General features: G+C 61.0%; 48 protein-coding genes and 1 tRNA gene. 33 read left to right on the plus strand and 16 right to left on the minus strand.

Annotation, left to right across the window (positions count from 1 at the left end):
• Positions 1-462 (plus strand): hypothetical protein (locus OSA81_11180; GenBank protein MDE0899571.1); only part of this gene is annotated, 462 nt, incomplete at its 5' end.
• A 15-nt stretch (positions 463-477) separates the two neighbouring features.
• The gene (locus OSA81_11185) at positions 478-1,635 is read left to right on the plus strand and encodes an aminotransferase class I/II-fold pyridoxal phosphate-dependent enzyme (GenBank protein ID MDE0899572.1); all 1,158 of its coding nucleotides are present in this window, start codon (positions 478-480) and stop codon (positions 1,633-1,635) included.
• Between the two features lie 46 nt (positions 1,636-1,681).
• Here OSA81_11185 and pruA read toward each other — a convergent pair whose 3' ends face one another.
• Positions 1,682-3,310 carry an L-glutamate gamma-semialdehyde dehydrogenase gene (gene pruA / locus OSA81_11190; GenBank protein MDE0899573.1) on the minus strand — a complete coding sequence of 543 codons (1,629 nt, stop codon included), beginning with the start codon at positions 3,308-3,310 and terminating at the stop codon, positions 1,682-1,684.
• A gap of 194 nt (positions 3,311-3,504) precedes the next feature.
• Between pruA and OSA81_11195 the strand changes: the two genes are divergently transcribed.
• Positions 3,505-4,614, plus strand: a complete 1,110-nt coding sequence (locus tag OSA81_11195; GenBank protein MDE0899574.1) for an Mrp/NBP35 family ATP-binding protein — start codon at positions 3,505-3,507, stop codon at positions 4,612-4,614.
• A gap of 85 nt (positions 4,615-4,699) precedes the next feature.
• Here the strand turns inward: OSA81_11195 and OSA81_11200 are convergent, their stop codons facing one another.
• From OSA81_11200 to OSA81_11220, 5 genes are all read right to left on the minus strand, one after another.
• Positions 4,700-4,936, minus strand: coding sequence for a hypothetical protein (locus tag OSA81_11200; GenBank protein MDE0899575.1), 237 nt, complete (start codon positions 4,934-4,936; stop codon positions 4,700-4,702).
• A 30-nt stretch (positions 4,937-4,966) separates the two neighbouring features.
• Entirely contained in the window at positions 4,967-5,803 is an 837-nt protein-coding gene (locus OSA81_11205; GenBank protein MDE0899576.1) for a LiaF-related protein, read from the minus strand.
• Positions 5,796-7,415, minus strand: a complete 1,620-nt coding sequence (locus OSA81_11210; protein ID MDE0899577.1) for a hypothetical protein — start codon at positions 7,413-7,415, stop codon at positions 5,796-5,798. Before OSA81_11210 ends, OSA81_11205 begins: the two co-directional genes overlap by 8 nt.
• Positions 7,378-8,562 carry a zf-HC2 domain-containing protein gene (locus OSA81_11215; protein MDE0899578.1) on the minus strand — a complete coding sequence of 395 codons (1,185 nt, stop codon included), beginning with the start codon at positions 8,560-8,562 and terminating at the stop codon, positions 7,378-7,380. The genes OSA81_11210 and OSA81_11215 overlap by 38 nt, the downstream gene beginning before the upstream one ends.
• 155 nt (positions 8,563-8,717) lie before the next feature.
• Entirely contained in the window at positions 8,718-9,392 is a 675-nt protein-coding gene (locus tag OSA81_11220) for a sigma-70 family RNA polymerase sigma factor (protein ID MDE0899579.1), read from the minus strand.
• Between the two features lie 165 nt (positions 9,393-9,557).
• On the opposite strand from OSA81_11220, the gene OSA81_11225 reads away from it, so the two are divergent.
• On the plus strand, positions 9,558-10,286 hold the full coding sequence (locus OSA81_11225; protein MDE0899580.1) for a ubiquinone/menaquinone biosynthesis methyltransferase: 729 nt from the start codon (positions 9,558-9,560) through the stop codon (positions 10,284-10,286).
• Positions 10,287-10,301: 15 nt separating this feature from the next.
• Here the strand turns inward: OSA81_11225 and OSA81_11230 are convergent, their stop codons facing one another.
• From OSA81_11230 to OSA81_11255, 6 genes are all read right to left on the minus strand, one after another.
• The gene (locus tag OSA81_11230) at positions 10,302-11,762 is read right to left on the minus strand and encodes a pitrilysin family protein (GenBank protein ID MDE0899581.1); all 1,461 of its coding nucleotides are present in this window, start codon (positions 11,760-11,762) and stop codon (positions 10,302-10,304) included.
• A complete protein-coding gene (locus OSA81_11235; GenBank protein ID MDE0899582.1) occupies positions 11,759-13,237 on the minus strand; it encodes a pitrilysin family protein in 1,479 nt (492 codons plus the stop codon). Before OSA81_11235 ends, OSA81_11230 begins: the two co-directional genes overlap by 4 nt.
• 75 nt (positions 13,238-13,312) lie before the next feature.
• On the minus strand, positions 13,313-14,146 hold the full coding sequence (mutM, locus tag OSA81_11240; GenBank protein ID MDE0899583.1) for a bifunctional DNA-formamidopyrimidine glycosylase/DNA-(apurinic or apyrimidinic site) lyase: 834 nt from the start codon (positions 14,144-14,146) through the stop codon (positions 13,313-13,315).
• 12 nt (positions 14,147-14,158) lie between these two features.
• Entirely contained in the window at positions 14,159-15,451 is a 1,293-nt protein-coding gene (purD, locus tag OSA81_11245; protein MDE0899584.1) for a phosphoribosylamine--glycine ligase, read from the minus strand.
• Between the two features lie 84 nt (positions 15,452-15,535).
• Positions 15,536-16,594, minus strand: a complete 1,059-nt coding sequence (locus OSA81_11250; protein MDE0899585.1) for a M48 family metallopeptidase — start codon at positions 16,592-16,594, stop codon at positions 15,536-15,538.
• 61 nt (positions 16,595-16,655) lie between these two features.
• Positions 16,656-17,825 (minus strand): PLP-dependent aspartate aminotransferase family protein, encoded by a 1,170-nt coding sequence (locus OSA81_11255; GenBank protein ID MDE0899586.1) that lies wholly within the window; start codon positions 17,823-17,825, stop codon positions 16,656-16,658.
• Positions 17,826-18,065: 240 nt separating this feature from the next.
• Here OSA81_11255 and glmM point away from each other — a divergent pair, with 240 nt between their 5' ends.
• The 13 genes from glmM (at position 18,066) to OSA81_11320 (ending at position 31,065) form a co-directional block, all read left to right on the plus strand.
• Entirely contained in the window at positions 18,066-19,451 is a 1,386-nt protein-coding gene (glmM, locus tag OSA81_11260) for a phosphoglucosamine mutase (protein ID MDE0899587.1), read from the plus strand.
• An 86-nt stretch (positions 19,452-19,537) separates the two neighbouring features.
• Positions 19,538-21,373, plus strand: a complete 1,836-nt coding sequence (glmS, locus tag OSA81_11265) for a glutamine--fructose-6-phosphate transaminase (isomerizing) (protein ID MDE0899588.1) — start codon at positions 19,538-19,540, stop codon at positions 21,371-21,373.
• A 238-nt stretch (positions 21,374-21,611) separates the two neighbouring features.
• The gene (dtd, locus tag OSA81_11270) at positions 21,612-22,052 is read left to right on the plus strand and encodes a D-aminoacyl-tRNA deacylase (GenBank protein MDE0899589.1); all 441 of its coding nucleotides are present in this window, start codon (positions 21,612-21,614) and stop codon (positions 22,050-22,052) included.
• Between the two features lie 16 nt (positions 22,053-22,068).
• Positions 22,069-22,665, plus strand: a complete 597-nt coding sequence (locus OSA81_11275; protein ID MDE0899590.1) for a Maf family protein — start codon at positions 22,069-22,071, stop codon at positions 22,663-22,665.
• Positions 22,666-22,684: 19 nt separating this feature from the next.
• On the plus strand, positions 22,685-24,202 hold the full coding sequence (glpK, locus tag OSA81_11280; protein ID MDE0899591.1) for a glycerol kinase GlpK: 1,518 nt from the start codon (positions 22,685-22,687) through the stop codon (positions 24,200-24,202).
• Between the two features lie 78 nt (positions 24,203-24,280).
• Positions 24,281-24,715, plus strand: coding sequence for a cytochrome c maturation protein CcmE (locus OSA81_11285; protein ID MDE0899592.1), 435 nt, complete (start codon positions 24,281-24,283; stop codon positions 24,713-24,715).
• 3 nt (positions 24,716-24,718) lie between these two features.
• Positions 24,719-26,794 (plus strand): heme lyase CcmF/NrfE family subunit, encoded by a 2,076-nt coding sequence (locus OSA81_11290; GenBank protein MDE0899593.1) that lies wholly within the window; start codon positions 24,719-24,721, stop codon positions 26,792-26,794.
• Positions 26,795-26,810: 16 nt separating this feature from the next.
• Entirely contained in the window at positions 26,811-27,245 is a 435-nt protein-coding gene (locus OSA81_11295; protein ID MDE0899594.1) for a zinc ribbon domain-containing protein, read from the plus strand.
• On the plus strand, positions 27,242-28,009 hold the full coding sequence (gene ccmA / locus OSA81_11300) for a heme ABC exporter ATP-binding protein CcmA (GenBank protein MDE0899595.1): 768 nt from the start codon (positions 27,242-27,244) through the stop codon (positions 28,007-28,009). Before OSA81_11295 ends, ccmA begins: the two co-directional genes overlap by 4 nt.
• Positions 28,006-28,686: a heme exporter protein CcmB gene (locus OSA81_11305; protein ID MDE0899596.1), complete on the plus strand. Its 681-nt coding sequence runs from the start codon at positions 28,006-28,008 to the stop codon at positions 28,684-28,686. The genes ccmA and OSA81_11305 overlap by 4 nt, the downstream gene beginning before the upstream one ends.
• The gene (ccsA, locus tag OSA81_11310) at positions 28,687-29,379 is read left to right on the plus strand and encodes a cytochrome c biogenesis protein CcsA (protein ID MDE0899597.1); all 693 of its coding nucleotides are present in this window, start codon (positions 28,687-28,689) and stop codon (positions 29,377-29,379) included. It abuts the gene before it with no gap.
• Positions 29,380-29,398: 19 nt separating this feature from the next.
• Positions 29,399-29,620, plus strand: a complete 222-nt coding sequence (locus tag OSA81_11315; protein MDE0899598.1) for a CcmD family protein — start codon at positions 29,399-29,401, stop codon at positions 29,618-29,620.
• An 86-nt stretch (positions 29,621-29,706) separates the two neighbouring features.
• Entirely contained in the window at positions 29,707-31,065 is a 1,359-nt protein-coding gene (locus OSA81_11320; protein ID MDE0899599.1) for a hypothetical protein, read from the plus strand.
• Positions 31,066-31,073: 8 nt separating this feature from the next.
• On the opposite strand, the gene OSA81_11325 is transcribed toward OSA81_11320, so the two are convergent.
• The 4 genes from OSA81_11325 to OSA81_11340 form a co-directional block, all read right to left on the minus strand.
• Positions 31,074-31,505 (minus strand): hypothetical protein, encoded by a 432-nt coding sequence (locus OSA81_11325; GenBank protein MDE0899600.1) that lies wholly within the window; start codon positions 31,503-31,505, stop codon positions 31,074-31,076.
• A 110-nt stretch (positions 31,506-31,615) separates the two neighbouring features.
• A complete protein-coding gene (locus OSA81_11330) occupies positions 31,616-32,926 on the minus strand; it encodes a TIGR04283 family arsenosugar biosynthesis glycosyltransferase (protein MDE0899601.1) in 1,311 nt (436 codons plus the stop codon).
• Positions 32,923-34,407, minus strand: coding sequence for a DUF547 domain-containing protein (locus OSA81_11335; GenBank protein MDE0899602.1), 1,485 nt, complete (start codon positions 34,405-34,407; stop codon positions 32,923-32,925). The genes OSA81_11330 and OSA81_11335 overlap by 4 nt, the downstream gene beginning before the upstream one ends.
• Positions 34,395-35,807 carry an FAD-dependent oxidoreductase gene (locus OSA81_11340; GenBank protein MDE0899603.1) on the minus strand — a complete coding sequence of 471 codons (1,413 nt, stop codon included), beginning with the start codon at positions 35,805-35,807 and terminating at the stop codon, positions 34,395-34,397. Before OSA81_11340 ends, OSA81_11335 begins: the two co-directional genes overlap by 13 nt.
• A gap of 328 nt (positions 35,808-36,135) precedes the next feature.
• Between OSA81_11340 and recA the strand changes: the two genes are divergently transcribed.
• From recA to OSA81_11420, 16 genes are all read left to right on the plus strand, one after another.
• A complete protein-coding gene (gene recA, locus OSA81_11345) occupies positions 36,136-37,218 on the plus strand; it encodes a recombinase RecA (protein ID MDE0899604.1) in 1,083 nt (360 codons plus the stop codon).
• Positions 37,219-37,326: 108 nt separating this feature from the next.
• Positions 37,327-39,969 carry an alanine--tRNA ligase gene (alaS, locus tag OSA81_11350; GenBank protein ID MDE0899605.1) on the plus strand — a complete coding sequence of 881 codons (2,643 nt, stop codon included), beginning with the start codon at positions 37,327-37,329 and terminating at the stop codon, positions 39,967-39,969.
• Between the two features lies 1 nt (position 39,970).
• Positions 39,971-40,306, plus strand: a complete 336-nt coding sequence (locus tag OSA81_11355) for a hypothetical protein (protein ID MDE0899606.1) — start codon at positions 39,971-39,973, stop codon at positions 40,304-40,306.
• A gap of 169 nt (positions 40,307-40,475) precedes the next feature.
• Positions 40,476-41,051 carry an SIS domain-containing protein gene (locus OSA81_11360; GenBank protein ID MDE0899607.1) on the plus strand — a complete coding sequence of 192 codons (576 nt, stop codon included), beginning with the start codon at positions 40,476-40,478 and terminating at the stop codon, positions 41,049-41,051.
• Positions 41,048-42,349: a CCA tRNA nucleotidyltransferase gene (locus OSA81_11365; GenBank protein ID MDE0899608.1), complete on the plus strand. Its 1,302-nt coding sequence runs from the start codon at positions 41,048-41,050 to the stop codon at positions 42,347-42,349. Before OSA81_11360 ends, OSA81_11365 begins: the two co-directional genes overlap by 4 nt.
• Positions 42,342-43,745 carry a replication-associated recombination protein A gene (locus OSA81_11370; protein ID MDE0899609.1) on the plus strand — a complete coding sequence of 468 codons (1,404 nt, stop codon included), beginning with the start codon at positions 42,342-42,344 and terminating at the stop codon, positions 43,743-43,745. Before OSA81_11365 ends, OSA81_11370 begins: the two co-directional genes overlap by 8 nt.
• A gap of 185 nt (positions 43,746-43,930) precedes the next feature.
• Entirely contained in the window at positions 43,931-45,133 is a 1,203-nt protein-coding gene (gene hflX, locus OSA81_11375; GenBank protein MDE0899610.1) for a GTPase HflX, read from the plus strand.
• Positions 45,130-46,032, plus strand: a complete 903-nt coding sequence (locus OSA81_11380) for a DUF2520 domain-containing protein (protein MDE0899611.1) — start codon at positions 45,130-45,132, stop codon at positions 46,030-46,032. The genes hflX and OSA81_11380 overlap by 4 nt, the downstream gene beginning before the upstream one ends.
• 1 nt (position 46,033) lies before the next feature.
• Complete coding sequence (locus tag OSA81_11385; GenBank protein MDE0899612.1) at positions 46,034-46,762, plus strand: pyridoxine 5'-phosphate synthase; 729 nt, start codon at positions 46,034-46,036, stop codon at positions 46,760-46,762.
• Positions 46,759-47,832 carry a lysylphosphatidylglycerol synthase transmembrane domain-containing protein gene (locus OSA81_11390; protein ID MDE0899613.1) on the plus strand — a complete coding sequence of 358 codons (1,074 nt, stop codon included), beginning with the start codon at positions 46,759-46,761 and terminating at the stop codon, positions 47,830-47,832. The genes OSA81_11385 and OSA81_11390 overlap by 4 nt, the downstream gene beginning before the upstream one ends.
• A complete protein-coding gene (gene ispE, locus OSA81_11395) occupies positions 47,832-48,719 on the plus strand; it encodes a 4-(cytidine 5'-diphospho)-2-C-methyl-D-erythritol kinase (GenBank protein ID MDE0899614.1) in 888 nt (295 codons plus the stop codon). The genes OSA81_11390 and ispE overlap by 1 nt, the downstream gene beginning before the upstream one ends.
• A gap of 45 nt (positions 48,720-48,764) precedes the next feature.
• Positions 48,765-48,835 (plus strand) — tRNA-Gln (locus OSA81_11400).
• 426 nt (positions 48,836-49,261) lie between these two features.
• Positions 49,262-50,227 (plus strand): ribose-phosphate pyrophosphokinase, encoded by a 966-nt coding sequence (locus OSA81_11405; GenBank protein ID MDE0899615.1) that lies wholly within the window; start codon positions 49,262-49,264, stop codon positions 50,225-50,227.
• A 51-nt stretch (positions 50,228-50,278) separates the two neighbouring features.
• Positions 50,279-50,926 (plus strand): 50S ribosomal protein L25, encoded by a 648-nt coding sequence (locus OSA81_11410; GenBank protein MDE0899616.1) that lies wholly within the window; start codon positions 50,279-50,281, stop codon positions 50,924-50,926.
• Positions 50,927-50,950: 24 nt separating this feature from the next.
• On the plus strand, positions 50,951-51,514 hold the full coding sequence (gene pth, locus OSA81_11415) for an aminoacyl-tRNA hydrolase (GenBank protein ID MDE0899617.1): 564 nt from the start codon (positions 50,951-50,953) through the stop codon (positions 51,512-51,514).
• 45 nt (positions 51,515-51,559) lie between these two features.
• Positions 51,560-52,568, plus strand: a 1,009-nt coding sequence (locus tag OSA81_11420; protein MDE0899618.1) for a sodium/proton-translocating pyrophosphatase, incomplete at its 3' end; no start/stop codon positions are given.

The following is a 52,568-nucleotide window of genomic DNA, read 5'->3' on the forward strand; positions in this document are numbered from 1 at the left end:
ATCGAAACGCAGCTGCCCGGCGCCGGGCAGCTGTCTCTCTCGGTGATCGACTTTTCGGAAGTGATGCTCATCGACTTTTCCTGTGCGGACGAGGTCGTCGCAAAATTGCTACAACAGTATCTCGCGGATGAACCGCCCGATGCGTTTTTCATTTTTCGTGGTGTTCATGAAGCTCAGTGGAATCAGATACTCACTGTCCTCGACCGGCAGAGCTTGGCTGCGGTAGTGGAACGGGATGCGGGTGTGTTCGAACTCGTGGGAGTCAGCTCCGAGGATGAGGATCGCGTGTGGGGGCAACTCGAAGAGCGTGGGGTCGTGGACACCGAAGAGATCGAGACGCTGTTCGGTGCGCATGCGGACCGTCAGGCCTTGTCGTCTTTGTTTTCTCGCGGTCTCGCATTCCGCAATCCGGGTTCGGGAAGCATCCATGCACTGAGCCGTCTCGTCCGGCATCTCCTCTAAGTAGGAAGGTTCCCAATGGCAGCTTCGAGTGGAGACAAAAAAGGAACGGCTACAGTAGGCATCCACGGTGTCGGGCACGCACGCACCCCAGGGACGCCAGTTGTCCCACCGATCGCGCAGAGCGCCACCTTCCATTGGGCGACCCCTGACGACGGTGAACTCCTCTACAGCCGATATGGGAACAACCCGAATCAGCGCCAGGTGAGTGAGAAGATCGCGGCGATCGAGGGCACGGAAGCTGCTATCGCTTTGGCAAGCGGTATGGGTGCCACGGCGATGACGATTTTGGCGCTGGTTGAATCGGGTGATCACATCGTGGCATCATCGAGGCTTTACGGGGCCACTCAGGCGCTACTGATCGATGAACTGCCACGGCGAGGCATCGAGACCACGTTTGTGGATCCGGATGATGGCGACTGGATTGGCGCCATCAAGGACAACACTCGCATCATTTTCATCGAAATTCCGACAAACCCGACGCTGCGGATTCTCGACCCCCGCCCGATCGTCCACATTGCTCATGAACGCGGCCTCAAGGTCGTGTGCGATGCGACGTTCGCCTCGCCGGTGAACTTCCGGGCCGCGTCGATGGGTATCGATGCGGTGATTCAAAGCGCCACGAAGTATCTCGGGGGACATTCCGACGTGATCGCGGGAGCGGTGTCAGGGTCGACTGAGCTCATTACAGAGGTCACTCGTATGTCCCGGCTCTATGGCCCCGCGCTCGATCCCCATCCGGCCTGGCTGCTCGACCGCGGCATCCGGACGCTCGATGTGCGCATGAAACAGCACAACCAGAACGCGCAGGTAATCGCTGAGTGGTTCGAGGGACGGGCGGATGTTGCCCGGGTCGCCTATCCGGGGCTCGCTTCGCACCCGGATCATGGGCTGGCGCAGGACCTCATGAGCGGTTTCGGAGGCATGGTGAGCGTGGTGCTAGAGGGAGGGGGAGAGGCGGCTGATCGCTTCATGAGTCGACTTGAGTTGGCCATCGCCGCACCCAGTCTCGGCGGTGTCGAGACGCTCGTGTCACAGCCACGCTGGACGTCGCACGGGGGGCTCAATGAGGCAGAGCGGGAGGCACAAGGCATTCCCGATGGATTCGTGCGCCTGAGCATCGGTATAGAAAACGCCGAGGACCTGATCGCTGACTTCGACCAAGCCCTCGGCTGACTCTCTGTCTCTGATCGGGCCCTGAGTCCCGGTTGCGAAAACTGTGCTACGCTTCATCCATGAACGGATAGCTGTAGTCAGTCGGCGAGACGAAGGTCTCTTTGATCGATCGGGCGCTGACCCAGCGCAGCAGGTTGAACATTGAGCCCGCTTTGTCATTCGTGCCGGACGCCCGCGCGCCACCGAAAGGCTGCTGTCCGACGACGGCGCCGGTGGGTTTGTCGTTGATATAGAAGTTTCCGGCGGCCTGATCCAGCGCGTCTGTGGCATGGCGAATGACGCGTCGATCTCGCGCGAAGATGGCCCCCGTAAGAGCGTAGTCCGACGTCTCATCCACCAGCTTCAGCGTCTGTTCCCACTGGTCATCGGGGTAGATGTAGAGTGTGATCACGGGCCCGAATACCTCGTCGCACATCGTCACGTAGTCGGGGTTCTTTGCGACGATGATCGTAGGACGCACGTACCAACCCTCAGAATCGTCACACTCTCCTCCGACGATGACTTCCGCATCGTCCGAAGCATGTGCCCCATTGATGTACATCTTGATCTTGTCGAACGACTTCTGGTCGATCACAGCGTTGACCAGATTCGAGAAATCACGGACATCACCCATCGTGAGCGCTGCAGTTTCCTCGATGAGTGGGCCCTTCAACTCGGCCCAAATGCTCTCCGGGATATAAGCCCGGGATGCCGCACTGCATTTCTGGCCCTGATACTCGAAGGCCCCACGGACGATGGCAGTCTTGATGGCCTTCCAGTCCGCCGATGGATGGACGGCAATGAAATCTTTTCCGCCCGTTTCCCCGACGATCCGGGGATAACTCCGATAGGTATCCATGTTGTCGCCGATCGTTTTCCAGAAGCTCTTGAAGACGGCGGTCGAGCCGGTGAAGTGGATGCCGGCAAAGCTGGGAGACGACATGACCTCCTTGGTCACCTCCACAGGATCTCCCGGGACGAAATTGATTACGCCCGGCGGGAGGCCTGCCTCATCGAACAGCTGCATCATGTAGTAGTTCGACAGCAGCGCAGTGAGTGACGGCTTCCAGACTGACGTGTTCCCCATCATGGCCGGCGTGCCCGGGAGGTTGGCCCCGATGGCGGTGAAGTTGAATGGGCTCACCGCATAGATGAAGCCTTCAAGCGCACGGTACTCGGCGCGATTCCAGACGGTTGGATCCGAAAGAGGCTGTTTAGAATAGATTTCTTCTGCGAAGTCGGCCGCGAAGCGGAAGAAGTCGATCGTCTCGCATGCCGCGTCGATTTCGGCTTGATACGCATTCTTGCTCTGGCCGAGCATTGTCGCGGCGTTCACGCGGGCCCGGTACGGTCCCGCAATGAGGTCGGCCATTTTCAGGAAAACCGCCACGCGGTCGTCCCAGCGCATGGTGGACCACTCGCGGTGTGCTCCGTTCGCGGCGTCGATCGCCTGACGGACCTCGGCGGCCCCGGCCATGTGCGCTCGAGCAAGGATGTGTCCGTGCGAATGGGGCATCACGACGTCGATTGTGTTCCCGGTCCGGACCTCCTCACCGTTGATAATGAGCGGGATGTCCACCACCTGTGAAGCCTGGGCTTCCAGCTCAGCTTTGAGCTCTGCTCGCTCGGGCGTGCCCGGTGCATAGGAGAGGATGGGTTCGTTGATCGGCGTTGGTACAGCGGGAATACCGTGCATGTGAGATTGGGTGGTTTGGCGGGTGGTGGGGAACCGGCCTAGCGGGGCCACGAACTGATCAATGTCCACGGGTTGTCAAGTGAACGCAACTCGTGCCGGCGCGCGTTGACTCCCCCGTCTTCGCTCAGATAACTTTTGCGCCCTTTGTGCAACTCCCTCGCGCCAGGTCGGCTGTCGGTCGCCGTGTATATCGCATGAATTCCGAAGAACTTCGCCGCTCCGTAATGGCCGCGTTGGCCCGTATCAAGCACTCCGATTCGGAGCATGATTTGATTGCCGGTGGCCGCGTCCAGAATCTCGAAGTTGGGGATGACGGACAGGCTCGCTTTCAGTTCATGCTGCGTCCGGAGGACCCGGGCGATCTCGTAAAAGAGGCTCGCTCGACGGTAGAGAGCCTTGAGGGTATCACGAGTGTCAAAATTAACGTTCAGCTTCCGCAGATGGCGGCAGGTGGAGAAGCTGGTGGGGGACCCCAGGGTGGCCTCAAGCCGGGCTCGGTGCCGGCGCCCACACCCGCCCCGGGGCTGCTCTCCCAGGTGGGGCACATTATCGCTGTGAGCTCCGGGAAGGGTGGGGTCGGTAAGTCGATGGTGGCGGCGAACCTCGCGGCAGGTTTCGCGAAGCGGGGTTACAAGGTTGGCCTCATCGATGCCGACATTTATGGACCCAACATTCCTCTGATGTTCGGCGTGAACAGTCGTCCGAACGTCACCGGCGAGAAGGGGAGCGAGATGATCGAGCCACTGGAGGCTCATGGAGTGAAGCTCATGAGCCTAGGATTCCTACTGGAGGAGGATCAACCCGCCATCATGCGTGGCCCTCTCATTTCGGGGATTCTCAAACAGTTCATTGAGCAAGTCGACTGGGGTGAGCTGGACATCATGGTCGTGGACATGCCGCCGGGGACCGGCGACGCGCAGCTTTCGCTCGTTCAGACGATCGATCTCGATGGCGCCGTCATGGTCACGACCCCTCAGCGGGTGGCGACCGGGGATGTGCGCCGGGGCATCAAGATGTTCGAGAGGGTGAACACTCGCATTCTCGGGATCGTGGAGAACATGAGCGGAATGACCTGTCCCAACTGCAACGAAATCGTAGACGTGTTCGGACGAGGTGGCGGTGAGGCCCTTGCTGAAGAGATGGCGCTCCCGTTCCTCGGACGTGTTCCACTCGACCCAGCCGTGGTCCATGCGGGAGATGCGGGAGCACCAACAATCCTGTCTGCTCCGGACTCAGGTGCGGCAGGAGCTCTCGATGCGATCGTCGCTTCGCTCGACGGGACGCTGTCTGTGCTGGAGGGGTAGGCGCGCCGGCTTCTCTGGGAAATACGAAACGGCCCGCTCGTCTTCATACGAGCGGGCCGTTCTTGTGTTCAGGTCAGGTGGTGTCTCAGCCGCCGTCCAGCCAGCGACGGTCGGCATCCGAGAGCGATCCCTTTCCCCGACTCTTCTCAAACGTCTTCACCACGACCCATCCGACGAGGAGGATGGGAGCGACCTTGAACAGCAGGAAGGTCGCGAGGCCGAGGGTGAGCGAGAACACGACTCCGATAACGCCGAGAACAACGCTCGCTAAGAGCAGCGTGACAAGTCCGACCGCGAAGAAAGTGAGTAGTGGTCGGATCATCAGTCAGTCCTTGTTTCGTTCAAGTCCACGTCAGCGAATCCACACCACCGCGACGCTGCCGAATGCGATATGGAGCTCAACCTCGATACGGTAGTCGGCGTCATCGAAATCCGGAGATTCGTACACGTCGCCACGCTTGATGAGTCCCTCCGAGTCCAGTGCCGTGAGGAAGCTGTCTTTTTGAAGGCGAACCCCGAGGCCTTCCGGGACACGAAGCTCCATCGACCCGAGTCCCATTTTTACAGCGATCTGCGCGTCTCGCTGCCATCGCCCGTCAAAATCGAGAATGATCGAGCCGACACCTGCGCGCACTTCGATCTCTTCGGCGCGCAGGTTCGCCAGATTCCTGATCGTGAACTCGGCAGCACCGACTTCGAAGCTGGCTTTCTCCATCGGTACTGGATTCGGCTCACTGACGTTGATCAAGGACTCAGACGCACCTGTGCTCAACTCGAGGTCGGTCAGCGCGAGGCCACCGAGGTCGATGTCGGCCTGAACGGCTCCGAACTTCAGCTTGAGGTCCATGGGTACGCCACGGGCGAGCTCCAATTCGAGCGACCCGGACTGCCGTCTACTGATGTTGATGTTCCGGCGAAGAGACTCCACTCCCAGGTGAAGTCGCTCCCCCGAGAAGTCTGCGATCGGTTCGAACTTGTCCTCGTCGTACTTGAGGTTCATCCGGTACAGGAGTCCGTCGTCGACGGATCGCATCGTGAACTCGCCCGCGCCGTAATCGACGAATACGCGCACTTCGCCGTTGTCCTCCAGCTGTCGAGACATCGCCACTGTCCGCCAGCTCTGTCCTTGAGCGGCGGCAGGAGCGATGACCGCAGCCGCCACGATGGCGGCCGTCATGGTCTTACGCATCGTCCGAACCGTCTCCTGTTGTCGTTCCCGCATCCCCACCAAGGCCATCCTCGGCGTTCCTCCTTACCGCGTCTTCCCATGCCACCTCAGCGTCGTAGGTGCTGTAGTGCTCACGCCGGCGTCCGGCTCGGGTCAGGAGCACCGCACCGAATCCGATCTGTAGTGCGACGAATGTGACGACCCCGCCCGCAATGAACAGCAGAGTGCTGAGCACGTTGAGGAACGGTGCGATCGACAGCACGTGTCCGGCAATGAACAGGCCGGAGAAAGCAAGTAGACCCCCTACAAGAGTGAGCACCGGGTTCGACTTCCGAATCCACGCCGTCCACGGGAAGGAACTGTCTGCCATCCACTCGCCCGCATTTCTCGCGACCGCCACGTAGCCGAGCAGCGACGCTATGACCGTGGCCAGAGGGAAGAGTGGAAGCCAGGCGATTGCGACCGGGATTCCGATTATCGAAATCGCGAGTGCAACCGCGCCGAGCAGCCAGACCGGGACCAGCAGGAAACTTCCCGCTACGCCGACCATTGCGGCTCGGCCCGGAGCCCGTCTCGCCGTCTCGGAAATCGCGTCCATATTCTCGCCGGCGAAGGCCAGGAAGCCTGCACCCAGCAGAGCAAGAATGAACACGCCGACGAGCTTCTCGAAGACTCCGCCTACTCCTCGAATGACGGGGCGAAGCGGTGACATGATCGAAAACCCATCGCCCTCGAATCGCGTGGCATTGCGAATCTCATTTCTGACGTCGCTGCGAATTTCAGCACGGATCTCGTCGTGGAGCTCTTGCCGCAACTCACGCTCGAACTCCCGTTCATCCTCCAGCACATTTACGATGCCGCCCCGGATCTCTCCGGTGTTTCGGACAATCCTCGTGTCCGCGACTCGTGCTTCACCGCCGATTGAACCATCGCTGCGTACGTCGAGAGTCCCATTGACGATGACAGCATCACCTTCGATTTCGCCTTCGACACGGAGTGATCCGCCGATGACGACGAGTGTCCCTTCGACCATGGATCCGGATGGAATGACCACATCTTCGTCGATGTGAATCCGGAAATTCTCATCGAGTCCTTCGAGCGCTTTCACGAGCCCCCCGAGGTTCCCCACGGCGCTCACCAGAAGGCGTATGAGCGAGCCTTCCTCATTATTGATCGAGATCGATACGGAGGCGTCCCTTCTTTCAGCTTCGACGTCGAGATCTGCAAGCGCATTCTCAAGGGCGTCTTCGACCGCCTCAGCTGCATTCTCCAAGTCATGGTCGAGATCTGCCGGTGGAGCCCATCCATCGAGTATCCGGGCAAGCGCCCCGTTCTCGCGCGACATTGCGTCGCCCAGTAGTGCACGCCAGGCGGTGTCCAACTCATCTCCGTCTTCATACGAGCCGACAGGGTCCCCATCTACTAGGATCGTTCCGCCGTCGAAGGCGATCTTCAGCATGCCGTCGTCTGCGAACTCAATCGCGAGTGTCGCACGCGACGAACTGGCCGAGACGCTCTTGGACACGATGGTCCTTAGCTGCCCTTCCACACCGAGGGGTAGTGTGAGGGCCGCGAGGACCAGGACCAGAAAGGCCCTATGAAGCAATTGAGACATGTACATAACGACCCTCATTAGGCCGGTTCGCGAAGAGATTCTTATAAAGCACTCGTAGAGCGAGCGCTGAAATCATCGTGTACCCGAGCACGCCGCCAGCTACGACAAGGGGTGAGGACGTGAGTGCTTCGAGCAGTGTCGCCTGGCCCGTCATGCCCCCGAACGCAGCGGATGCCACGTCGGTGATCTGCCACCAGACGAAGGACAACAGTGAATCGAAGGTCAGCGTCGGGTGCGAAAACGCCGCGTAAACAACGAGTCCGGTGATCGCTACTGGGGTCACCGCGACGCCGGTCAAGGCTGCGAGAGCCTGCCGGGCATCCGGGATCAGGCGGCGCAGTCTTGCAGCGTTACGCGAGCGGAACGGCACGGGGGCGGCAGCCTGCACCATCTGATGCATCCGGAAGCCGGTCATGACCTGGTCGGAGAACGTCGGTGTTGGAGTGAGTCGCTGAAGGGCCGTGAGCTCCCTGGCCACGGCTCGCCACGCCTGCACTTCGCTGGCGCAGGTAGCGCACCCGCCGAGATGAGTCTCGACTCGGGCAAAGGCTGCAGCAGGCAGACTGTCATCCACGTAGTCCTGCAACTCGCTGGCTATCACGTGCTCCTGGCTCGGCCCACTGGCCAGGACCGCAACTCGCCTACGGATCCGAGTCAGAAGTGCCACGTCGTCGCGTAGCTCAACGGCCGCCATGACCCGCTCGGCGAAGCCTTCTGCCGGGGTAAAGGAATCCAGCTGTTTCAGCGCACTGAACACCGAAATCCATGCGTCCGTTTCAGCGGTACACGGCGTGCAGTCCTGAAGGTGGCGCTCCAGCTTCTGGGCACGTCTCGCCGACAGCGTACCGTCCAGGAAATTCTGAAGAACTGCTTCCGACAGATGCTGCTCCGCACTGGGGGTCCCGACCGGCTCTCGCACTCGCGCGGCAAGCGGCATCGATTCGGGTAGCGACACTTGGGTCATGACGCGGTCCGAAAATCCTTCGATCGGACGGTGTGAAGAAATCTCACCGAGTTCCTCGAACAGAGCGCGCCACCCCTCCATCTCAGCCGAACAACGAGCACACGCCGCTAGATGCTTCTCGACACCGAAAGCGTCCCCTTCGGGGAGGTCTCCTTCGAGAAACGCTTGGAAGCGTTCTGCGCTCAAATGCTTGTTCGACATGGCCTTACTCACCGTCCTAGGCCTGCTTCATTCACCCTGCTGCCACTCCGGGCCGGCGTTCTACCGAGTTTCAATAAAAAATGCTGTCGTGGAACCCTCGCCTCGACGGCTGTTTTACCTTGTACTTTATGGGTGATCGACATACTCGCCATCCGTCACGAGGAGAGGTGAGACAGGGATTTGCGGAGCTCGCCGCGGGCCCGGTGCAGATATGTCTTCACTGTGCCCAGGGGCAGGTCCATGATGTCTGCGATCTCGTCGTAGGCGTACCCTTCGATGTGTCGGAGAACGATCACCGTCCGGTATTCCTCCCGGAGGCCACCAATGGCCGTTTCGATCTGACTTCCGAGTTCGCGATTCTCGACGTATTCCGCAGGACTCTCATCTCGAGATTCAATCACCACCTGACTTTGACTGATCTCTTCAGCAGTGCGGGCGTGAGGTGAACCGTCAATGGAGACGGTGTCGAGCTTCCTCTTCCTGAGATGATCGATGGTGTGGTTGTTCGCGATTTTCAAGATCCAGTTACTGAACTTGTAGCTGGTCTTATACGAACCGATCGCGTTGAAGCCACGAATGAAGGCCTCCTGCGCGAGATCTTCGGCCAGGGTCCGGTCACGTACCATGCGATAGATAAGTGAAAAAACCGGCCGCTCATAACGAATGAGCAGCTCACGGAAGGCGGGCTCATGCCCACGCGCAGCGTGCGTCGCGAGATCGCGATCGTCCAGCGACGCGTAGTCCAGAGGGGTCAGAGGTCCTTTATCCTGCCGCGAGTCGGTAAGCCACCGGACAGTGGCTCTAGGCAGGAAGGCGATATCGGTACTCATGAGTCAGCCCTACGTAACCGATTCCCTATCGGTTTCGTCTGCAGGCCTTGCACCGACCTACACGTGCCGTTGAGCCCCTCGTTCGCTTCCCGTAGCTTTCACCTCCGTGCCTTTCGGGCACTGGTATCGGGCCTTTCAAAGCTATGCGGCCAAGTGATTTCTGTCATGCAATCCCCATCTGACGCCGCGCCGAAGGCTGGTGCCGAGCGCGAAAAGCAGGTCCAGCAGATCTTCTCAGAGATCGCGCCCCGCTACGACCTACTGAACCACATTCTAAGCATGAACATCGATCGGACGTGGCGACGGCGCGCCGTCAATCTGCTCGAGTGGGAACGTGCCCTGGGCGGCACATTCCTCGATGCCTGCGCCGGCACGTTCGATTTGTCACTCGAGTTGGCAAACAGGAAAACGTTTGAAGGGTGGGTGATTGCGTCGGATTTCGCGCACCCCATGCTGGTTCATGGGACTCCGAAAATCGCTACGTCGCCGATCGAGTCAGTGTGTGGAGATTCACTGGAATTGCCCTTTGCCGACGACACATTCGACGGTGCCACGGTCGGCTTTGGCGTCCGAAATCTTGCTCGCCTTGGGGTAGGTCTCAGGGAGTTCCAGCGCGTCCTTAAGCCGGGCGCGCGGCTCGTCGTTCTCGAGTTCACCGTCCCGCCGAACCCGATCATGCGAGCGGGCTACCACTTCTATTTTCACAATATCCTTCCGGTGGTCGGACGCATCGTGTCAGGTCACCCCTGGGCGTACACGTATCTGCCTGAATCGGTAAAGGAGTTCCCTGGGCCGAAGGAACTTGGGGATCTGTTCGAATCTGTCGGATTCAGTGATGTGGGATGGAAGCTTGTGTCCGGGGGGATCGCAGCGATCCACTGGGGTCGCGCCTAGGGACGTCTAGGCGGTCTATCGCACCTCGATTGTCGTTACAGGACCTCGCCCGTAGAGCGATTCGCCGATTCTCGACGGGTCTCCCACGATTAGAATCGTCATCTCCTCGGGATGCAGCTGGTCCGAGAAGACACGCTGAATACCGTAAGGTGTTACTCGCTGGACTCCTTCCCAGTACCGCACCAGCCAATCCTCTGGCAGGTCCTGGGCCAAGTAGTACATGGTCCGGGAAACGATCTGACTGGGGGAGTCGAAGTTGAAGACGAAGCCGTTCACGATCTGATCTACCGTCGCCCCGACCTCGTCCGTCGTCGGTGGCCCGTCACGCAGTCCGTGCATGGTTTTGAGGATCACGTCGATCGCAGCCATCGTGTTCTCCGGTCGCGTTCGGGTGGTCGCAGCGATGATGCCTTCGTGTTTCCTGGGCGTCGTCCAGAGCGAAGTCGCGGAGTACGCGAAGCCCTCTTCGGTACGCAGACGCCCGAGAATACGGCTGGAGAAACCTCCCCCCCCAAGGATCGAGTTCCCGATCATGGCGGCGTAGTACGTGTCGTCGTCCCCGAGCTGAACGGTTGTGGGGTGAGCCATCACGACCACGGACTGATCTAGGTCCTTCTCAACGAGGTACACGCCTGCCGTACGCCGAATGTTGGGTGTGGGCGCCTCCGGGAGGGCTTGAGCGCAGTCCGGAAGGCGAGAGACGACACTCTCGAGCAAGGGCTGGAGCACGGGCCAAGGAGCGTCGCCGGTGACCCCCAGGGTGAGATTGCCTCGGCAGAGAATCCGACGATGCAACTCGTTAAGTCGGTCCGTTTGTAGCCGGGCCGGATCCAAATCCGAGGGCTCCATCTCCCAACCCACCGGGTGGTCTCCATACAGGAGTCGGTTCATCTCTGAAAAGGCGAGACGACCCGGATCGTCGAGGCGGCGCAGGATGCTTTCAAGTTCCCTCGTTCGCCACGCTTCAACCTCGTTTCCGTCGAAGGCCGGCTCGGCAATCAGCTCTCCCCAGAGGTCGAGGGCCGTCGGAAGGTTTTCGGTCAACGCGTTAATTGAGGTGGTGACGCTACCGCCCGCGCTCCCGAATGACACATGGAAGGCGTGATACTCGATCGCCTCGTCGACCTCGAGCGCGCTTCTGGAGGTCGTTCCGCCGTAGCGGAGCAGGGCGGGCAATCCCATTGCCGCCGCGTAGGACTCTCTTCCAAATAGCCCGTATCCACCTCGGAAGTAGGCATGGACGGTAACCATGGGAAGCGTTGGGTCCTCGAGTGATATGACGGGGACGCCAAAGACCTCGTAGTGGTCCGTCTGCGGCTGTTCGAACTTGAGGGGCGGGTACACCAGCCGATCGATCGTCTGTCTACCGGTAGGCGGCTCCTGTTGAGCGAGCGCTGGCGAGGGGCTGGACAGGAGCGTTGCTATCCCTGTTGCCAGGGCAGTAGAAGCCAGTAGTACGTGTCTTCGAGCGCTCATCGTGAGTCCCCATCACCAGATCGCGAGCGGACGAGCGTGGCTACCGTCCGGTTCCCTTCTGTCAGGTACGTAGCTGCGACTCTCTGCACGTCTTCCGCGGTTACGTCGCCGAAGGCTTCTGACCTCTGGAACGTGTCGCGCCAGTCTCCGAACAGTGACTCTGACTCGGCCAGCTGGAACGCCAGGCCCAGCTTTGACTGGACACGCCGCACCGCACCGGCCTCGACTTGATTTCGGATCCGTTCGATCTGGGCCTGCCCGGGCCCGGACTCGATGAGTGCCGCAATCTCTTCGTAGATCACTGTCTCGATTTCGGAGGTCGATGCCGGGAAAATGGGGGTCACATCGATCTGAAAGAGCCCGGGGTAGAGATTGCCGGGTCCCGTCGAGCTGAACACCGCGGTGGCCGTCTTGTCTTCTGTCACGAGCCTGCGGTGCAGGCGAGTCGTTCGGCCACCTGTCAGAAGTGCTGCCAGCATTGCAAGCGCGGGGCCATCCGCGTGTCGCGCAGCCGGTATGTGCCAACCGATCCTAAGCACGGGTTCTGCATCCCACGTTACGTCGACCCTGCGTTCTGTGTCCTGCTCAGGTTCGATTTCTGAAACTGCGGATGGTTGCTCTCCCGAGGGCAGGGGGCCGAAATATTCATGAGCCCATGCCTCGAGCTGGTCCGTGTCGAAATTGCCGACGACCGCGAGGACGGCATTACCGGGTCCATAGAAGCGCCTGTAGTACGAGGCTACGTCGGCTCGAGTGAGTCTCTGAAGGTCGACCATCGTGCCGACGACGGGTTGTCCGTAGGGGTGAATGCGGTAGGCAGTCCGCAAATGCGCTTCGTACAGCGTCCCGCCCGGGCTCGTATCGACCCGCATGCGACGCTCTTCCATAACGACATCGCGCTCCGCGTAGAACTCGCGGAAGACTGGGTGGGCCATTCGGTCAGACTCGAGTGCGAAGAACAGCTCGATTCGATTTGAGGGGAGTTCAACGAAGTAGATTGTCGACTCGTTGGTTGTCATCGCGTTCAGCCCCTGAGCACCGACCCGCGACAGGATACGGTCGTATTCATTGGGCTGAACGAACACTCGAGCTTCGTCCTCGAGTTCCGAGATACGGGTCCTCAGCTCAGAGGCGCGGGCTTCATCGCCCTCAGCGTCGGCACTGAGGAGTTCGGTATGGATCGCGTCCATCTGAGTGAACAATGCCCGCTCTGCCTCGACATCCGTCGTTCCGATCGACTCCGTACCCTTGAAGAGCATGTGCTCAAGAAGATGCGCAATGCCGGTGGAGCCGGGGGACTCGTGTACGCCACCGATACCAAACTGCATGACGAAAGATGTGGTCGGTGCTCCTGGGCGCGGCAGGAGCAGCACCCGCATACCGTTCTTGAGGGTTACCTCGCGCACTGGGAGATGCTCGCTCAGAGAAGTCGCACCTTCCGTCGTCTGCGCGATCAGTGGACCCGGGAGTGCCATCCCTATCGTGCACGATAGCAGAGCGCAGTGGAGCCTGAGTTTCTTCGCGTACGCGGTGGGGATTGTGACCGACACTCAATCCGAGCCTGGCTGACAGTCCGGACAAAAGAAGGCCGAGCGGTTGGAGAGGACTACTCGCTCGATCTCCGAGCCACAGCGAAGGCACGGCTCTCCGTTTCGACCATAGACGAACAGCTGGCGGGCGTATTCTCCCTTACCACCTTGGGCGTTGCGGTAGTCGCGAATGGTCGTGCCTCCTGCCTCGATGGCCTCGCTCAACACCGAACGCACGGACGCGTGCAGTGCGATGGCCTCGTCCTCGCCAATCCGGTTCGCTGGGCGGAGAGGGTGGATGCCGGATAGGAAGAGTGCTTCCGCGGCATAGATGTTCCCCACTCCGGCAATGCGCTTCTGATCCAGGAGCCAGGACCGGATTGGCGACCGGCTGGTGCCGAGGGCGTGAAGCAGGTCTTCTGCTCGGTACGATGGGTCCAAGGGTTCCGGTCCGAAACGAGCGGATCGCACAGCCCACTCAGTCGAATCCAGACACTCGACGGTCCCGAACCGCCGCGTGTCGTCGAAGACGAGTACGCTCCCTGATGCGAAGCGAAAGCGAACCGCTGGGTGCCCGGGTCGGGAGGCTCCTCGAGGGGGGTGCTTGAACGGAAGCATCCGTCCCGTCATCCCGAGATTGACCGCAATCGTCGCGCCGTCATCGAGCCGGAGCAGTACGTTCTTTGCCCGCCGCTCAACGGACGAGATCGTGCGCCCTCTCACCTTTGGAGCGAACCGTCTCTTGGACTCACGAAGTACGTCGGGCCGAAGCACCTCGACACGTACAATCTTCTCACCCACGACGGTGTCCCGTAGACCTCGGACGATTGTTTCGGCTTCTGGTAACTCCGGCATCGGACTGGTTGGTCAGGCCTGGTCGCCGAACTGAATGCGGTCCCGCTCGCGCCAGCCGATGTCTCGACGAAAGAACGCACCCTCGAATTTGATCTGGGCAGCGGCTTCACGGCTCTTTCTCGCGGCTTCCATGAAGGTGGGTGCAATCGCCGTGACCGAGACGACTCTCCCGCCCGCGGTTACCGTTTCGCCGTCGACGGTGGCCGTTCCCGCATGGAAAACGATCATGTCGTCCCTGAACAGCCTTTCGGGGATCGTCATCGATTTGCCCTTCTCGTAGGAGCCCGGGTACCCCCCCGAGGCGACGACTGTCGTTACCGCCGAGCCTTCGTGGCTGGTCACGCGGCGCCCGGCGATCGACCCACCCTGGGCGACCGTGACAAGTAGATCCAGCAAGGAAGATTCGAGGAGGGGAAGCACAACCTGGGCTTCAGGGTCCCCGAATCTGCAATTGAATTCGACGACCTTGAGGCCTTCCGCTGTCTTCATCAGGCCGGCGTAGAGGAAGCCCTGGAAGGGGCAGCCATCTTCAATCATTGCGGCCAGAGTCGGCGCAATGATCTCAGTCCGGGCTTCGTCGACGACCTCTGAGTCTGCGATGGAGACGGGTGCGTAGGCGCCCATTCCACCGGTGTTCGGGCCGCTGTCCCCTTCCCCGACTCGCTTGTGGTCTTGCGAAGGTTGGAGCAAGAGGAAATCCCGACCATCACACACGGCGAATATCGAGATCTCCTCACCATCCATGTACTCCTCGATCACGATCTCACGGCCAGCCTCACCATAGGCGAGATCTCCGAGCATGGCGTCGATCGCTTCGACAGCCACCTCTACAGTCGTGCAGACGACGACACCTTTTCCTGCGGCGAGGCCTGAGGCTTTCACCACGATGGGTGCGCCCTGCTCGCGTACCCATTCGACCGCAGTTTCTCGGTTGGAGAAAGTCTTATGGGCCGCGGTTGGTACGTTGGCGTTCCGCATGAGGTCTTTCGAGTAGGACTTGCTCGACTCGATTCGTGCCGCGGCCTGGGTCGGACCGAAGACGGGCAGCCCCTTGGACTGGAATCGGTCGACGATGCCCGCGGCCAGGGGGCCTTCTGGACCCACGACCGTCAGGTCGATGCGGTGACTGGCTGCCCAGTCAACTAGGGCCTCCACATCCGTCGGTGCGATTTCGACCGCTTCACACATCGGGGCCATGCCCGGTGTGGGACGGGTGGCGAAGAATTCTGCGTCCGGAGCGTCCCGGAGCAGCTTCCAGAGCAGGGCGTGTTCGCGCCCACCGTTTCCGACGATCAGGATGCGCATGCGCAGAGTCTATTGTGTCTGGGGCGAAAAAAAAGGGGTGACTGGGCCACTGCCCGCCCGCCCCCTTTTGCGCGCCCCGAAGGGTCAGCGCTTGAAGCCGCCCAGGAAGTCTGATCCGGCCTGCTTCGCCGCGTCAGCCATCGAGTCGAGGAAGTCCTTCGCGCCCTCGGCATAGGCGGTAGCAGCGGCCTTCAGGTCTTCCTGGTATGCAGGATAGCGCTCCCCTCGACGAGCGTACTCGCCGCGAACGATGCGATCGTAATCTCCGCTCTCGATCCAGTCGCGAAGCTCCGCGACGCGAAGCACGTGGAAGGGGTGAGTCCGACCCAGGAGATTGAGTACCTTGAACACCTGATCGGCGACGTCGCCCCCGGCCCGGTATTCTTCCGCCTGAATGATGAACTCCTGCAGGTTGGTCTCTTCCGTCGTCCCGCCGCCGGCCATCTTGAGCATCGCCCGCATGACCGCCTCGGGATCCTGAACACCCAGGAGGCCGGCACGGTCGCTCGACAGCTCGGACTTCCGTGACCACTCGAGGAGTCCCACCAGGACGGCGCGAGCCGCGAGCCCCACGATTGGGAAGCCCATGTTCGCCAGGTTGAGCAGAAGGACCGTCATCGTCTTGTAGAGCACGTGGTCGCTCACGATGTGACCGATTTCATGGGAGATCACATAGGCGAGCTCGTCGTCTTCCAGCAGTCTTACAGTGCCGGAGTTCAAGATGATGAACGGCTGATCCATGCCATACGCACCGGCGTTTACCAACGGCGTCTGCGACATGAAGAGCGGGTACTCTTCCGGCGCGTCGAGTGTCGTGAGGCACTCCTTGTAGATCGCGTACACTTTCGCGAACTGGTTCTCACTCACGCGGACTGCGTCAGCCTGGAACGCGAGACGAATCGGCTTCTCGCCGAAAAAGCCGAAGATCTTCTTGAGGATCTCATCGAAGATCGGAATCTTGCGTAACGCCTGAAGTGCGGCTTTGTCTGCCGGGTGTTCCCAGGAGTGCGGAGCGATGTCAGTGAGGATGCGCTTCGAGCGAGTGCTCGCGCTGCTTCCGTCTTCCTCGGCGCCAGTTGGTTCTTCCGTGCGATCCGGCTCGTCCGCCATGTCCTGACCCTCTTTCGTTTGGTTGCCCTTCACGCAGTTGGTGAAGGGGTTCCTGACACTCCTGTGGCCTTACGGCTCGCCGTCGATCGTGGTTTCATCTTATGCTGAGCACTCGGTCGAGATCGGCGATGATGTCGTCGATGCCCTCGATGCCCACAGAGAACCGCACGAGCCCGGGCGTGATACCCATCGCGAGTCGACGATCCTCGGGAACCGAGCCATGGGTCATGAACGCGGGGACGTTCACAAGAGACTCCACCCCTCCCAGACTCTCGGCAAGAGAGAAGATGCGCAGATTTTCCGTAAGTGCCTTCGTGCGTTCGAGCGTCCCGACATCGACAGAGACCATGCCGGTGAAGCCCGACATCTGCCGTTTTGCGAGGTCATGCTGCTCGTGCGAAGCCAGGCCCGGATACATGACCCGATCCACCTTGGGATGATCCTGGAGCCATTCGGCGACTGCCATGCCGTTCGCGTTGTGGCGCTCCATTCGCACGTGCATGGTCTTTATGCCCCGCAGCGTGAGCCAGCAGTCCATCGGGCCCGGCACTGCCCCGGATGATTTGCGAATGAAGAAGAGCTCTTCAGCGAGGGCCGTGTCCCGGACGGCGAGTAGTCCGCCAATGACGTCAGAGTGCCCATTCACGTACTTGGTCGACGAATGCATCGTGAAGTCGGCACCGAGCTCGAGCGGCCGCTGGTTGAACGGCGACGCGAAGGTGTTGTCGACCATGAGCAGGGCATCTGCACTGTGCGCCAGGTCGGCGATCGCCGCGATGTCGCAAAGCTTCATCATGGGGTTCGTCGGAGTCTCGACGTGGATCAGTCGAGTGTTCGGCTGCATCGCGGCCGCGACCGCGTCAGTGTCGCGGGCGTCGACGTAGGTAAATTCGATGCCGAAGCGACTCAGCACATGATCAAACATGCGCGCCGTGCCCCCGTAGGTGTTCTCCTCACTCACCACGTGGTCGCCCGTGGACAGTCGCTTCACGACTGCCTCGATGGCCGCGAGGCCTGAAGAAAACGCGATGCCGTGCGAACCGCTTTCTAGCGCCGCGATGCTGGCTTCCAATGCCTCGCGGGTTGGATTCGCTGTCCTGCCGTAGTCGTATCGGCCCTCATTGGGCTCTCCGACCGCCCGCTGGACATATGTGGATGTCTGAAAGATCGGCGTCATGATGGCGCCGGTCACGGGCTCAGGCTCGACTCCTGCGTGGATCGCCTTCGTGCCGAAAGAGAGATCCTTCGCAGCCTCGTGGTCCATACTCGATCATCCTCTGATGCGGGGGAGCGCGCCAGAAGGGGCCGCGTGGCGTCACCTGGTCCAGGTGGCAAGTATTCAATCTAGAAGGGCTCGGCAGTTGCCCGCTACCGATCGTCGCGGATCTTTTCGTTGACTCGCGATACCCAACTGCGCCAGACTTCGTGAGGTGGGACCGATCCACTGAAACGTCGCGGAATTCCTTAACGATCGAACCAATTCGGCCGAACGAAACGAGGACTTGTGCCACTTCATCTTCCCGAAGACCTCATGGTCAGTGTGTCCGGCGTCCGCGGACGTGTGGGCGAACCACTCACTCCTGAGCTCATAGCGGGCGTAGCCGCTGCCCTCGGTGTCCACCTCCGCGAGATAGAGAATGGGCGGACGATGGTGCTTGGCCGTGACTCGCGAGTCTCCGGGCCGATGTTCTCACGTGCCGTGACTGCGGCCCTCCAATCCGTCGGTTGTAACGTGGTCGACCTGGGTGTCGTCCCGACTCCGACGGTGCTCATGGCGGTTCGAGATTTGGGGGCAATCGGGGGAATCAGCGTTACCGCGAGTCACAATCCGGCCGAGTGGAATGCCCTGAAGCTGGTATCCAGTGAGGGGATCTTTCTGGACGCCGATCGGTCCATGCAGTTCCACACCTATCTGGCTGAGAAGGACCCTCCTCGTGCAGCCTGGGACGACCTCGGAGTTGTCACCCAAGATACAGAGGCTTGGTCCCGCCACTTCGCACGCATCCTCGAACTGCCTCAAATCGATGTGGAGCTGATTCGGGCCGCTCGTATCAAGGTGGCCGTCGACTGCGTCCATGGCGCAGGGGGACCGGTCATTACGGAGCTACTTGAGCATCTTGGGTGCGAGGTCGTCGGAATCGGAATGGAGCCGGACGGATGGTTCCCGAGAGATCCGGAGCCCACTGCGGCTAACCTCGCAGACCTCGCGAACCTCGTGTCTGAGAGCGGTGCGGCGATCGGACTCGCGATTGATCCGGACGTGGACCGCCTCTCGTTGGTTGACGAACTCGGGCGACCCATGGGTGAAGACCTGACCCTCGCGCTTGCCGCTGCCGCTGTCCTGCGGCGCACTCCGGGGCCGGTGGTGACGAATCTCTCGACGAGTCGTGTCGTCGAGGACGTAGCGGAAGCATTCGGTGCTGTGTGTGTGAGGGCACCGGTCGGCGAGGTCAACGTGGCCCGTCGGATGCAGCGGGAGAACGCCGTGGTCGGTGGAGAAGGGAACGGTGGCGTGATTCTTCCCGCGCTCCACCATACGCGTGACGCTCCGCTCGCTTCGGCCCTGATTCTTCAGCACCTCGCTGAAGAATCAGTTACGCCTTCGGAGGCGGCGGCTCGGTGGCCCTCCTACGACATCGTGAAAGAAAAAGTCTCCTTCCCGAGGGAAGCGCTCACCGACGGTTACGCAGCCTTGGCCGCGGATCTCGGTGCGGAAGCACGTGACGATTCCGATGGGCTGCGGCTCGAATGGCCATCGAAGAAGGCATGGCTGCATGTGAGACCGTCAGGCACAGAACCAGTCGTGCGACTCATCGCGGAGGCTCCCGACGCGGTGTCCGCACAGAGACTTGTGGATCGCGCCGGGGATCTGCTTTCTGGGGTGGTGTAGGCGAACATCTGAGGTGACATCTAGTTGTTGTTTGGGATCGCCCGACTTTCGGGTGCCAACGGACTGAACCCGGAGGACATACACCGATGTGCGGTATCGTCGGATACGTAGGACTGAGGGAAGCGACCCCCATATTGCTCGCCGGGCTAAAGCGCCTCGAATACCGCGGTTATGACTCGGCAGGAGTCGCGCTGCTGAGTGAGCAGGGTGTCGTCGCGACGAAGCGCTCCGGCAAGATCCGGGAACTCGAATCGGCGATCGGCGAGGATCCGTCCACAGCAACCTGTGGCATCGGGCATACTCGCTGGGCCACACACGGGGTGCCGAATCAGTTGAATGCTCACCCGCACCTGTCAAATGCCGGGGATATCGCCCTCGTTCACAACGGCATCATCGAAAATGCCGATGTGCTCAGGAGCCAGCTCGTGTCGGAGGGATACGAGTTCAACTCCGACACCGACACCGAAGTCGTCGTCCATCTGATCGACTCCCTGTGGAAGGATGGGGAGCCGATGGAGAATGCGGTCGCGGCCGCACTTCGGCGGGTCGTGGGCGCCTACGGTATCGCGGTGGTGTCTTCTCGGGACTCCGATAAGATCGTGGTGGCTCGACACGGCAGTCCACTCCTCATCGGAGTCGGCGAGTCGGGCGAAATGCTCGTCGGGTCCGATGCCGCAGCGGTGATCGAGCGGACGCGCGAAGTCGTCTACCTCGACGACGGGGACTACGCGGTCCTTACGCCGGACGGGTACCGGACCTTCCACGTGGAGGGGCACGAAGTCGAACGCGGCGTGCATCAGGTCACCTGGAATCTCGAGTCAATCGAGAAGGGTGCTTACGAGCACTTCATGCTCAAGGAAATCTTCGAGCAGCCAAGCAGTATCGCCGACGTTATGAGAGGTCGCCTTCTCCCGGACGACGGTAACGCTCGACTTGGTGGAATTATTGAGCATCAGTTCGATCTCGGCCGAATTCAGCGCATCATCGTTACCGCGTGTGGAACAAGCTGGCATGCCGGCCTCGTCGGTGAGTACATGCTTGAGGAACTCGCCCAGATACCGGTCGCAGTCGAATACGCTTCTGAGTTCCGGTACAGGAATCCGGTACTCGAGGAGGGTACCCTGGCGCTCGCGATCAGCCAGTCAGGCGAGACTGCCGACACCCTGGCCGCGCTCAAGGAGGCAGCCCAGCGCGGACTCACGACGATGGGGGTGGTCAACACTGTCGGGTCGACGATCGCCCGCCAGACCGACTTCGGCATGCATCTGCATGCTGGGCCGGAGATCGGAGTCGCCTCAACGAAAGCGTTCACGAGCCAGCTCGTCGCGCTCGCGCTCTTCACGCTCTTCATGGGCCGTCGACGTGGGATGTCTGCCGCGCAGGGCATCGACATCGTTCAGCATCTCCAGGCGCTGCCTGGCCAAATCGAGGAAGTCCTGAAGCTCAATGACGAAATCAAGGACCTCGCATCGAACTATGTGGAGGCTCAGAATTTCCTGTATCTGGGCCGCGGGTATCAGTTTCCGGTCGCTCTCGAGGGCGCATTGAAACTGAAGGAAGTGAGTTACATCCACGCCGAGGGCTATCCGGCCGCGGAAATGAAGCACGGACCGATCGCATTGATCGACGACGACATGCCGGTCGTGGTCCTCGCTCCGCGGGATCCGATTTATTCCAAGGTCGTTTCCAACATCGAAGAGGTGAGAGCTCGAGCAGGTCGCATCATCGCAGTCGTCAGTGACGACGCCCCCGAGCTCCAGGGCAAGGTCGATCACATGATCAAGGTCCCTCACACCCTCCCGCACCTTCTTCCGGTTCTCACGACGATCCCACTTCAGCTGCTAGCTTACCACGTGGCAGTGATGCGCGGTGCAGATGTCGATCAGCCGAGGAATCTGGCGAAGTCAGTGACGGTGGAGTAGAACAAAACAGCGAATTTAAAGGAGATAATTATTGAAGGGTTAGCAGTAATAGGATTTGTTTTTGGTTTGGCAGCACTAAGCAAAGTTGTATTGCTTGAAAAACAGTTGAAAAAAAAGGAGTTCTAGAACAGGACGATAAGAAAGAGTAATTCACTGTTCCAAAACACTCAGTAAACGTGGAGTTGAACAAAACAAGGAACCAGTGACTTAAAATGAATCAGACCGGAGACATTGAGCCGTGAAGGTCGTTCTGCAGCGAGTCACCCGCGCAGAGGTTCGCGTGGAGGGTGCCGTGGTAGGGTCAGCTGGGCGCGGTCATCTTCTTCTGGTGGGTTTCACGGAGGGAGACAGCGTCGAGGACGTTGCGTGGATGGCCGAAAAAGTCGTAGGCCTACGTGTTTTCCCAGATGACGAAGGGAAAATGAACCGCTCGTTGGCCGATGTGAGCGGAGATCTGCTCGTGGTCAGCCAGTTCACGCTCTACGGAGACACGCGAAAGGGGAGGAGACCCAGTTTCGTCGACGCGGCACGCTCCGAGGTTGCGGTGCTGCTCTACGAAGCTTTCGTTTCAGGGCTCCGGGAGAGGGCGTGTGGTACCGTGGAGACCGGAAAATTCGGTGCTGATATGGCGGTAGACCTGGTGAACGATGGGCCCGTCACGCTCATTTTGGAGCGGTAGCTCTGTGGGATCGGTCATGCGACTCGTTCTGGCTTCCCAGTCTCCGCGGCGAGCTGATGTGCTGCGCCAGCTGGGCCTTGACCCTGTGGTGCTCCCTGCCGATGTAGATGAAGCCCTTCGGGAGGGCGAGTCCGCCGAGGCGTACGTCGAGCGACTGGCCAAGGAGAAAGCTATGGCCATTGCGGCCACCGAGACCGACGCCTTGGTAGTCGGTGGCGATACGGTCGTGGTGAACGATGGTGAGATCCTGTCGAAACCGGATAGCGCTGAGGGTGCGGTCTCCATGCTGATGCAGCTTTCGGGCAGCGACCACGAGGTCCTGAGCGGCATTGCGCTCGCCGGTCCACGGGGCGTGGTCAGCACGGTGGCTCGAACGACCGTGCGGATGCGTCACTATGATGAGACAACGGTGAGGGCATACGTGGCTACAGGCGAGCCCTTCGATAAAGCCGGTGCCTACGGAATTCAAGGGCAGGGTGCGGCGTTGGTCGCATCGATCGGCGGCGACTACTATGCCGTGGTTGGTTTCCCCGTCGGAGCCTTCCTCGACCTCTTGGTTCGCGGTGGCTGGAGATTCGGTTTCGACGGTGTGAAAGCGGCGGACAACGACTGAGTCTCCATCGCCGGATTTTATGAGCACACCTGCAGTACTCGCGATCGATCAAGGCACCACGGGCACAACGTGCCTCGTAGTGGCTCAGGACGGTCGCATTCTTGGACGGGGATACTCGGAGTTCACCCAGCACTTTCCTCAGCTCGGATGGGTCGAGCACGATGCGCTCGAGATATGGGACGTGACGTGTCGGGTCGCGCGGGCCGCGCTCAACGACGCTACCGACGCCGCTGTGCAGTCGATCGGCATCACGAATCAGCGAGAGACGGTGGTACTGTGGGACCGCGAAACGCTTGAGCCGGTGCACCGGGCTATCGTCTGGCAGGATCGTCGCACAACCGACCTGTGTCGGGTACTAAAGACAGAAGGACATGAGGCCGAGGTGCGCAGACGAACGGGATTGGTACTCGATCCCTACTTCTCCGGGACCAAGGTGGCGTGGCTTCTGGAGCGCGCCCCCGAGCTCCGTGCACGTGCAGAGGCAGGTGAACTTGCCATGGGCACGATCGACAGCTGGCTGATCGCACGTCTTACCTCAGGCGCGTCTCATGTCACCGACCCCACGAACGCGTCGCGGACGCTCCTCTTCGGGCTTCAAGAGGCCGCTTGGGATCCCTGGGCACTTGATCTCCTGGGTATCCCTGACGCGATCTTGCCGACGGTCGTACCGAGTGCAGGAGACTTCGGGATGGCGGATGTGAAGCATCTCGGCATTGAGGTTCCCATCGGGGGGGTCGCGGGCGATCAGCAGGCGGCGCTCTTCGGACAAGGGTGCTGGACATCCGGTATGGCGAAAAACACCTATGGAACCGGAGCTTTTCTTTTGCTCCACACAGGAGCTGAACCTGTGGCCTCGAGCCACGGCTTGCTCACCACGGTCGCGTGTGACCGGAAGGGAGGACTCGCCTACGCGCTCGAGGGATCGGTCTTTATCGCGGGTGCGGCTGTGCAGTGGCTCCGTGATGGGCTCGGGCTTCTCGAGAACGCCGCCGAGTCTGAACAAATGGCCCAGAGTCTCCCCGATACCGGTGGGGTGAGCTTTGTGCCGGCGTTCGTGGGGCTTGGCGCCCCGTATTGGGAGCCGGACGCACGGGGTGCGATGTTCGGACTGACTCGTGGAACGACTCGGGCGCACCTCGTGAGAGCGGCCCTCGAGGCGATGGCTTTCGGTACAGCGGAGGTCCTGGAGGCGATGGAGGCCGACTCGGTTTCTGAGACCTCGGAATTACGCGTCGACGGAGGGGCTGCTCACAACGACTGGCTCATGCAGTTCCAGTCAGATCTGCTGGGCGCGCCCGTGCGCCGCCCTGCGATGGTTGAGACTACTGCCCTCGGAGCCGCGGGATTGGCGGGACTTCAGGCCGGTGTGTGGGCGTCTGCCGAGGACTTTCGTGAGGCCCAGGGCGAGGGTACACGCTTCGAGCCCGCGATGGGTTCTAGCGATCGCATCGCCCGCATGTCCGAGTGGAGGCGAGCGGTACGTGCGACGATCGGGTGGGCGAACGATGCGTCAGACCCGGGAAAGTTTGGCGGGTAGGGGATTTACCGGACTGTTCGGCATTGTGGATATCCCACTAGATTCACCGAGCCTGAAATACCCTTCGGGGAGTATAAAATGAAAAAGAATGGTCGATTCATGGTGGGCCTCGTCGGCGTCGCCGCGGTGGTCACCTACCTGATCTGGACTGGCGTCAGCGAAACGATGGTTTACTACCTGACCCCTATCGAATTGATGGAGCGCGTCGAAGCGGATCCGTCCTTCCACGACGTCGGCGTGAAGGTCGGAGGCATGGTCGTTCCGGGTAGCTACTCGCGAGTGAAAGGTGAACTCCTTCATGTATTTACGGTACATGACCTCGTAGATGACGCGATCACATTTCGGGTCGAGTATCGAGACGCCCTTCCTGATACGTTCACAGACGAGATCGAAGTCGTGCTCGAGGGAAGACTCCGAGCCGATGGGGTGTTTGAGGCGACCACGCTCCTCACCAAGTGCGGTAGCCGTTATGAAGCTGCGCCCGAGGATCTCATGACCGAAGGCGTCTCCTAGCAGATGACGATTCTCGGGGAGGTCGCTCTCTGGATGTCGCTCCCCGTTGCTGCGTGGGGCATGGTGCTCGGATACGCCGGCGGCCGGACCCAGCGGGGCGACCTCGTGCTCAGCGCAGAGCGGAGCATCTATGCGGTGTTCGGCCTGCTTACGCTTGCGTCAGCCGGGATCGTGGCGGCGTTTGTCGGCGATCGGTTCGAATATTGGTACGTGTCGAACTATTCCAACGCAGACCTCGAGATTTTCTACAAAATCACGGGTCTCTGGGCCGGACAGCGCGGGTCCCTGCTGTTCTGGGCGCTGATTCTCGGGTTCTTTTCGTGCATCGCGATGTACAGCAACAGGCGCAAGAATCGTGAGTTCATGCCTTATGTGGCTGGCGTACTTCAGACGATCCTCCTGTTTTTCATTGTGGTGCTGCTGTTCGCGGAGGTGAATCCGTTTGAACGACTACAACTGAACGGCATCCCGTTCACCCCGGCGGACGGGCAGGGGTTGAATCCTCAGCTCCAGAACTACTGGATGACGATTCATCCGCCCACGCTCTACCTGGGCTTCACTTCCTTCACGATCCCATTCGCATTTGCCGTCGCGTCGTTGCTCAACGGACGACTCGATGCACGCTGGATTCAGCTGACGCGCCGCTGGATTCTCACCAGTTGGCTATTTCTGTCCGTGGGAATCGTGTTCGGAATGCGCTGGGCGTACGAAGAGCTGGGGTGGGGTGGTTACTGGTTTTGGGATCCGGTCGAGAACGCCTCGCTTCTTCCATGGCTCACAGCTACTGCGTTCCTGCATTCGGTTCAGATTCAAGAAAACCGAGGCATGTTGAAGGTCTGGAATATGTCACTGGTCCTGATGACGTTCCTGCTTACGATTTTTGCCACGTTCCTGACAAGGTCCGGACTCATTGAGTCTGTGCATTCCTTCGCTCAGGAAATCAAGATCGCGTACATCTTCCTCGCGTTCATGAGTACTGTTCTGGTAGCGTGTATCGTGCTGATTCGGTACCGGCTCCCGCAACTGCGGTCCGAGAACCAGATCGAATCGTTTTTCTCACGTGAGTCAGCGTTTCTGTTCAACAACCTCATGCTGCTCGGCGCCGCCTTCGCAGTGTTGTGGGGGACGATGTTCCCGCTCATCTCAGAGGGCTTCACGGGCCAGCAGATCAGTGTGGGCCCGCCGTTTTTTGAGAGAGTGAACTTCCCAATCGGTTTGATTCTGCTCGGGCTGGTCGGCGTAGGGCCGGTGATCGCCTGGCGCAGAGCGACCCGGAAGAATTTGCAAAAGAACTTCGCGACTCCCGTGGTCGTGGGGCTCGTGACGGGCGCGGCACTCTGGTTCTCGGGTGCCAGGCATGAGCTGGCCCTCGTTACCTGGAGCCTGTCGGCGTTCGTGCTGACGGTGATCTTCACCGAATTCTGGAAGGGCACGCGTGCCCGAGCCCGCATCGAAGGGGAGGGTTACGCCCTCGCGTTCTACCATCTCATCAGCAAGAACCGTCGGCGCTGGGGCGGATATATCGTGCACGTCGGCTTCGTCAGCATGTGTGTGGCCTTCGCTGGGGCAGCTTACAACTCGGACGCGCGCTTCAATGTTCAGCCCGGAGATGTGGTCGAGGTAACCTCGCCGTTCGGACATTCATATCAACTGACGTATGAAGGGCTGTCCGTGTCGATTGGACGAGGTGAGCGCAACCTGCTCTGGCAGGCCATTGCGACCGTGTCTGTGTCTCAGGACGGGGTGCCGAAGGGAATTCTGATCCCGGAGAAGCGTCAGTATACCAACCGAAATACGCAGCCGATGACGGAGGTCGATATCCGCTCGACTCTCCGGGAGGACCTGTACCTGATCTTGTCGGCGACCAATGACATTCAGGGAGCGTTAGCGAATGACCCCGGGGCTCAGGGGATTGATCTCCAGGTGCTCATTAAGCCGCTCGTGAACTGGATCTGGATCGGTTGCATCCTGCTGGCGCTCGGCACCGTGATCGCTTTGTGGCCGAGCGTTGATCTGCGCCGAACCGCCGAGGTGGCGACAGTCGAACCGGCCGAACCCGCGTTAGCGGGAGCCGACTGACCGAGGAGACGAATTCATGACGCTCTACCTCGGTGTGGCGCTGGTTACAGCGGCCGTCGTGCTCTTCTTGCTTCAGCCAGTCGTGAAAGGCCTCCATGCATCCCTAGACCGCGAGGACGACGAACTTACGGAGACCGAGGCCCGCAAACGCGTAGCGTTGCTGGCGCTGAGAGACGTCGAATACGATTTCCTTTCCGGGAAGTTGGACCAGGAGGACTATCGTTCTCTGAAGGCTGATCTGACTGCCGAGGCCCTGGCCGCACTTGAGGCGGACGAGGCTTCTCGTACACGGGACCCCGCAGGGGACGCGGATGTCGAGGCCGAGATCGCCGCGATCCGCCAAGGACTTCGAGCCGGGACGGCGTGTTCTTTCTGCTCGTACACCAACGTGGACGGTAGTCGGTTCTGTTCGGCATGCGGTCAGGCACTCGCGGAGACTGCACCTACATGAGCCCCTCGGCGCCCTACTCTCCGAGCGGTGTGGATACAGATGCCCCGACCGAGAGTCCCACCTTGGAAGCAATCGACCTCGTGAGAGAGTACGGGCCCGTGACCGCTGTCGATGGCGTAGACCTTTCCCTGGACACGGGTGAGTTTCTGACGATCTTCGGGCCCAACGGAGCAGGGAAGACGTCCCTACTCGGTATGCTCGCTGGAGCGACCCGCCCGACCAGAGGAGAGGTCAAGATCTCCGGTCTTCCGATTTCCCTTTCCGAGCACGATTGGCGCTCGAAGGTCGGGATCCTGTCTCACCGGGGATTCCTCTATGCGCGGCTAACGGCCGAAGAGAATCTACGGTTCTACGGGGAACTGTTTGGCCTGGATGACCTCTCCGATCGCATCGCTGAACACCTGGAGCGAGTGGGCCTTGCGGATCGAGCCCGATTCGAGGTGCGACAGCTGTCGCACGGAATGCGCCAGCGACTCTCCCTAGCCCGCGCCCTGCTTCACGACCCCGACGTCGTCTTTCTCGATGAGCCCTACACGGGGCTCGATCCATCCGCCGCAGGCCTACTGCGCGGAGTCCTGAACGAGTTGAAGGACGGGCGCCGCACTGTAGTCATGGTTACGCACAACCTCACCGAGGGTCTGCAGATGGCTACTCGGGTGGCCATCCAGGTGGGTGGGCGTTTCGTGTGGGAGCAAGATGCAAGTGACATCGACTTCGCCGGCTTCGAACGGCAGTACCATGCGGTGGTGGAGGCGCGTTCATGAGCGCCTACTTCAGGCAGGTCTGCGCGATCGTGAAGAAGGATGTTCTTCTCGAGGTCCGCTCGCGAGATCGCATCACGGCGATGGGCGCGTTCGCCGTCCTGGCCGGAGTGCTCTTCAATTTCTCGATCGATACGACGACCACGCGCCCGCAGGACGTGGCGGCTGGCCTGATCTGGATGACACTGATCTTCGGAGGCCTGCTAGGCGTAGGCAGGACGTTTCACCTGGAAGCTCAGGATGGAGCGTTCCAGGGTGTCCTCACGTCTCCTGTGCCCAAGGATGCGATTTTCCTTGCCAAGGTGATCGCAAATTTCACGTTGCTCTACGCGGTGTCGCTGCTCGTTCTTGGTGTGTTTGCTCTGTTTTTCTCTCTGGACATCGGCCCGAACCTTCCTTGGATCATGGTGATCCTAGCTCTGGGTTCACTGGGCTTCGTGGCGCTCGCCACGTTGTTCGCGGCCGTTTCGACGGGAACGACGATGGGTGAGACTTTGTTGCCAGTGCTCGTTTTTCCGCTCCTCGTGCCCATGGTGGTGTTTGGCGTGGGCTCGACGGGGCGCCTCATGAATGGGCGTCCGTTCGACGAGGTCGAGGGGAATGTCAGAATGCTCGGAGCCTTCGCGTTTGCGGCTGTAGCCGCGGGGGCTGTGCTCTTCCGTTACGTCGTGGAGGATTGAATGTCGACCGCAGGTGTTCGTAGGGGTGCAACCGGATTCACGTTGCTTGGTCTCGCCGGACTTATTGGTCTCTTCTGGATGTCCTTCTTCTGGGTTTCGACCGAGGTGAATCAGGGCATAGTACAACGTATCTTCTACGTGCACGTGCCAGCCGCGTGGACGTCGTTTCTCGCCATCGGTATCGCTGCGCTGTGCAGCGGGGTCTACCTCTGGTTGAGGGACGAGAAACTTGACCGTGCTGCGGTGTGCGCGGCTGAGGGCGGCCTGGTATTCGCCACGATCGTCCTGCTGACCGGGCCGCTCTGGGGCAAGATCGCTTGGGGTACCTACTGGAACTGGGAGCCGCGCCTGACGCTGACTCTGCTTCTCTGGTTCGTCCTCGTTGGCTACTTCATGGTGCGAAACGCCACAGAAGACCCGGAAAAGGGGAAGCGATTCGCCGCGGTCGTCGCGATCGTCGGCGCGATCGACATTCCCTTCATTCATCTCAGCGTAATCTGGTTCCGCTCGCTGCATCCGGAACCCGTCGTGGCGAAGCCAGACGGTCCGACACTTCCAGGTGACATGCTTGCGACACTCATGGTCGGTCTCGGAGTGTTCACACTGCTCTTCTTTGGTCTCTTCCTTTTTCGCTACGCGCTCGAGGGACTTCGTTCTGAAGCCGATCTTCGCGCTCGCCGCCCAACCTCTTGAACCGCTCATGACACCTTCCATGATTCGCCGCGTCCTGTTTCTGGCAGCCGCGCTCGCCGCGGTGTGCTTCGTTGGTGCGGCAGATGTATCGGCGCTCCAGTCGCCCGCGCTCGGCCAGCAGAATCTTCGCCCCTATTGGCATGTCTTCGCGGCCTACGCAATCGTGATCATCGTCATTGGCGGATGGGTTGTTTCCATCGGTCGCCGTCTCCGCCAAGTCGAAGACCGGCTGGTCGATTGACCTCAGCGCGCGCTGTGATGCGGGCACTCATGTTACTGGTCGCAGTGTCTTTTCTTGGGCCTTCGCTACGTGCCCAGACTCCGACGATGCCGAGCACACTCCGGTATGGCTCGGGCCTTATGGATATTCCGGTATCCAGCGTCCTGCCTCACAGGCAGATCACGGGGACATTCTCCGGATTCTTCTCGCAGATCGGCCAGCGGGTGGAGATCGATGAGACTGGTCAGCCGTCCGGGTACGGCCCGGGCCGTGATGATTTTTTCACCGACGGCTCATTCGCGATCGGTCTATACGACCTCGCGGAGGCTGGCATCACGATGCAGTCCCTGGCGGGTGCCGACGACGGAGGGAACGTCTGGGGACTCTTCGGCCGAGTCCGCCTCTGGGAGCCGGTCGATCAGGGGTTGGGATTCGCTGTGGGTGGACGGTACCTGACCAGTCCCACCTTCGGGGACGATGTGGTCTATGCGCCGGGCCGCCTTGGCTTTGCCGACGACCGGCTCCGCGAGGGCTACACTGGTGTGCGTGGAATACACTCGAATGTGTCGATGTATGCTGTGGCCACCGCCTATCTGCGCGGGTACGACGGGGGCGTTCTGCCCGAAAATGACATGACGTTCTCTGCCGGATATGGCGGCGGGATGTTCAGCGAGGGAGGGGAACTCGATTTCTACTCCGACGGGCACGCCAACGGCTGGTTTTTCGGGACCGCCCTTCATGTTGGGATGGGGCAACGGTCTCAGTTGACGGTTATGGCCGAGCACAACGGCTTCGACATCAATCTCGGCGCCCAATACGAGTGGGCTGGGGTGCGTGTCGGTGTCCAGTACCTTGCAGCGAATCACGAGTGGCCGACCGCGGGGCATGCCTCCGAGTACCAGAAGCCGAAATTCGGCATCCTTGCCTCTATCGCAATTTGTCCGAATGAACCTGGCCTGCGATGTCGCCCCCGGATGATGCAGCGGACGGAACCTGATACGATCTTCATACCTCCGCCTCCGCCGGACACGGTCATCCTCCGAGTCGCGGATAGCAACGCTCCTGTATTGCAGGGAACACCAGCCGAGGTCTGTCTGGCAACGGGGCAGAATATTGCGGTCGAAGTCACAGCAGCCGGGGACACGTTGCTGGGGGGAGCCAAGATCCCCATTCGTCAGCTACGACCGGCGCTCGTCTTTGCCGGCGCGTATGCGGGAAACGCATTTTGGTACCAGGACCGTGAGGTCATCATTTTCGAGGGCGGTGATTTTGGCCCGTCCGACGACACCTTCCCGATTGACTGCAACCAGATTTTGCGTGTTGGGGTGTACCAGGGGGTCTCGGTGTTCGCGGTGATCAACTCCGCGCGCCCATTCAACGTCATCTTCATTCCAGTGCGACCGGGGGTCTGGCATCGGTACGAGCGGGGGCTCAGGCTAGCGCCCCAGCCGTCAGATCTCGACTGAGGAGCGAGCTAGCGGGCGACGCGCTGCTCGAGTACTCGATTGCTTGCGTTTAGAACCGCTTTCACTGCCGCACTGGGCAGGTCGGTTTCCAGCTCACACGGTGCCGCACCCAGTAATTGATAGGTATCGACCCCTGCGCTCCCGTGGATCCGGGTCACCACGACCCATCCGTCGAAGGCCTTCACGGCCTTCACGCCAATCACTTCGAGCTCAATCTTCTGCGTGCGCTCGCCCTCCGTGCTGGCGAGCATCGCGATGAGCGCCGCTTCAGACGCGGCTTTGATAATGCTTTGCTGTGTCTCAAGGCACGAGACGGTCCGCTCGTACGATTCTCCTCTCCATTCGAGCCTAACTGAGACCCGTCCAGAACCGTCAGGCGTCGTCACATGTTCAAGGCCGTCAAACCGAAGGCGAGAGTGAGCTGATTTGATCGTTTCCATTCGTTCTGGTTGTGGGACTGCGGGGCGGGGAGGGGAGACAATCCCAACCTGCGTCGGGCGCGTGACTGCTCGCAAGTCACGGTGCAATGCGCCTGCCTCCGGCCGACGAATCAGCGAGCCATCAGATCTTCAGGGACGTCGGCTAGCCGATCCACATCGGTCATCGGGTCGAGCAAGGAAACGGAGAGGCCTGCCCGGCCGGCCCGTTCCAGCGTAGAGTCGAGTACCTCGCGAGTGCTCCAGGGGATGTCCTCGAATAGCAGCGGGTGCTCATCGTCGAGCGCGACGAGGTAATACCCACCGTCGGTAGCCGGACCGAGGACCGCGTCAGCCCCTTCCAGCGCAGAGAAGGCCTTCAGGACCGTCGCGCGATCGAGATCGGGGATGTCGGTGCCGACGATGCACACGGAGTCTGCATCGACCAGACCTTCTCGGACTGCTTGTGCCATGCGGTCGCCCAGGTCTCCTGTGGATTGTGTTCTGAATTCGAGCCCTCGGGGATCGAGCCAGTTCTGTACCTCGCGCATCGATTCCTCGTCTGCAGAGGCTAAGTACACTATTAGGCGAAAGGGCCCGCCTCGGAGCGAATCCACGCTGTTGCGTCCCATCCTCCGATAGATCCTGACGGCTTCGTTGGACCCAACGTCCGCGGCGAGTCTCGTTTTCACGCGCCCTGGGAGCGGCGCCTTGGCGAAGACGATCACCGTGCGGTTTCCGCTACGCTGAGGGCGATACCAGCGGCTCAGCCAGCCAGGATCGACGCCGGCTCGGAACAAGGTCACGAGCAGGCTGTTTCGAGCGGCTGTCGCGAGGGGAAATCCCCTTGTATATCGACGGGCACTGGTGGTGATCACGGCCTCGAGCGGTATGCGCTGCGCTACGCGCTTCAGACGATCGACAATGCCGACATCCTCCATGATCGGCCAGTCTGGGTACCCGCCTACCTCTTCGTACAGCTCACGCCGCAGCAAGAGCCCTTGATCTCCGTAGACCAGTCCGAAGAGTCGTTCGCGCCATCGCTGGCCAGCCTCGATCAGCCGATACACACCGCGGGACCCCGCTAGTGCGAACTGGAGATAGGCGAACGCGCCGGAGGGGCCATCCGATACGAAGCGAGCGATCTCAGCACACGCGTCTGCGTCGACTCGACTGTCGGCGTGCAGGAACAGGAACCAACTCCCCGACGTAGCGTCGGCCCCTGAGATCAGCTGAGACCCACGCCCCTGCCGGCACGAAATCGAGCGGGCACCCCACTGCTCGGCGATGGCAAGCGTGCCGTCTCTCGAACCTCCGTCCGCAAGGACCACCTCGATGCTGAGCATCTCGCCCAGGTCACGCAGGTCGCCGAGGAGTGCAGTCAGGCAACTCGCTTCGTTCAGCGTGGGTATCACCACGCTCAGTGTCGGCCGCTTGGTGTTCAATTCCCCGTATCGTTCAGTGTCCAGTCGTACTCGAAGAATTCAATCTTGGTGTCCGGGTTACTGAGCAGTGCCGCAACGTCGGTCGAGGTGTACCGAGCGAAGAACTCGCGCAGCCCTTCCTCTCCTCCGAAGTCATCTCGAAACCAGTCGAGCACTTGGTTCAGGCGAATTGTACTTCTCTCGACCGAAAAGTGAGCTGGTGTGTCGATAAGCCGCGCTACTGCGCGGTCGAGTTGGGCGTCGAGCGATTCGGCCTGGTAGGCTTCCGGCCAAAGCACAGGACAGCTTACAGCAGCACAGTTCACCGCAAAGTGAATCCGCGGGTCCCCCATGGGGCGTATGATTCCGTGTTCCATGTCATCTTGGGACCGATCGACGCCGGCGATTCGACAGTGAGCGGCACTGAATACATCCGGAATTTGCCACACCGAGTTCACCGGACGGCCCGCTACCGAGTTGCGAATACGCGACAGGAGCCGCCCGTCTTTGGCAATCGGGTAGTTGTCTGCGACCAGACTGAGCATGCACGCATTGTAGGCGTTGATCCAGAAGGCCAGCTGCTCCTCGCGGGATGCCGCCTCAATCGCCTCGGCCTCGACGTCCCCTAGCGAGCTCAGGTACTGCGCGAGATCGGCCCGCAGCGCCACCAGCTGCGCGTAGTCGACGGCCGGCTGTGACACGACCTCGGCGAGGATCTCGGAGAAGGGCTGGTGTGACGGAAGAGTCTGGGCTTCCGTATGGATCGGCCTCAGAAGCGCGAGGGTCGTCAGCCCCACGACGGCTGCTGAAGCTCCTGGAACCTTCACGCCAAGTCGACGAGCGATTGCGGGGAGAAAACTGAGTAGAATCAACAGCGCGCCCGACAGGAGGACTCGGAGCAGCGCCTCACGAGATGCCTCGCGAGACCCGGCAAGCAGAGCATCGGCGAACATCGTATACACGATCGTACCCGGCAGAATTCCGATCGCGGTGGCGATCGCGTAGGTGCCCCAGGAGATGCTCGTTAGGCCCGAACCAAAGTTCAGCGCATTGAATGGGACCACCGGGATCAGTCGAAGCGAAAGGAGTCCCTGGAATCCGTGGCTTTCCGCTGCTCTGTCGAGGGCGTCGAGTCGACTCCCTCCGATATGTTTCACGCCGTCTCTCCCCAGCATCCGGGCGATGCCGAACGCTGCGTTCGCTCCGAGATTCGCACCGATCGTGGTGTAGAGCGAGCCCTGAACGACGCCGAACATGGCTCCCCCCGCCAGCGTGAGAATGGACCCCGGTATCGCAAACGCGGTCGCGAACGTATACGCCGCGATGTAGAACAAGGGCGCTGCCCGTGACGCACGGAGCCAGCTGATGGCGAGGTCGATACCGTCCCGGCTCAGGTAGGATCCCAGTGGGGTGAAGGCCACCAGGAGGCCGCCGCTCGCGATCACGCCCACGAGAGCGACGAGTCGCAGTAACGACCCTCTCGAACGGGTTACTTCAGCCATGAGATCACCTTGCGAAGAATGGTCCCGCTCATGCCTTCCAGGCGCGCACGCTGATACGCGTCCGAGGTCCGCTTCAGGACTTCTACCATCGTCGGGTAGGGGAAAATGGTCGTCGAGATATCCGACAGTTTCAGTCCGTTCTTTTTGGCCAACACCAGCGGCATCAACAAGTCTCCGGCATGTGATCCCATGATCGTGGCCCCGAGGATGCGTCCCTTCCGGTCAGCCGAGATTTTCACGAAGCCGCGCGCAGTCCCGTCCACGATCGCCCGGTCCAGGTCGTCGAGGCCGTACCTGTAGGTCGTCCCACCGATCTGTTCGGCTTCGGCTTGCAACAGGCCCACATGCGCGATCTCCGGGTCCGTGTAGGTGACCCACGGGACCGTCCCGTAATCGACCTTCGTGGTGCCGGGTAGCAGCGAATTGCGGAGTACGGTTTTGGCCATGTATTCGGCGACGTGAGTGAACTGAAGTCCTCCTGTGACGTCGCCGGCAGCCCAGACCGTGCGACTGCTGGTGCGAAGCCCCCGGTCTACCACCACAGCTCCCCGCTCGGTGCGAACCCCCGCCTTCTCGAGGTCCAGTCCCTCCGTCGCGGGACGTCGTCCGGTCGCCACCAGTAGTTGGTCCGCCGAAATACGTTCCCCCGAAGCCGTGAGCAGCACCTTCTTCCCGTCTTCCACCGTGACTTGGGTCACTTTGGTGTTCAACCGGACGTCGATCCCCTCCGACCGCAGGATCGTCAGCAGGGCGTCCGCTACATCTCGGTCTTCCTTAGGAAGGATGCGATCGGCCATCTCTACGACGGTCACGGACGCACCGAGCCGGGAAAGCATCTGTGCCATCTCGAGCCCGATCGGACCCGCGCCGAGCACGGCGATCTGGTCGGGCAGCGAATCAATCTCGAAGAGCCGGTGATGGTCGAGGTATCCCGCTTCGGCCAGCCCGGGGATCGCGGGTGCTACCGGAATCGCTCCAGTCGCAATCACGAAGCGTTTGGAGCGCATCCGTCCTACGCCCTCGACGTCCACTTCGTGGGGCGAAAGGAACCGTGCCGCCCCGAAATGGACATCCACGCCCATCTCTCTGAAGCGCTCGGGATCGTCGTGGTGTTCGACGACTCCCCGCGCCGCCCGCATGCGCGCCATGACGTCGGCGAAGGCATGCTTCGGTGCGGCTGAGGTAAGACCAAGATCGTCGGCATTGCGCATCGCGTGGGCAAGCCTGGAGGACGCGATGACTGCCTTGGAAGGAACACAGCCGGTCCACAGGCAGTCTCCGCCTAGCGCCGCCTTCTCGACCAGACCAGAACGCACACCGAGGTATGCACCCCCGGCGGCGGACACAAGGCCCGCGGTGCCTCCCCCAATGGCGATAAGGTCGTATTCCTGTGCCTTCATGAATGCGGTTTCCGGGTTTGGCCGTTGATCGTGGTTGGATTCGGGCGGTGCGTAGGATGTGCCGTCGCAATCGTCGCGTTCCGGGAGCCAATGCGCCAATCCACGGTCGTGTTCCGCGCACGGATCGGCGGTTCGGACGGGGCGGCCTGATCAATCGCCAAGGCTGTCCCTTTGAAGCATTCCGTCGTCCCGCGCCCCACAGTAGGTTCTGGGCGTTAAGGCGGGGTCCCGACGGACTTTCGCTTTCTCTTCGGGTTCTGTACTTTGCTCTCCAGATCCCGGAACTACCTAGTATCAGGCGAACGGAGGCAAGATGGCGACGGCGGAAATGGCTGGAAAGAAAGGCGAGGCCCAGAAGAAGAAGGCACTCGATACTGCGCTCACGCAGATTGAGCGTTCGTATGGCAAGGGCGCCATCATGCGGATGGGTGAGGATGGTGGTCCTCCGGCGATCGAAGCGATCCCTACAGGAGCGATCAATCTCGACGCCGCGATCGGGATTGGTGGAATTCCGCGGGGTCGCATCAGCGAAATTTATGGCCCGGAGTCGTCAGGAAAGACGACGATATGCCTCCAGGTGATCGCCAACGCACAGCGGTTGGGCGGAGTCGCTGCGTTCATCGATGCTGAGCACGCACTCGACATAGGGTACGCGCGGAAGCTCGGGGTCGACGTCGACAATCTGCTCGTCTCCCAGCCGGATACTGGTGAGCAGGCGCTTGAAATTGCCGAGGTCCTGATCCGGAGCAACGCGATCGATGTTGTCGTAATCGACTCCGTCGCTGCGCTGGTGCCCCGCGCCGAAATCGAAGGTGAAATGGGTGACAGCCATGTCGGGTTGCAGGCACGGCTGATGAGCCAGGCGCTCCGCAAACTGACAGGTGCCGTAAACCGGTCGAACACCTCGGTCATCTTCACGAATCAGATTCGTGAGAAGATCGGCGTAATGTTCGGAAGCCCTGAGACCACATCGGGCGGACGGGCCCTGAAGTTCTATGCCTCGGTGCGCCTCGACATCCGTCGTATCGGCGCCATCAAGGATGGCCAGGACATCACTGGAAACCGGACGCGCGTAAAGGTGGTGAAGAACAAATGCGCACCACCGTTCAAGCAGGCTGAGTTCGACATTCAGTACAACGAAGGCGTGAGTCACGCCGCGCTGCTGGTGGATATCGGCGTCGAGCACGAAATCGTCGACAAGTCCGGTTCATGGTTCTCGTATGGAGATCTTCGGTTGGGACAGGGTAAGGAGAACTCGAAAGTCTTCCTGCTCGACAATCCGGATATTGCCATGGAAATCGAGGTGCGTGTCCGTGAGGCGCTCGGATTGGGACCGTTGAAGGACGATCCCTCTGCCAATGATACGAAGGCGAGTGCAGATGGGGCTGCGGAGGTGTCCGCTACCGACTGAGTTCGGATCCGTAAGAAGCCTCGGGGGCCCCGGACGACAGATTCGTCCGGGGCCCTTACCTTTGGCGTCACCTCTACCTCCTGAGCGGCCTGAGCCGCTAATGATGCAATGAAGACTGCCGACATTCGCAGCCGCTTTCTCGAATTCTTCAAGGAGCGCGGACATGAGGTGCATCCGAGCGCATCCCTTGTCCCGAGCGATGACCCGACGTTGCTCTTCACGAATGCTGGGATGGTGCCCTTCAAACGGGTATTTCTCGGGCAGGAAGATCTGGGCTACAAGCGTGCGGCCTCATCCCAGCGCTGTGTTCGCGCCGGGGGGAAACACAACGACCTCGAGGAGGTCGGCATCACGACGAGGCACCACACCTTCTTCGAGATGCTCGGCAACTTTTCGTTCGGTGACTACTTCAAGACCGAAGCGATCAGGTTTGCGTTCGATCTTTTGACGAAGGAGTACGGCCTCGATCCAGAGCGTCTGTACGCCACTGTTCATCACACCGATGACGAGGCGGCTCAGCTATGGGCCGAAGACATCGGACTACCTGCAGAGCGGATCTATCGGCTGGGAGATAAGGACAATTTCTGGCAGATGGCCGATACCGGTCCATGCGGGCCCTGTTCAGAGCTGCACTACGACCTGCGCGAGAATCGCACGCCGGTGGCCAGCAGTGAGGAATTCGAGGAACTCAATGAGTCAGGCCAGATCGTAGAGCTTTGGAACCTGGTATTCATGCAGTTCGACCGAGACCCCGACGGGACGCTGCACCCGCTTCCGGCTCCTTGTGTCGACACCGGACTTGGGCTCGAGCGGGTGGCTGCTGTGCTGCAAGGAGTGGATTCCAACTACCACACCGATCTCTTCGAGTCGATTCTCGAGCGGGTCGCGGAGTTGGTTGGCCGCCCTTACGATCGTGCCGCCGAAGAGGGGGTCAGCTATCGGGTGCTCGCTGATCACGCGAGGGCCGTGGCGTTTCTCCTTTCGGACGGGGTATACCCGGCGAATGACGGTCGCGGTTATGTCCTCCGCAGAATTCTTCGCAGAGGTGTGCGACACGCCTGGCTGCTGGGACGCAGGGAGCCGACGTTGGTGGGCGTGGTCGGAGCCGTAATCGACACGATGCGCTCGGCCTACCCGGAACTCGAAGAGCGTCGGGAGCACATCGAAAGTGCCACCCGAGCCGAAGAGGAGCGTTTCCTTTTGACGATCGAGGGCGGCATGCAGCGGTTTTCGGAACTCGCGTCAGGTGACGGAGGGGAGATCCCAGGGGAAGAAGCCTTCAAGCTCTATGATACCTTCGGCTTCCCGCTGGACCTCACGCAGCTCATCGCGGAGGAGAAGGGATACTCGGTCGACGTACTTGCTTTCGAAACCGCACTTGAGGCGCAGCGGGCCCGGTCACGAGCCGATCGCGCCGCCGGGAGTGTCGGCGGTGTGGTAGAGGACAACGGTGAAGGGTGGACGACGCTCGGGAACGGCGAACAAGCGTTCGTCGGATATGAGTCACTCTCCGTGGAAACGACGGCCCTTCGCTACAAGGATACGGCCGCTGGTCTGGGCCTTTTGCTTGCTGAGAACCCGTTCTACGTGGAGAGCGGCGGACAGGTTTCTGATGGTGGCACTGTCCAGGGGCAGGGCTGGTCCATGGAAGTGGAACGGCTCGCAAAGGTACTGGGCGGCACTGCTGTCTTCGGCAGGGTCAAGGGCTCCTTCCCTGGTGAGGCTCGCACACTGACGGTCCGCGCTGAGGTGCCGCGCGGCTTACGCAACGACACGGTTCGCAACCACACTGCGACTCACCTGCTGCACGCGGCGCTCCGCTCGGTCCTCGGCGACCACGTCGCTCAGAAAGGATCGCTCGTTGCTCCGGACCGACTTCGCTTTGATTTCGCCCACAACGCTCCGATGACCGATGAGGAGCGAGGCAAGGTTGAGTCGATCATAAATGACGAAATCTGGGCCAATCATCCCGTCCAAATTGCGACCCGATCATATGACGAGGCAGTCGCGGCAGGAGCGATGGCCCTTTTCGGTGAGAAGTACTCTGATGTGGTGCGCGTGGTGAATGTCCCGGGGGTGAGCATGGAACTCTGCGGCGGAGTGCATGTCCGGAGTACGGGTGACATCGGCCTCTTCCGCATCGCGGGTGAGTCCGGGGTGGCCGCTGGAGTGCGCCGGATCGAAGCCCTGACGGGTCGGGGCGCTCATGGATACTTCGCCGAACAGGACCGGACGCTTCGCGAGGCCGCAGTCGCGTTGAAGACGCAGCCCGACAGCCTCGTTAGACGGGGGGAGGAATTGCTCGCAGAGAAGGCCGAACTGGAATCGCTCCTGGACGAACTGAGACAGGGCGGTAATGGAGGAGAGTCCGTCATTCTCGAGGAAACAGTTGCGATCGACGGTGGTGGCTCGAGCTCCTATCGCGGAGTCCGATTGCGCGCTCGCGATATCGACGACGCGAGGAAGTGGGGCGACGCGTTCCTGGCGGCAGGCGAAAGTGGTGTGGCTGTGCTGGCAGCGGAGTTGCCGGGGGACAAGAAGGCTTTGTTCGCCTTCGTAACCGACGATATGATCTCTCGTGGGGTTAGTGCTGACGCAGTTGTGAGGGAGGTTGCGGCGCTCGTGGGTGGTCGGGGAGGAGGTCGACCGCACATGGCTCAGGCGGGTGTGGAAGATCCTGCCCGCTTGGACGAAGCTCTGAATGCGGGTGCCGTCGCGGTGCGCACGCTACTGGGCGGCGAGAGCGCGTAGCGTGATCGATTCCGCCTGGTTCGAAGCGCGCCGACCGCGCCCGCCCGCTGGCCTGAGCCAGGCGATGGCGCAGGCAGTTGGTGCTGCGCGGACCGAACAAAGTGAGGGTGGCCCGAGTGGAACGGATTCCATCCGTCTCAGCAATGAGTGTGCGCTGGGGCCAGCCGCCGGTGACCTTCTCAAGGCAGCGGGAGCAGCGCTAGGGCCAGACCGGAATAGTGCATTCTCCCTCCTCGCGGCGGATGGCCTTCTGACGTATGCGTGTGAAGTTGCGCTTGATTCCGGCGACCCGGTGATGGCCATGCGAAGGCTTCTCGCAGACGTGTCCTCGTCATGATTATCCATGATGCGAACTCGCTCGTGGATATCCACAGCCATCTGGTGCCGGTTGTCGATGACGGTGCGAAGCACCTTCCCGTATCCGATCTGCCGCAATCTCCTCATATCATAGATCCGATTCGGGGCATGATTCGCAGGCGCGATATCCGACCTGCACGGCAGAGCCGATGAGTGCGCGGGAAGCGGTGGCTCCGCATCTGGCAGAGCCCCACGCTGTGACCGCCGCGGTCATCGAATCAATGCCTGAAGCGATCGATCAGCTAGCCGACAGGATCTCCGCGACAGTTGATTCCGGAGGTACGCTTTTTTTCTGCGGGAATGGCGACTCAGCAGCGGATGCGCAGCACCTCGCCGCCGAGTACGTCGTACGCTTCACGAGCGACCGCCGGCCCATCGCTGCGCTGGCCCTCACGACGGACCAGTCCGTCCTGACCGCGTCCGGTAACGACTTCGGATTCACGTCGGCCTTCGAACGGCAGGTTCACACTCTTGGCCGGAAGGGAGATCTCTTGGTCATGCACTCCACGAGCGGAGACTCGGAGAACCTTCTGCGGGCCGCGTCAGCTACGCGCGAGATCGGTGTGGAAACCGCAGCGTTGCTTGCTCGAGATGGGAGAAGGCTGCTGGGTGTCGTGGATTTCGCACTCGTCGTCCCCACCGAGTCCACCGCACGAGCTCAGGAGATGCACCTTTTGATCGGGCACATCGTCTGTGACATCGTGGAAGAAGCTCTCTCCGGATGAATGGGCTGAGACTGGCTCCACCTCAGGCAGTCGTGTGGATTACGCAGACACTTGAGGATTCCCAATTCGAGACATGGGCTGTTGGCGGTGCGGTGCGGGACGCTCTGATCGGCCGAGCATCGGGAGATTGGGATATCACGACCCAGGCGACACCCTCGGAGGTTCGCAGGCTTTTCCGTCGGACCGTGCCGATCGGCATCGAGCACGGCACGATCGGAGTTATCGCGCGCGATGGTGTGATGTACGAAGTGACGACGTTTCGGAGAGACGTTGAAACGGACGGTCGACATGCTGTCGTGGCCTTTGCCGATACCCTCGACGAGGATCTCGGGAGGCGGGACTTCACCATCAACGCCATCGCGTGGCACCCCCTGACCGACGCCTTCGCTGATCCGTTCGACGGTGCGAGCGACCTGGAGCAAGGAACCGTGCGGACCGTAGGAAGTCCGAATGAGCGCTTCCGAGAGGACTACCTGAGAATTCTTCGCGGATTCCGTTTTGCCGGGCGTTTCGACTTCGACATCCACGAGGATACCTGGTCCGCGTCGTGCGATCTGGTGCCGCAGCTCACGTCACTGTCGCCCGAACGGATCCGCGAAGAGTTGCTCAAGATTCTGGCCACGCACTCGCACCCTAGCCGAACACTCGAATTGTATCGCGCCTCGGGTGCGGTCGGTGTGCTGTTCCCTGAACTCGAGCGCCTCTCGGTCCCGGAACCGAAGTCCGCGCCAGGGGAAACCTCGGTCGAGTGGAAGGGTGCACTCGCCACGATAGACGTGCTCCCCGTGGGCCGGCCTCATCTTCGCCTTGCCGGGTTGCTTCGGGGGCTGTCGCCCGATGAAAGCGCCGCGATCCTAGTTCGGTTGAAGCTCTCGAACATCGTAACCGATGCAGTCGCTCGGCTGGCTGCCGCTTCGCCACTCCCGGGGGCCGATGAGACGGACGCCGATGTGCGGCGTTGGTTAAGCCGCCTTGGCGCTGACCGCATGACTCTCGTAGCGAGGCTCGATCTCGCCGAGGCACGCACACACTCAGGAGCGGAACCCCGGCCGGCCGCCATCGTGGAGCGCTGGCAGAGGGCTCGGGCCATCCTTCGGAGCACGCCCCCGCTCACGGTAGGGGCCCTGAAGATCGATGGTAGAGGACTTAGGGCGATGGGGTTGAAGCCAGGGCCTATCTTCGGTGAGATCCTCGACCAGCTGCTGGAGGAGGTGTTGGAGGAACCAGTGCTGAATGAACGGACGGCTCTCGAACGCCGGGTGGCTGAGATCAGCGCACAGCGGAGGTCTGATGGCTGATCTCGATCTCTTTGCGGGAGACGGGCCGTCCAGTTCAGGCGCCGGCAGCGAAACCCATGGGTCGGCGGATATGTCAATCGACAGGTCGGCTCCTCTCGCGGCCCGAATGCGACCTCGGACGCTCGATGAGTTCCGTGGCCAGGATCACCTTCTTGGGTCGGGGCGAGCCGTCCGAGCGATGCTCGCCTCCGGACATGTAAGCAGCATGATTCTCTGGGGACCGCCGGGTAGCGGAAAGACGACACTCGCCCGGCTCGTCGCGGCGGAATCCGGGGTCATGTTCGTGCCGTTCAGCGCGGTCACTGAAGGTGTGGCTCGAGTTCGCGAGATCATTGGCGAGGCAGGGCAGCGCCTGAAGGCCACGGGCCGACGGACGATACTCTTCTGCGACGAGATTCATCGTTTCAACAAGGCGCAACAAGACGCATTTCTACCCCATGTCGAGGCCGGGACGATCATTCTGGTCGGGGCTACCACCGAGAATCCCTCGTTCGAGATCGTTCGCCCGCTGCTTTCTCGTGCTCCGGTATACCTGTTGGAGGCCCTTCAACCCGACGAACTCGAATCGATTCTCCGGGATGCGCTCTCGGCTGAGCATGGTCTGGCCGACTTGGGCGTCGAAGCGTCTGATGAAGCCCTTCGCTTTATTGCCGAGGCCGCGGACGGAGACGCCCGGCGCGCCCTCGGAGTGCTGGAGGCCGCGGCCCAACTCGCAGGTGCTGGCGGTGACCTTGGAGTCGAAGCGGCTCGTGAGGCCCTGCAGCACCGCTTCGCGACGTACGACAAGAGCGGGGAAGAGCACTACAACCTCATCTCAGCCCTTCATAAGTCGATTCGGGGCAGCGACCCGGATGCGGCGCTGTACTGGCTCGCCCGGATGATCGATGGGGGAGAGGACCCGCTGTACATCGCTCGCAGGCTTGTCCGGATGGCGGTTGAAGATATCGGCCTGGCCGATCCGGCGGCACTCACGAACGCCATTGTGGCACGGGAGGCGTACCAGTTTCTCGGATCACCGGAGGGTGAACTCGCGATTGCCCAGGCCGCGTTGTATCTCGCCACGGCACCGAAGTCGAACCGGGCCTATGCGGCGTGGAAAAGCGCGAAGAGAAGGGCTCGCGAGACTCCATCGGCCCCCGTCCCGTTCCACATTCGAAATGCTCCGACGGGCCTCATGAAGGACCTTGGGTACGGGAAGGGCTATCAGTACGATCCGGAGTCTGAGGACGGAATTTCCGACCAGACCTACCTGCCGGAAACGCTTTCTGGGGAGCGGTATTACGAACCGGGACGCTTCGGCTTCGAGAAGACCATCCGAGAGCGTCTCAAGTGGTGGGGAGAACGGCGCGGAAGTCTCGAGATTCCGGGTGATCAGAAAGGCTCAGAGGAAGCGTGATCGCCCCTATGGACCGATGGCTTCCTTGGGTATCGTTCAGGGGTACTCCTCTCGGGAATCGGTCCTGCCTGGACCGGAGGTGAACGATCCCGACGCAACTCATCGATCTTCAGACTCCTGTTGACCGGGTCGTCCTCGTCGGCGCCCCTTCACGGACGCTGTCCCGCGATCTTGCCGATGAACATCTGCTCGAACTGGGCCGCCTCACGGACACAGCCGGTGGCGAGGTTGTTGGCGAACTCACGCAGCGCGTGCATTCGCCGCACGCGCGTTTCTATCTAGGGGAAGGGAAGGCGAAGGAACTCAAGGCGCTTGTTGAGGAAGCCGAGGCTGACCTGGTCGTCTTCGACGAGGAGCTGAGTCCTGCCCAAGGAAAGAATCTGGAGCAGCTGATCGACGTCAGGGTGATGGATCGCTCTGAGCTGATCCTCGACATCTTTGGGACCCGTGCAAGATCTCGAGAGGCTCGCATGCAGGTCGAGCTCGCCCAGCTTCAGTACTTACTTCCTCGTCTTAGTCGGATGTGGAAGCACCTGTCTCGGATTCGAGGCGGAATCGGTCTCCGCGGGCCCGGTGAGACGCAGCTGGAAACCGACCGTCGGTTAATTGGGACCCGAATCGGCGAACTCCGTCGTAAGCTGAAGGCTGTAGCCAAGGCACGGGCTGTTCAGCGACAGGGACGGGAAGGCTCGTTCAGAGTTTCGCTCGTCGGGTACACAAACGCTGGGAAGTCTTCGCTGCTGCGGGCGCTGTCTGGGTCGGATATTTTCGTAGAGGATCGGCTGTTCGCGACCCTCGATTCGGCCACGCGCAGTGTCTCTCTCGGGTCGGGCCTTGAGGCACTGATCACCGACACAGTCGGCTTCATCCGGAAGCTTCCCCACCACCTGGTTGCCTCATTTCGCTCGACCCTGGAGGAGGCTCAAGAAGCGGACGTGCTACTCCACGTCATCGATGCCTCACACTCCGACTGGGAAGAACAGCGCGCGGTTGTGCTTGAGGTTCTCCATGACCTTGACCTCGACAAGCGTGAGAAGATCCTCGTGTTCAACAAGGTGGACCGGATCACGCATCAGGAGGAAGATGCCTTGAGCGTCCGTATTCGCTCCCTTGATCCGACGCCGGCCGTTTTCGTCTCGGCACACGATCCAGACACGCTCGAGGCGCTCTGCGAAACACTTCGCGCCCGGGTTCGGGGGCGCATGGCGAGTGTCATCGTGACAATTCCTGTGTCCGATGGAGAGACGATCGCGACCGTCTACCGAGAGGGCGAGGTTCGGCACCGAACGGACGAGGGGATGGAGGTTTTGTTGACTGCAAGGGTTCCGAAGAGACTCGTCGGAAGGCTGAGCGGCCGCAGCGGTATCGTTGTGGAGGAGGTGACATGAGTCTCCGCTCGGTGACCATCGTGGGGCCGGGACGCATGGGCCTCACGCTTGGCATGGCCCTCGCCCAATCTCGCGAAGTGCGCAGTCTGACCGTCTTTGGGCGCCATCCGGAGCCGCCCGCCCACCCGCTGTTCGTGAAGGACATGGCGCGGTACGTCTTCGGAGTCGAGCCACTCGAACGGGATTCCACGGTCGTGTTGCTCGCCGTGCCTGATGCACACGTTCCGGAGGCTGCTCACGCACTGGCGGCACAGGGCCCGGCCCCAGAAGGCTGTTCGAGTTTTCACCTTTCGGGGGCGCTCCCGACGGACGTCCTGGAGCCCCTCTACCATCAGGGATACGGGATTGGGTCATTCCACCCTCTGGTCGCGGTATCCCACCCGATGACGGGGGCCGATCACATCCCCGGATCCTACGTGGCAGTCACTGGTGCTCCTGAGACCGTCCGCACGGCGCGCCTAGTTGCAGACGCCATCGGCATGTCGATGTTCGCGGTCCCGGCCTCGCGCCGAGCGCTCTATCACGCTGCCGTCGTGATGGCGAGTAGTTATCTGATTCCAATGCTCGGACTCTCGGCCCGACTGATGGAGCGAGCGGGGATCGACCCGGATGATGCGACGACAGCGCTCATCCCGCTTGTACGCAGCACCCTAGCGAGCGTTGAGGAACACGGGTTTCCGGACTCGTTGCGGGGGCCGATCGCGAGAGGGGACCTCGAGACCACTGCGCTGCATCTGCGCGCGCTCGACGCTGGGGACCAACACTTATATGCGCTCGTCGGATCCGAAGTGTTGCGAATCGGAGCCGATGGGCTGGATCCTCGGATCGTCGAGGAGATGAAAGAAATGTTCGACCGGTATGTCGGACTCGAGACCACACGTATCGGGACAGGGGAGTGATATGCGGCTCTACGTGAACATTGATCATGTCGCCACGGTGCGGCAGGCTCGGATGACTGATGAGCCCGATCCGGTGCGGGCGGCAGTACTGGCCGAACTGGGGGGCGCGGACGGGATTACCGTCCACCTCAGGGAGGACCGCCGGCATATCCAGGACCGTGATGTTCGTGTCCTCATGGAGACCGCCAGAACGGCAGTCAATCTCGAGCTAGCGGCGAGCTCGGAAATCTTGGCGCTCGCTTGTGAGTGGCGCCCGATGCAGGCCACGCTCGTCCCCGAAAAGCGTCAGGAAGTGACGACAGAAGGAGGCCTTGCCCTTTCCCACGACGCGCAACGAAGCACGACGGGAGAGGCGCTGAGGCAACTGTCCGACGCCGGCGTCCGAACATCACTGTTCATTGATCCGGAGGAGGCCGCCATTCAGGTCTCTGTCGATCTCGGAGCTGATGCGATCGAGCTGCACACCGGGGAGTACGCGAACGCCAGCGGCGAGGAACGAGTGTGTCAGCTGCGGCGCCTGGAGCATGCGGCCGAGTGCGCGCGGGCTGCGGGCTTGGGAGTGCACGCTGGTCACGGCCTGACCTACGAGAACGTCGCCCCGGTTGCCGCAATTTCGGCGCTGGAAGAACTCAACATCGGACATAGCGTCGTGTCTCGAGCGGTCTTTACCGGAATGGAGGCGGCAGTGCGTGACATGGCCGCGATCCTGACGCGGGCACGCGTGGAATGAAGACGTGGGCCAAGGCCATCATCGGGATCACGGTCACCGTTTTTGCGCTCTGTTGGGTCCTGCGGGACGTGGACTTCACTGAGGTCCTTTCGCAGATCGCACAGGGCAATTTTCTGTTGCTCGCGGCATCCGTATTCGTGGCGACCTTTGGCTTCTTTATTCGTGCCCTTCGCTGGAAGGTCCTGCTCACTCCGATAAAAGCCGATACCCGACTCCGTTCACGGTTTGCAGGGGTCTCGATCGGTTTCATGGCGAACAACCTCCTTCCGGGACGTGCTGGGGAGCTGGCTCGCCCGCTGGCATTTAGCAAAATGGAACCCGTCAGCGTGACGGCAGCCTTCGGTTCGCTCGTCGTAGAGCGCTTCATGGACGGCGTCGTGTTGCTTCTGTTTCTGGTTATCCCGCTCCTGTTGCCGAGCTTCCCTGCGACCGATGCTCTCACCACGGGCTACGGCCTGTCTCTGTTCAATTTCGCGATTGCGCTTGTACTCGGCGTGCTCGCGGTGCTCGTGATCATGGCTGCGTTACCGAAGGTATTCATGCGGATCGCGGAGGCGGTGACGTCATTCGTCCCGCAGCCCACTGCCGGGAAGATCACGTCGTGGCTTCGTGGTCTACTGGAGTCGATCACGATCATGCGCGAGCCCAAGCTGCTCATCGCGGGCTTCGCGTGGTCGCTGTTCTTCTGGACGTGGCACGGTCTGTCCTTCTGGCTCGGCATGCTCGCTTTCGGAATCGATACCGGCTGGGTTTCAGCGATCTTTACTGAGGCGGTGGTCGGATTTGCGGTGGCTTTGCCGGCGGCACCCGGTTTCTTCGGCACCTTCCATGCTGGCGTGAGCTTTGCGCTAACGACTGTTTACGGGGTGCCGGACCCGCAGGCTCTGGCTTTCGCGTTTGCGTATCACTTCGGCGGCTGGATTCCCATCACTGCCATCGGTTTGTGGTACACCTGGAAACTTGGCTTGTCACTGGGCGAGGTCGGTGGAGGTGGCGGCACCGAGGACGGTGTCAGCCCTCAGGGTGACGCTGCTCAGCCGTCCGTTGGTGTAGAAGAACACACACGCTGATGACCGCGCGGCGCTCTGCGAGCACGCTTGCTCCCGCGAAGATCAACCTCTTTCTGCGCGTCTTGCACCGGAGACCGGACGGGTATCGGGAGCTTGAGACGTTGTTCCAGGCAGTGTCTCTCTACGATCGGGTACGGGTGCACCTTGAGCCCGCGGGTACTTCTTCCATCCGCCTCGAGGTTGTCGGCGCCGATCTTGGGCCGAACCGTGACAATCTGGCCTGGCGCGCTGCCCAGTCGTTTCTCTCCAGCTTCGCGATGTCCGCCCGAGTCGAGATCGAACTCGAGAAGCATATTCCTGCCGGTGCTGGACTGGGAGGGGGCTCATCCGACGCTGCCGCCGTCCTGAGGTGCATGGCTGCGCTCACCGGGGTTTCCGACGACAACGCACTTCACCGTGTGGGGACTCGCCTCGGTTCGGATGTCCCGTTCTTCTTGGGAGCGCCTCTGGCAATCGGTCGGGGGAGGGGGGAGGAGTTGACTGAAGTGAGTGCGCTCCCGCGGAGACCAGTGGTACTGGCGCTGCCACCCGTGCATCAGCCCACGGTGGAGGCCTTCAGAATGCTCCCTGAAGAAGACGTCCACGGAGGCACCCGCGTCGTGCCCCTCCGCGAGGACCTCAACTGGGATCAGGTCGACGAGTGGTCCGAGAACGACTTCGAGGCCGCGGTGGTCGATCTTCACACTGAGGTCCAAGACTCGCTCGACGCCCTCGTTGACGCCGGCGCGGACGTGGCTGGCTTGTCGGGCAGCGGAAGTGCCTGCTTCGGTTGTTTCGATTCGGATGAGGTCGCGTCCGCGGTCGCAACGACTCTTTCTGCACGTCTCGGGTGGCGGTTCGTCGCTGTCTCGACAGAGTCTTCGCTCCCGACGATCACGGAGAGCTGACAGGGGGTTGAACCGCCGACCCTCTCTCCGGTAACATTCCGGCACTGGCCCGTCGTCCAATGGCAGGACACCGCTCTTTGGCAGCGGTAATGATGGTTCGAATCCATCCGGGCCAATTTCGAGCGCCGTGCCACACGCGATGTGGTGTGGATAGCTTAAAGGAAGTGACAAGGCTCAGGTTCAGGGCAGAAACGCTTCGGCTTGAGGTCTCTGTCGTCCGGACGGACCGGGGGATGCTCAGTCCTGTCGAGAGCTTTCTCGGGCTGAGTACGCCTCCACCGCCGCTGACCCTGTTCGTGGGAGGAAGCAGCGCCTGATGGACTAGGTCACGCCTTCCACTGCCCCGATCTCGACCTCCCGCCGCTGAAGGATGGGCGATATAAGATCCGGCTCGTATTGCGAACCGCAGATCTCTCCGATGCGGTCTCCTCCCTCGATTTCGAAGTCAAGCGGAATCCGTTGACCGTCTTGAGGGTCCTCTCTAGCTTTTTGTGCTGTCTCGTCGCGCGCCACTGGCACTTCCCACCCCACCCCCCATCGGAATGGACGACACTTACAGACGGGGTCCGCTACTTCTGCTGGCCGGCCGAGCAAATCGTCCACTCGCCGCCGAAATCGGGGAGATCATCGGGGAGTCACCAGACGCCGCGACGATCAAGCAGTTCGCGGATGGCGAGATCTTCGCTCGGATCGATCGAAATGCGAGAGGACGGGACGTCTACATCGTGCAGACGACGAGCGCACCCGCCGACAACATCATGGAGCTTCTGCTTCTGATGGATGCGGCACGCAGGGCATCCGCTGCACGCGTGACGGCGGTCATCCCCTATTTCGGGTACGGACGTCAGGATCGTAAAGATCAACCCCGTGTCGCGATCGGTGCAAAGCTTGTCGCCAACCTCATCGTCGCGGCTGGTGCTGACCGAGTCATCTCGATCGACTTCCATCAGCATCAGATCCAGGGTTTCTTCGACATCCCTGTCGATCATCTGTACGCTGCGCCCGTCATCACCCGCTACTTCCGGAATCTTGGGCTCGAAAATCTCGTGGTGGTCGCGCCAGATGTGGGCTCCGCGAAGATGGCGAGGGGTTACGGCAAGCGACTGGGAGCGAGCTTCGCGATCATCGACAAGCGACGCACTGAGGCGAATACGTCGGAAGTGTTGAATGTCGTCGGTGACGTGGAAGGCCGGAATTGCCTCCTCGTTGACGACATGGTCGATACGGCGGGGACGCTGGCCAACGCGGTGGTGGCATTGAAGGAGCGCGGCGCGAAGACGGTGTATGCTGCCGCGACACACGCAGTGTTCTCAGAGCCCGCTGTGGAGCGCCTGAGTGCATCTCCACTCGAGGAGATGGTGGTTACGAACACGATTGCGATCCCGAAAGAGAAGCAGTTCAGCAACCTTAGGATCCTGTCTGTAGCGGATTTATTGGCGAAAGCAATCGATCACGTGCATTCGAACGAGTCCGTGAGTGAGCTCTTTGAGATGCTGCCGGATGACTGAGGGAAAGGGCCCTGGGAGACCCTGGGGGCCGACTAATCAGAGGAACATATTATGGCGAACGAAGCGACACTGAAGGCTGAAGCTAGAGTCGGTACCGGCAAGGGCGTTGCGCGGAAGCTCCGTGCGATCGGAAAACTTCCTGCCGTCGTGTACGGCGGTGACACCGCCGTACTCCACCTCTCTCTCGACACCCACGACGCAGAGCTCCTGTTTCACCGGATCTCCGTGGACAACACGATTATCGACATCGAAGTCGATAGCGAGAAGGAGCCGATTCCCACACTGGTGCGAGACATTCAGACGCATCCCTGGAAGGCATCTCTCCTTCATGTCGACTTCCTGCGCATTCAAAAGGGTGTCGCGATCGAAGTGGACATCCCGCTTTACTTGATCGGGATCCCGACAGGCGTCTCCGTTGAGGGCGGCGTCATTGAGCAGATCGTGCACGATCTGTCTGTTCGCTGCATCCCGTCGAAGATCCCTGAGTCCATCGAGGTGGACGTCTCGGAACTGGCGCTCGGCGGCGTTATGCACGTTTCGGATCTGACCCTCGGTGAGGGCGTCGAGGCGATGATGGCACCGGGACAGACGATCTGTATGGTCTCGCAGCCCAGAGCTGAGGTAGTGAAGGAGACTACCGAGGACGAAGAGGGTGTCGTGGTCGAAGAAAGTGTTGAGGGTGGTGACGACGCGTCCTGATTCGCTAGCTGATCAGGCTGTCGAGTGAAGGTTGTACTCGGGCTCGGGAACCCCGGGCCCGACTACGACTCCACTCGACACAACGTGGGCTGGTGGGTCGTGGATCGGTTGGCGTATGACTGGGATTTTGGGCCCTTCCAGAGGAGTGGAAAAGCCCACATAAGTGAAGGAGTCGTGGAAGGGTGCGAGGTTCGGCTCATGAAGCCTACGACGTACATGAACAGAAGTGGCCTCGCGGTGCGGTCGCTACGTGAACTCGACGGGTTCGATCCAGCGGAGGACCTCCTCCTTGTCGTCGATGACGCCGCGCTCGACGTGGGTCGCGTCCGCTTTCGACCTGAGGGCGGGGCGGGGGGACACAACGGATTGAAGTCGGTCTCGGGCGCGCTGCAGTCGAACGGTTATGCGCGACTCCGAGTCGGGGTCGGGAAGAAGCCGGACGGCGAAGACCTCGCCGAATGGGTTCTCGGACCGATGCCGAAAGAGGAGGAGGATACTGTAGTGGGATTACTCCCGGAGCTGACTGAGGCCGTCGAGGCCTGGGTCGCTGAGGGAGTCGAGGCGGTGATGAACCGCTTCAATCGATAAGACGAACACACTCAGCGCACGACGAACCAGAGGAAAGACAATTCGATGAATTTCGTCGACCTAACCGAATACGCCTGGATGCTCGCCCTTTTGGGACTCGCCATTTCTGGCGCGATCTATGGCTATGTGAAGAAGCAGGATCCCGGTAACGAGATGATGGTGGATCTCGGTGAGCAGATTCATGATGGCGCGATGGCGTTTCTACGTCGCGAATACACCGTCCTCGCGGCATTCGTGGTGGTGGTCGCGGGCCTACTCGCCTATGCCATCGCTTTGACTTCGGCTGCCGCGTATCTCTTTGGCGCCCTGAGCTCTGTCGCTGCAGGCTTCGCGGGTATGAAGGCTGCCACGAGAGCGAATACACGGACGTCTGCGGCTGCGAATGACCACGGCCAGGGCAAGGCACTGCGTGTCGCGTTCTTTGGTGGAGCCGTGATGGGTCTCGCAGTAGCCGCCCTCGGCATGCTGGGGCTCGGCGTTCTTTACTATATATACGGCGCGCCCGCGAGCAGTGGAGATGAATTCGAGCTCTACGCCCAGATCGTTTCGGGCTTCGCGATGGGCGCCAGCTCGATCGCGTTGTTCGCTCGCGTCGGTGGGGGGATTTTCACGAAGGCCGCTGACGTCGGTGCTGACCTCGTAGGAAAGCTCGAAGCGGGAATTCCGGAGGATGACCCTCGGAACCCGGCCACGATCGCCGACAACGTCGGGGACAATGTCGGTGACGTCGCCGGCATGGGCGCGGACATTTTCGAGTCATACGTTGGCTCGATGGTCGCGACCATCGCGATTGGAGCTTCTATCCCGGCATTGGCGGGGAGTCGTTCGGCAGCGATCGCCCTCCCGCTCATGACCGCGATGGTCGGCCTTGTTGCGTCGCTCATCGGCATCGCGGCGATGAAGGTTCTGGAAAAACGCCATCCGGCGCATGCGCTCCATGGCACCACGTGGATTGCCGGCGCACTGTTCCTCGGAATGATGTGGTTTGTCGTCCAGAGCATGGGCATCACGTTCGCCGGTGAGAACTTTCCGGCTCATGGCCCCTGGATCGCGA

The organism is Longimicrobiales bacterium (assembly GCA_028823235.1).
Classification (GTDB): domain Bacteria; phylum Gemmatimonadota; class Gemmatimonadetes; order Longimicrobiales; family Gaopeijiaceae; genus UBA2589.

Bases quoted from the DNA above. Each gene is read 5' to 3' on its own strand.
- OSA81_11185 (MDE0899572.1), top strand. From the start codon at position 478: ATGGCAGCTTCGAGTGGAGACAAAAAAGGAACGGCTACAGTAGGCATC.
- pruA (MDE0899573.1), bottom strand. From the start codon at position 3,310: ATGCACGGTATTCCCGCTGTACCAACGCCGATCAACGAACCCATCCTC.
- OSA81_11195 (MDE0899574.1), top strand. From the start codon at position 3,505: ATGAATTCCGAAGAACTTCGCCGCTCCGTAATGGCCGCGTTGGCCCGT.
- OSA81_11200 (MDE0899575.1), bottom strand. From the start codon at position 4,936: ATGATCCGACCACTACTCACTTTCTTCGCGGTCGGACTTGTCACGCTG.
- OSA81_11205 (MDE0899576.1), bottom strand. From the start codon at position 5,803: ATGCGTAAGACCATGACGGCCGCCATCGTGGCGGCTGCGGTCATCGCT.
- OSA81_11210 (MDE0899577.1), bottom strand. From the start codon at position 7,415: ATGAGGGTCGTTATGTACATGTCTCAATTGCTTCATAGGGCCTTTCTG.
- OSA81_11215 (MDE0899578.1), bottom strand. From the start codon at position 8,562: ATGTCGAACAAGCATTTGAGCGCAGAACGCTTCCAAGCGTTTCTCGAA.
- OSA81_11220 (MDE0899579.1), bottom strand. From the start codon at position 9,392: ATGAGTACCGATATCGCCTTCCTGCCTAGAGCCACTGTCCGGTGGCTT.
- OSA81_11225 (MDE0899580.1), top strand. From the start codon at position 9,558: ATGCAATCCCCATCTGACGCCGCGCCGAAGGCTGGTGCCGAGCGCGAA.
- OSA81_11230 (MDE0899581.1), bottom strand. From the start codon at position 11,762: ATGAGCGCTCGAAGACACGTACTACTGGCTTCTACTGCCCTGGCAACA.
- OSA81_11235 (MDE0899582.1), bottom strand. From the start codon at position 13,237: ATGGCACTCCCGGGTCCACTGATCGCGCAGACGACGGAAGGTGCGACT.
- mutM (MDE0899583.1), bottom strand. From the start codon at position 14,146: ATGCCGGAGTTACCAGAAGCCGAAACAATCGTCCGAGGTCTACGGGAC.
- purD (MDE0899584.1), bottom strand. From the start codon at position 15,451: ATGCGCATCCTGATCGTCGGAAACGGTGGGCGCGAACACGCCCTGCTC.
- OSA81_11255 (MDE0899586.1), bottom strand. From the start codon at position 17,825: ATGGACCACGAGGCTGCGAAGGATCTCTCTTTCGGCACGAAGGCGATC.
- glmS (MDE0899588.1), top strand. From the start codon at position 19,538: ATGTGCGGTATCGTCGGATACGTAGGACTGAGGGAAGCGACCCCCATA.
- OSA81_11275 (MDE0899590.1), top strand. From the start codon at position 22,069: ATGCGACTCGTTCTGGCTTCCCAGTCTCCGCGGCGAGCTGATGTGCTG.
- glpK (MDE0899591.1), top strand. From the start codon at position 22,685: ATGAGCACACCTGCAGTACTCGCGATCGATCAAGGCACCACGGGCACA.
- OSA81_11285 (MDE0899592.1), top strand. From the start codon at position 24,281: ATGAAAAAGAATGGTCGATTCATGGTGGGCCTCGTCGGCGTCGCCGCG.
- OSA81_11290 (MDE0899593.1), top strand. From the start codon at position 24,719: ATGACGATTCTCGGGGAGGTCGCTCTCTGGATGTCGCTCCCCGTTGCT.
- OSA81_11295 (MDE0899594.1), top strand. From the start codon at position 26,811: ATGACGCTCTACCTCGGTGTGGCGCTGGTTACAGCGGCCGTCGTGCTC.
- ccmA (MDE0899595.1), top strand. From the start codon at position 27,242: ATGAGCCCCTCGGCGCCCTACTCTCCGAGCGGTGTGGATACAGATGCC.
- OSA81_11305 (MDE0899596.1), top strand. From the start codon at position 28,006: ATGAGCGCCTACTTCAGGCAGGTCTGCGCGATCGTGAAGAAGGATGTT.
- ccsA (MDE0899597.1), top strand. From the start codon at position 28,687: ATGTCGACCGCAGGTGTTCGTAGGGGTGCAACCGGATTCACGTTGCTT.
- OSA81_11315 (MDE0899598.1), top strand. From the start codon at position 29,399: ATGATTCGCCGCGTCCTGTTTCTGGCAGCCGCGCTCGCCGCGGTGTGC.
- OSA81_11320 (MDE0899599.1), top strand. From the start codon at position 29,707: ATGCCGAGCACACTCCGGTATGGCTCGGGCCTTATGGATATTCCGGTA.
- OSA81_11325 (MDE0899600.1), bottom strand. From the start codon at position 31,505: ATGGAAACGATCAAATCAGCTCACTCTCGCCTTCGGTTTGACGGCCTT.
- OSA81_11335 (MDE0899602.1), bottom strand. From the start codon at position 34,407: ATGGCTGAAGTAACCCGTTCGAGAGGGTCGTTACTGCGACTCGTCGCT.
- OSA81_11340 (MDE0899603.1), bottom strand. From the start codon at position 35,807: ATGAAGGCACAGGAATACGACCTTATCGCCATTGGGGGAGGCACCGCG.
- recA (MDE0899604.1), top strand. From the start codon at position 36,136: ATGGCTGGAAAGAAAGGCGAGGCCCAGAAGAAGAAGGCACTCGATACT.
- alaS (MDE0899605.1), top strand. From the start codon at position 37,327: ATGAAGACTGCCGACATTCGCAGCCGCTTTCTCGAATTCTTCAAGGAG.
- OSA81_11360 (MDE0899607.1), top strand. From the start codon at position 40,476: ATGAGTGCGCGGGAAGCGGTGGCTCCGCATCTGGCAGAGCCCCACGCT.
- OSA81_11365 (MDE0899608.1), top strand. From the start codon at position 41,048: ATGAATGGGCTGAGACTGGCTCCACCTCAGGCAGTCGTGTGGATTACG.
- OSA81_11370 (MDE0899609.1), top strand. From the start codon at position 42,342: ATGGCTGATCTCGATCTCTTTGCGGGAGACGGGCCGTCCAGTTCAGGC.
- OSA81_11380 (MDE0899611.1), top strand. From the start codon at position 45,130: ATGAGTCTCCGCTCGGTGACCATCGTGGGGCCGGGACGCATGGGCCTC.
- OSA81_11385 (MDE0899612.1), top strand. From the start codon at position 46,034: ATGCGGCTCTACGTGAACATTGATCATGTCGCCACGGTGCGGCAGGCT.
- OSA81_11390 (MDE0899613.1), top strand. From the start codon at position 46,759: ATGAAGACGTGGGCCAAGGCCATCATCGGGATCACGGTCACCGTTTTT.
- ispE (MDE0899614.1), top strand. From the start codon at position 47,832: ATGACCGCGCGGCGCTCTGCGAGCACGCTTGCTCCCGCGAAGATCAAC.
- OSA81_11405 (MDE0899615.1), top strand. From the start codon at position 49,262: ATGGACGACACTTACAGACGGGGTCCGCTACTTCTGCTGGCCGGCCGA.
- OSA81_11410 (MDE0899616.1), top strand. From the start codon at position 50,279: ATGGCGAACGAAGCGACACTGAAGGCTGAAGCTAGAGTCGGTACCGGC.